Source organism: Rhizobium sp. Root149 (assembly GCF_001427345.1).
GTDB classification, from domain to species: Bacteria; Pseudomonadota; Alphaproteobacteria; order Rhizobiales; family Rhizobiaceae; genus Neorhizobium; species Neorhizobium rhizoryzae.
In genome coordinates this window covers 112011-160345 of the sequence record NZ_LMGD01000004.1, presented here as the reverse complement: position 1 = coordinate 160345, position 48335 = coordinate 112011, and the positions used below count along the sequence as shown (strand labels likewise).

Below are 48335 nucleotides of genomic sequence, written 5' to 3'. Positions count from 1 at the left end.
GGCTGGTTGCGCGGTCGCGGTCAACTATCATTCTCACGCCGAAGCCGCACAAGAGCTGGTCGATCGCATCATCGACCAGGGAGGGCGTGCGATTGCGATCCAGGCTGATGTGTCAAAGGAGGAGGACGTCATTCGCCTTTTCGATGAAGCAACAACAGCGTTCGGGCGCATTGATGTGCTTAYGTCTAACTCGGGTATTCAGAAGGATGCCGCGATTGCCGACATGTCGCTTGGCGACTGGAACACCGTCATCGACATCAACCTGACCGGACAGTTCCTATGCGCGCGGGAAGCTGTGCGACGCTTCCGTGCCCAGACGGTGAGCAAACGTCCAGCCCGCAGTGCCGGCGTCATCATTACAATGAGTTCAGTGCATGAATGCATCCCGTGGGCCGGGCATATAAACTACGCAGCTGCCAAAGGTGGCGTTCACATGTTCACACGTACACTCGCCCAAGAGGTTGCGGCTGATGGAATCAGGGTCAATGCGATCGCACCTGGTGCCATCAAGACGCCGATCAACAAGGACGCCTGGGAGAGYGAAGAGGAACTGACTAAGCTGCTCAGRCTCATCCCYTATGGCCGGATTGGCGAGCCAGAGGACGTGGCAAAGGCTGCTGTATGGCTGGCGTCTGACGAGGCCGACTATATCACCGGTACTACCCTCTACATTGATGGCGGCATGTCGCTCTACCCGGAGTTTCGCAACAATGGCTGAGCCGCTTCGTACGATCGGCGATCACGGCATCATTGGCGACCTTGAAACCGTCGCTCTGGTCGCGYGTGACGGGACCATTGACTACTTGTGTTGGCCGGCGCTGGACAGTCCGACCATCTTCGCCGATCTGCTGGATAACGGCAAAGGTGGAGCTTTCGAAATCAAGCCTCAACTTGATAACCCGCGTCATCTTCAGCTTTACGTGCCAGATACGAATGTCTTGATCACACGCTTCATGGCAGAAAGCGGCAGTGCGGAAGTAGCTGACTTCATGCCACAACCCGAAGCCCGGATGCGTGCAGGCCGGTGTGAGCGTGGTCTCATTCGCCGGTTGACCGTGACAAGCGGAGAGGTGACATTCACTGTGCGTTGCGCGCCGCGCTTCGACCCGGATGCGTGCAGGCCGGTGTGAGCGTGGTCTCATTCGCCGGTTGACCGTGACAAGCGGAGAGGTGACATTCACTGTGCGTTGCGCGCCGCGCTTCRATTACGCTCGCCATAGCCCTGAGGTCGCAGCCACTGAAGGCGGCGTATGCTTCAAAGGCGAAGAACTGTCCTTATCCCTTTTTGCYTCCATTCCGCTTGACTCACATGCAGCGGAAGCGACTGCACGCTTTACGCTGTCCAAAGGGGAGAGTGCATGGTTCATCTTGTGCGACAGTACCATGCCACCACCCGATGATGCGCTCGTGTCGTCGTTGATCGAGGAAACGATCAAGGCGTGGCGCTCGTGGCATGACAAATCGACCTACAATGGGCGTTGGCGTGAGCACGTGCTTCGTTCCGCGCTCGCATTGAAGCTTCGTGGCGCTCGTGGCATGACAAATCGACCTACAATGGGCGTTGGCGTGAGCACGTGCTTCGTTCCGCGCTCGCATTGAAGCTTCTAACCTCGGCTCGTTACGGTTCGATCGCAGCCGCAGCTACTTTCTCTTTGCCTGAGGCGCTGGGTTCAGAACGCAACTGGGACTATCGGGCGACCTGGATCCGTGACGCCTCATTTACTGTCTATGCCTTCATGCGGCTTGGCTTTGTCGAAGAAGCGGAACACTTCAATCAATGGGTCAGCGCGCGCGTTGCAAAGTGTGACCGTTCTTCTCCATTGCGCATCATGTACGCGCTTGACGGGTCGGCTATGGCCGATGAATCAGAGCTACCGCATCTTGCAGGTTACGCTGAGAGCCGACCGTTGCGGATCGGCAATACAGCTCATGCGCAGACTCAGTTGGACATCTTTGGTGAACTTCTCGACAGTGTCTATCNCTTGACGGGTCGGCTATGGCCGATGAATCAGAGCTACCGCATCTTGCAGGTTACGCTGAGAGCCGACCGTTGCGGATCGGCAATACAGCTCATGCGCAGACACAGTTGGACATCTTTGGTGAACTTCTCGACAGTGTCTATCTATCGAACAAGTATGGATCTGCAATCAGCCATGACGGCTGGGAGCATGTCCGCACTATCGTCGATCATGTGATCGACCATTGGCAGGAGCCAGACGCCGGCATTTGGGAAATCCGCTCGAAGCATCACCATTTTCTTCATTCACGGTTGATGTGCTGGGTTGCGCTGGACCGGGCAATTCGGCTCGCCAAAAAGCGATCGCTTGGCTCTCCTCTGGTGGCCTGGACCGAAACCCGTGACGCGATAGCCAGAGACATCTGGGATAACTTCCGCCATCCCGAGAACGGCTATTTTGTGCAGGAGCGCGGCGGGACTGAACTTGATGCGGCTCTCCTGATGATGCCGCTCGTCCGGTTTGTTTCGTCAAGCGATCCTGTCTGGCTCAAGACGCTTGATGCAATAGGAGAACAGNCCCGAGAACGGCTATTTTGTGCAGGAGCGCGGTGGAACTGAACTTGATGCGGCTCTCCTGATGATGCCGCTCGTCCGGTTTGTTTCGTCAAGCGATCCTGTCTGGCTCAAGACGCTTGATGCAATAGGAGAACAGCTCTGTGACGACGGGTTGGTTTACCGCTATCGTGGCGCTGATGGACTAGAAGGAGAAGAAGGCGCCTTCACGACCTGCACATTCTGGTATGTCGAATGTCTAGCCCGAGCYGGCCGTCTCCAGGAGGCTCAGATGAACCTGGCAAAGGGCCTTGCCTATGCCAACCATCTCAGCTTATTCGCAGAGGAAGTCGACGTGCGCGGGCTYCCGCTCGGCAATTTTCCGCAAGCCCTTAGCCATCTCGCATTCATCAGTGCCGCCTATTTCCTCGACCGTCGGCTCGACCCCGCCTATCGGCCGAATTGGCAGCCTTGATNATTTTCCGCAAGCCCTTAGCCATCTCGCATTCATCAGTGCCGCCTATTTCCTCGACCGTCGGCTCGACCCCGCCTATCGGCCGAATTGGCAGCCTTGATGCCCTGATAACTGAGCTTGCGACTTGATACGGAAGCAACCTAGCCTTCGATAATGTGCTAAACGCGCAGGCAAATCGATGGCGGGAACGATCCGGTCGACCGCGCTGGCGTTCTCGTACAAAACCACCGAAATGCCAAGGCTACCAAGCGCCGGATGCGCAAGCTCTTGAAGGGCCTAGGACGATCGCCGCGGGCGATGATCACTGACAAGCTGCGATCCTCCGGCGCAGCCAAACGAGAGATCATGCCGGGTGTCGAGCATCGCTCCCACAAAGGGTTGAATAATCGGGCAGAGAATTCTCACCAGCCGGTCCGGCGACGAGAGCGGATCATGAAGCGCTTCAAGTCACAGCGACATCTACAACGATTTTTCTCTATCCATGACCCGATCACCAACCTGTTCCACATTCCGCGCCACGACATCCCATCAAACCATTATCGCGAATTGCGTTCAGCTGCGACGAACCTGTGGGCCAAAATCGCGCAAGCATGATCGGCGAAATCGGCCGGCGCCATGGTCTGCGCTCGTTGCCGTTAAGTTGACAATGCCGACGAACATTGAATTGCTGGTTCACATTTTGGATGGCAGCGCGGATCGCAGCAGCCATCGCGTGTCCGTAATCATCATCACGAAGGCGCAACATGATGGGTACACTGACGTCAACGATGTGGTGATCTACGGGTATAAGGGAGAACGCCAACTTGTCCGAATGCAGGCGCGCGCGTAGTCTGTCCAACACGTAAGAAGGCATAGAGTACCCAGTATGTTCAGCTCGCACCAAGGCACATTCCAGACGGCTGAATTGATCCGGCACGATATTGATATCGTCCACGGCCTGGCATCGAACACGGTTGAAATGTTTGAGCGGAATGTTGACGCTGCCATTGCAAACTGGCTCGACTGGAACCGATCAATCGATCCGGAACACGAGGCAATCGCTGCGGTGCGCGTCAAATGCAGCTTGCTGGCAGAGTACCTGCAAGAGGCCGGTGTGCTCTACCGCAAGCCAGAAGTCGATGAGCTAAAGGCACAGGCTCATTCTGCGGTTGATGCGTTTGAGGCAGTATTCCGCGGTTAGCGAAGGATCCTGTTGCAGCTCTGCGGGAACGAGTTCGCATCAAGTGTATTAGTGAATCCGGAAATACCGGAGACACACCATGGCGAGGTTCTTTTTTCATATCCGCAGGAACGGCGTTCTGGAGATGGACACGGAAGGTGTTGAATTCTCAAATCACGAAGCCGCCCACGCAGATGCGGTTCGCTTCGTCCGAGAACTGCTCGCTGAGCGGATCATGAGCGACGGCACCATCGACGAAGAATGCGTGCAGGTAGCATCTGAAACCGGTGATCTTCTGTCAGAAGTCGAGTGCGGCTCTTTGGTTAGGCTGACATGCGCAAGCTACCGCACTTGAAAATCAGCCGCGGTATCTATCTAGCGAGGGATACCAACCTTCGTGACGGCATTGATGATTGATCCCGGCTCTACCATTGCGAAAGACATCGCGGCTTATGCGGATGTCGCGCGCTGCTTGCTGCTATTCGGCGACGACCATGGGTACAAGACAGCTATTGCCCAGATGACGCGCCGTGTGATGAAGACGGAAGCTGTCCTTTCCACAAAATTCAAGGCCGTCGAGGCATGGGACAGCCCTCAGAACATCAACCATCTCGGTAGAATGATTGACGACCTGCAGGCTGCTTGCATGGCTTCAGAGATGAGCCCTATGGCACGTGCCTTGGGTACGCCTTAGTCTGACGCCGCCCACTTAAACGCGCTCTGGTAGCCATTCACTGCGCGCACCATTGAGCCGCTCATTTGGCGTAGCCGATGTGTCGGATCGCGCGTTGGTCTGCCACCAAGTCCGCCTCCGACGCTTCCGCCAATATCGGCTCACCGAATCGCTATGGCTTCCCTTATGAGCTTAGCTCTCATTGATTTTGCCTGATGGACTTGGGCAATTAGTGGGCGAGGCCCGCCCCTCGAGGGTGGGGCGAGCCTCCTGCCGTTTCGCCTTAGAAGTCCATGCCGGCGCCAGCGGGCATGGCCGGAGCTACTTCCTTCTTGGGCTTTTCGGCGATCATCGCTTCGGTCGTGACCAGCAGACCTGCCACGGAGGCGGCATCCTGGAGCGCGGTGCGAACGACCTTGGCCGGATCAATGACGCCTTGGGCGTACAGATCCACATACTCGCCTGTCTGGGCGTTCCAGCCGTAGGAGAACTCGCTTTTCTCCCGCAGTTTTCCGACAATGACAGACCCTTCAGCGCCGGCGTTTTCGGCGATCTGACGGACGGGCGCCTCGATCGCACGGCGGACGATCTCGACGCCGACCTTCTGGTCCTGATTGGCCGTGCTGAGATTGTCGAGAGCCTTGACAGCGCGCAGCAGCGCGACGCCGCCACCGGGCAGGATGCCTTCCTCGACGGCTGCACGGGTTGCGTGCAGGGCATCGTCCACCCGGTCCTTCTTTTCCTTCACCTCGACTTCCGTGGAACCGCCCACGCGGATGACGGCAACGCCACCGGCGAGCTTCGCCAGGCGTTCCTGCAGCTTCTCGCGGTCATAGTCGGAGGTGGTTTCCTCGATCTGGGCGCGGATCTGTGCGACACGACCATCGATCTCCGCCTTGGAGCCAACGCCGTCGATGATGGTGGTGTTCTCCTTCTCGATCGCCACCTTCTTGGCGCGGCCGAGCATGTTGAGCGTGACGTTTTCAAGCTTGATGCCGAGGTCTTCGGAGATGACCGTGCCGCCCGTCAGGATGGCGATGTCTTCCAGCATGGCCTTGCGGCGGTCGCCGAAGCCCGGAGCCTTTACGGCGGCGATCTTCAGGCCGCCCCGAAGCTTGTTGACGACGAGCGTAGCAAGCGCTTCGCCCTCGACATCCTCCGCGATGATGAGCAGCGGCTTGCCCGATTGGACGACGGCTTCGAGAACCGGCAGCATCGCCTGCAGGTTGGAGAGCTTCTTCTCGTGAATGAGGATATAGGGATCCTCAAGCTCGACACGCATCTTGTCCTGGTTGGTGACGAAGTAGGGGCTGAGATAGCCACGGTCGAACTGCATGCCTTCCACGACTTCGAGTTCGGTCTCGGCGGTTTTGGCTTCTTCAACCGTAATGACGCCTTCGTTGCCAACCTTTTCCATCGCTTCGGCAAGGTATCGGCCGATCTCGGAATCGCCGTTCGCCGAAATCGTACCGACCTGAGCGATCTCGGAATTGCTGGTGATCTTCTTGGCCCTGGATTTGAGTTCCTTAACGACGGCGTCGACGGCGAGATCGATGCCGCGCTTCAGGTCCATCGGGTTCATGCCGGATGCAACCGCCTTGGCGCCTTCCTTGACGATCGCCTGGGCAAGAACCGTTGCGGTGGTGGTGCCGTCGCCGGCAAGATCATTGGTCTTCGATGCCACTTCACGCAGCATCTGGGCGCCCATGTTCTCAAACTTGTCTTCCAGTTCGATTTCCTTGGCGACCGATACCCCGTCCTTGGTGACGCGCGGCGCACCGAAGGACTTGTCGATGACGACATTGCGACCTTTCGGACCGAGCGTGACCTTTACGGCGTTGGCAAGAACATCGACCCCACGCAGCATGCGTTCACGGGCATCGGTGTGAAACTTGACTTCCTTTGCAGCCATTTGTGTAACTCCTCAACAGGCAGCTATCTGACTGATGGATTAGGCCGGTCTTGGCTCAGGCGGCCTTTTTCTGCTCGGCCTGAGCTTCAATGATGCCCATGACATCGCTTTCCTTCATGATCAGCAGGTCTTCGCCGTTGATCTTGATCTCAGTACCTGACCATTTGCCGAACAGGATGCGATCACCGACCTTGACGTCGAGCGCCTGGATCTGGCCGGCTTCGTTGCGCGCGCCGGGGCCGACAGCGATGACCTCGCCTTCCTGTGGCTTTTCTTTGGCGGTGTCGGGAATGATGATGCCGCCTTTGGTCTTCTCTTCGGATACGACCCGGCGAACGAGAATTCGATCATGAAGCGGTCGGAACGACATGTTTTCCTCCGATGGACAAACAGTGTTGACGTTGTTCCCCTGGCCGGACCGGATGACCAGTCCGGGCGGGTGCAAAACCTCGTTCGAGCATTTTGCGCCGGATGATCTGGTTTTTGGATTTTTCATTTTCAAGAGGCCACAACGAAAAAACTAGCACTCGCTTTTTCGGCTGCTAACATTCTGAATTTGAATGATATTATGACTCCTTCGTTTGAAAGGACGTTGAAGAAGCGTAGATTTTGCGACACGATTGCTGCGTTAGGAAACGGAGATGAAGCATGCAGTTTTCATCTGATCTCGAACGACAACTGAACGGCTACGGACTGACGACAGCGCACATCCTCTACCGCATCCCGGATTTTAAATCCGTGCTGCAGACCTATGTCTGGCAGGATTACGATCTGGCGCCCGATTTTCCCGAAATGCGAAAGTTGCTCCACCGCTGGCAGACCAGGCTCGACGGCCCCCTTCATTCCGTCCGTTACAGCCATCAGCGGCTGATAGGGCCTAACGAATGGCGCCGTGTCGAAGGCGAGTTCAAGCTTCACTGAGGTCTTGAAACCAGATTTTCTCGTTCCTAGCTCTTCCGCGGCCGGGGCTTGATGAGCTCGGTCTTGATGCGCACGTCTGTTCGGAGTGAGGCTAAAATGGAAGAAGGAACGCATAAAATCAAACATCTCGACATAGAGGAACGCGAGGAGTTTTTCGTGGACATCGCCCGCGCCCTCGAGCACACCTCGCGCAATGCTTTCATTGAAGGTCACAGGCACTTTGCGGCGATGTCGAAAAGTATGGCCGAGGCAATCCGTATTAATGCTGACGAGCTTGCTCGTGATGAGTTGACCAATGCGGAGCGTGTGCTTCAACAGGCAACGGCGATGATCGCACAGTTCAAGGCCGTACATCCCTACCCGCTAGTGAGCATGGCCATACACTGAGGAGTCCGCCCGTTTTGGACAGCGGCTCAGAAATCGGCGCTCCGATGTTTTTCGCAGCACCCCTCTTGAACTTCAATTTTCTCGAAACCAGATCATGTGTGTCAGCCGCCGACTGGGGCTGACACTACCGGAGACGCGAGTTTCCGCCCGTCTCTATTCCATCTCGCTTCACGGAGGATTTGGTTATGAGAAACGATCTTGATTTTGCACCGCTTTATCGCTCCAGCATCGGTTTCGACCGCGTGTTCAGTCTGTTGAACAACGCCCAGCGCTTGCAAGCAATCGACAGTTGGCCACCCTATGACATCGTCAAAACGAGTGACGACGACTACCGCATCGAGATGGCGGTTGCGGGCTTTGGCGATTCCGACCTCGACATCACGCAGGAACGGAACGTTCTTGTCATAAAAGGTGAAAAGGCTGAAGCCAGAGACGGCGAGTACCTGCATCGCGGCCTTGCCGGTCGTTCGTTCGAGCGCCGGTTCGAGCTGGCCGACCATGTGAAGGTCGAAGACGCCTCGCTGGTCAATGGTCTCTTGCGCATCCTCCTGAAGCGCGAGATCCCGGAAGCCATGAAGCCGCGTAAGATCGCGATTGGGACGTCAACCGGACAAGCCGCGCCGTTGCAGATCGAAGCAGAACGTCAGGTGGCCTGAAGGGTCAGACCGTAAGCAGGCGTCTTGTCAAAAATTCCTGGCAAAGGTCCACAAAAGCTGTGGGCTCAGAATGAATGCCGGCGACGGAAAGCTTATCGTCCGCGCACTCAATAAGACGATGTCTCAGGCGTCGCTTCAGCTTCCAAAGTAAATGACCAGGGAGTGCTCCGGCGCTCCCTACATTCGCAATACAGACACAGATCGGGCAAGGACAGGAGGAAGCCATGAAACCCGACATGTTTGAAGAGCCCGTTACCATTCTGCTCGGATTGGGCGTTCCGACCGAGGTGAAATCGGTCATGCACGCCTACCAGATCCTCGTGGACTGGAGAAACCGCGATGACCACGCAAGGAACCTTGCGCTGAAGGCCTGCCGCGCTGCGCTAAACGGTGATATCGATGCGCAGACGGCCAGAGCCGTGTTTGTCGCCTTTGCGGAAAGGCACGACCTCGTCGCGCCGAAGATGGACAGTTTGATTGCTGGAAGCCGTGGACGCAATAGCGACCCACACGTCCGCTGAGTGCCAATCCCCCGCAAGGCGAAACGTTGCCTACCCAACGTTCCATTCGGCCCTTTGGGACACAGCTTAGGATGCTAGATGCTAGCGTAGCCGATGGCAGGTACAAGCCAATGAGATTCGCGTCCTTCTAGGCACTGGCTGTCGCTTCCGCCTTAATTGAAATGAAACCACAGACCCGCTGTAATGTTCGCCGCGTTGGGGGCCAAAGATCTGGCCCTCAATTACATGGTGCTTCTACCATTGAGACGCACTCTACCTTCGGGAAGTCCAATGTCGTGCCGACTATGTCGTTTACGCTGTTGGTCACAGTTCTGATCGCAACATGTGCGGTTCCGTGTATTTCCGCATCCGACAAACGTAGGATCGAGCCGTCTCCACGCTGGCGCTGAGCGCTTGAACATGGGAGCGCGGTTATGGCAAGCGCCATGGCGCTTTCCTAAAATCCCTATAACTTCAGGTTAGGCTGCCTCGCGGATAAGAAGAACCGATGTCGGTGAATTGATAGTCGTCATAGCGCATTCGCCTTGAAGGGTTTGCCAAGAATAACGCCCCGCCGTCGCATCCCCTCATAAGCCGAACAAATTTGCATTGAGCATGTTCCTGACCTTCCCACTGCAACTACCGCTAGATGTTCCATTGCCATCGATCTGGAGTTTTCGTTAACCACTCGTCGTTTCTCTACTTTCATGACTATGTGGCGTCAGGCGCGGGCCTAAAGTCGATTCCCATAGTTGTGCTTGGCGATGACCTCGTAGAAGGTCGACGGGGCAATCCACAGCAGCTTGCACATTGCTTCAACCCCGATTACCGAGCAGTGTTCGTCTATGAAAAAATCATTGCTTCAGTGGCCGGTCGAGTTCCGACATCACGCACGCGCTCATCGTCATCAAGGTCTTTTGGAAAACGCATGGAATGATATTACTCTTTCAAATTTGTGATTTATCAATTCGAGCTAGAGAGTAGACTCCGTGACCACGGCCCCCGCGAGTAATCAAAGCATGGAGTATTTCCGCGCCAGGCAACAGGATGTCTTGATCGCTCCGGTGTTCGGCAAGTCTGAGATTTCGATGGCGAGGTTGTCTTGCATGAAACCGGGCCATGGCGTCATCGATCCGCCCGTCCATGAAGATGCATTTTTTCTTGCTTTTAATCTTCTTGATTACGACGGTGATCTATGGGTCGATGGAAAGAAAGTGGTCACCAAACTCTCAAAGAGCGGCAATTTTACCATTTACGACCATCGGCGCACATGGTTGGCCGATATGAAGTCGTCATTTGACGGTCTTGGTTTCCATATACCTCGCACCGCATTGGCTGCTTATGAAGAAGACCTTGGCGGCAAGCATGTTGACACACTGCACGCGCCCCCCGGCAAAGACATCGAGGATGATGTCGTTCGAGGGCTAGTTCGTGCATGCATTCCAGTCCTTACCGATCGGTGCAATGCAACAAAGATGTTTCAGGACCACATTGCAGCTATTCTGACCTTTCACCTATGTGCAACCTATGGCAACGCGAGCATCAGAAAACCGGTTCAAGGTGTTCTAGCCCCTTGGCAGAAGAAGCGGGCAATAGAAATGTTGGAGGCTGATCTTGCCGCAGATCTGCCATTGGCTGCTGTTGCCGCAGCATGCGGGCTGTCCCAAGGTTACTTTACAAGAGCGTTCAGGCTATCGACCGGGCATCCACCTTATCGTTGGGTGGTTTTAAAACGGGTAGAGAGAGCAAAAGAGCTGCTGCGATTAACGGACATCACAATCGCTGAAGTCGCGTTTGTCTGCGGTTTTTGTGATCAGGCCCATCTGACCCGGATGTTTGCAGCTAAAGTTGGCATGACTCCCGCTCAATGGCGCAGGGCTTCGCGTTAGCGAAGTAGCCCTTCTCTCGACATCGGTAAAATCCAAGTTTCAGCCGCTACGTCCAATAAAAACGGCGCGGCGATCACCATAACGTTGCGACACCCTGGCTTTGCAAACAGCGAAGCTCAGATCGCAGGACGCAAAAATGACGAAAACTCCATCGCACCTGACCCGCCGCAACGCACTTTTCAGCGTAGCTGCGGTGGCGGCTTACGCAACCCTTCCAACCGGATGCGGATCAATAGCCTTTGCTGCATCCTCCAAACATTCCGATGAAGGAACCAAGTCCATGAGCACTGTTACCACAAAAGACGGCGTTGACATCTTCTACAAGGACTGGGGTCCGAAGGACGCCCAGCCGATCGTCTTCCACCACGGCTGGCCCTTGTCCTCCGATGACTGGGATGCCCAGATGCTGTTCTTCCTGTCGAAGGGCTACCGCGTTGTCGCCCATGATCGCCGTGGTCACGGGCGCTCGGCCCAGGTGGCAGACGGTCACGACATGGACCACTATGCCGCCGATGCCTTCGCCGTCGTCGAGCATCTGAACCTGAAGAACGCCGTCCACATCGGCCACTCCACCGGCGGCGGCGAGGTCGCCCGTTACGTGGCAAAGCATGGCCAGCCTTCCGGCCGGGTTGCCAAGGCAGTGCTGGCGGCGAGGTCGCCCGTTACGTGGCAAAGCATGGCCAGCCTTCCGGCCGGGTTGCCAAGGCAGTGCTGGTCTCCGCCGTTCCACCGATCATGCTCAAGACTCCCTCAAATCCGGAAGGTCTGCCGATGGAAGTGTTTGACGGCTTCCGTTCCGCTCTGGCCGCAAACCGCGCGCAGTTCTTCCGGGATGTGCCRGCCGGTCCGTTCTATGGCTTCAACCGTGATGGCGTGACCGTGCACGAAGGGGTGATCCAGAACTGGTGGCGTCAGGGCATGATGGGCGGCGCCAAGGCCCATTATGATGGCATCAAGGCTTTCTCCGAGACCGACCAGACCGAAGACCTGAAGGCAATCACCGTGCCGACACTCGTTCTGCACGGCGAAGACGACCAGATCGTTCCGATTGCAGATTCGGCTCACAAGTCGGTCAAGCTGCTGAAGAACGGCACCGTTCTGCACGGCGAAGACGACCAGATCGTTCCGATTGCAGATTCGGCTCACAAGTCGGTCAAGCTGCTGAAGAACGGCACGCTGAAGACCTATCCGGGCTTCTCGCACGGGATGCTCACGGTCAATGCCGACGTGCTGAATGCGGATCTGTTGGCCTTCGTTCGAACTTAAAGTTGGGAAACGAGCGACCGGCGCAATATTTTGCGGCGGTCGTCCAAAACTTAACTCTTGAACAAAAAAATCGAACTGGCGGCCCTTTCATCCAAGACTTGAAGTTCGGCCCAGATGGTACCCGTGAACCCGACCTCCGGTCGCTGCGGAGGCATTCTTTTCTAGATCTGCCCCTTTCGTATGACCGGGCCAGACCTTTTAGCGACAAAGCGACATTACACCAAGCTTATGCGTTCACCCAGACGCACGCTTTCCAGTGCAGCGTCCGCGAGTTGAAGTGCGAGCAGACCGTCTTCACCACTGGGCGAAATGGGCGCACCACTTCGGATCGCAGCTATGAAGCCGGCAATTTCATTGGCGTAGGCTTCAGTATAGCGGGTCATGAAGAAGTCGTGCAGCGGCGGGCGTGTGTACCCTTGTGCGGTCGCCAACTCAATCGAGATGGGGCGCTGGTTTTCGGCACTGGCAGACCCCAGCGAACCATGGACTTCGATGCGCTGGTCGTAGCCATAGGTCGCACGTCGCGAGTTCGAAATTACAGCCTGACGTCCAGTAAGTGTTTCGAGGATTACGGTGACACTGTCGTAGTCGCCCGCAGCGCCAATAGCAGGGTCAACCAGAACAGCAGCGTGTGCAGAGACGGACGCGATCTGTTCACCGTCCAACAGGAAACGCGCCATGTCGAAGTCATGGATCGTCATGTCACGGAAAATGCCGCCAGAGCGGGCGATATAGTCAAGTGGCGGCGGACCGGGATCTCGCGACGTGATGGTGATCATCTCAACCGTGCCGATGCGACCATCGTCGATCGCCTGCTTGACGGCCATGAAATGCAGGTCAAAGCGGCGATTGAAGCCGACCATCAGCTTGGCACCTGTTTCCTTGACGACGTCGATACACTCCTTGACCCTGTTGACGTCGAGATCGACAGGTTTCTCGCAGAAGATGGCCTTCCCCGCCCTCGCAAAGCGCTCGATCAGATCCGCATGGGTGTCTGTCGGTGTACAGATGATGACAGCATGGATGTCACTTGCTGCCTCAATCTCATCAATGGTTCGAACCTGAGCACCGTATTGAGAAGCGATCGATTGGGCGGCTCCTGGCAACGCATCGGCCACGGCGACCAGCCTGGCATCTGAATTGCCGCTCACAGCCTTGGCATGGACGCGACCAATACGGCCTGCGCCCAGAAGGGCGAAGTTTACTGTCATAGTCTTCTCTCCTATCGGCTCGGTCAGCCGTTGATCATGGTTGTGAAGCGGGCAAGCTCTTCCGCTGACACAGCAACATTGTGTCGATCAGCCGGATAGGCACCGGTCTGGACGTCCTGACGGAATTCTGTGAATGCGGCCACACGCTCTTGCTGGAGGCGGTCGTACTCCGCTGCGAAATTGCGATACGTCTTGGCATGTCGGGGCACATGTCCACGGTTCTGACCAAGGATGTCGTCCGCAAAGAGGTACTGTGCATCACCGCCAGCACCCGCGCCCATGGAAATCATGAACAGCGAAGTTTTCGAGCTGATGAGTGCAGCGACTTCAGCTGGCACCACTTCGATTTCGGCAGCGAAAGCCCCGGCCTCTTCCAGAGCCTTCACAGCGTTCCAGATCGCGAACGCGCTCTCGGCGGTCTTGCCAACAGCCTTGAAACCGCCCGTCCAAGTGGCTTTCGAAGGAATGAGGCCGACATGGCTGCAAACGGGAATGCCTTCGTCGCGCAGCCGGCGAATGATGCCAAGACTCGCCGCGCAATAGACGGCATCGCCGCCCGCCCGCATCGCCTGGAAGGCTGCCCGCAGATATTCCTCCGCTGTTACGAAGTCACCGTATTCCAGGCCGGGAACGGCAAAAACCGTGGGGGCCGCTTCGCGAAAGGCGGGTCCAAGCAAGGCCGGGGGAACAGAGACCATTTCGATCCCGGCTTTTTCGGCGGCCTGTGCCTCTTCGAGCGTAACAACACGCAGCATGCTCAATTGCCGCTTGCCCTTGAGTGCCAGGATGTCGGCTACGGTGGGACGGTTGATTTTCATGGATGTTCCTCTGGCGCCCTGCGCCTACAAAAGGGATTTGAGTTTGGTGGCAGGGTCAGCTAGCGCTGCTGGGTCTGGATGCGCGCGACGGGCGATCAACATCTCAGCCAGCCGGATATCGCGCGCGACGGCACCTCCACGCCCGAGACCGCTGGCAGCGAGAAGCCGCCCGTCACCAGCAAGGTGAAAAAGGATCTCCGCATCATCGGACATGGGGCGAGCAACAGTCGTGATCGCGCCATCGGCTAAGCCGGCCACCTGCAGCGTCAAGTCATATTGATCCGACCAGAACCAGGGAACGGCGTCGAAGGCTTCGGCCTTGCCGAGCATGTTGGCTGCCGCCGCGCTGCCCTGCTCCTGAGCGTTCCTCCAGGACTCAAGCCTGACCCGGCGCCCACCGTAAACGGCAATAGGATAGGAACAGCAGTCACCTGCCGCGAAGATATCGGGATCATCCGTGCGCAGATAATCATCGACGGCAATACCATTGTCAATGGAAAGCCCCGCCTGCTCCGCCAAGGCCGTATGGGGCTGTGCGCCAATCCCGACGACCAGTGCATCAGCAACAATGTGCCGACTGTCGGCAAGCGTGATTGTGACCCGTGCTTCGTCCTCGACAATGCTCTCGACGCCAAGGCCACAAACGAGGTTGACGCCCTCCTTCTCATGGCGAGCCTGAAGCGCCAGAGCCAACCGCTCCGGAACACCGCGCATCAGCACACGCGGCTGCATTTCGATCAGCGTCACCGTGGCTCCGAGCGTCCGGCCCATGGCTGCAAGTTCCAGGCCGATAAAGCCGCCGCCCAAGATGGCGAGGTGCTGCCCCCCCCGCATCGCGCAGCGGATGGCCGCAGCCTGTTCGACAGTTCGCAAGGTGTGAACGCGTTTCCCATAGTGCAGACAGGCTAGCTTTCGTGGCGAAGCCCCTGTTGCCAGAAGCAGTCGCTCATAAGCGAGCGTTTCGCCGCTTTCTAGAAGCAATGAATGCGCGGCACGCTCGATCGCGCAAACTCGAGATCCGCGACGATACAGAATTCCTGCTTCGGCGAACCGGGCCTCGGCAACGATTGCCCGCACGGTGTCGGCCTCGGCTCCTGCCTTTGACAGGGGCGGTCGCTCATAAGGCAGATGGGGTTCATCCCCGATGAGGTTGATCGTGCCCTGGTATCCTTGTTCGCGTAAGGCAAAGGCGGCGCGGACACCCGCTTCGCCCGCGCCAACTATGACCATGCCGGAGGTGGCCATGTCAGCCAACCTGGATCAGCACGCGACCGCCTTCGACCTTCACAGGATAGGTCTTCAGGTTGACGCAAACGGGAGCACCCTTGGCCTCGCCCGTCTTGTAGTTGAAGCGGCCGTTGTGCTTCGGACATTCGATGATGTCGTTCATCACCAGGCCATCCGCCAGATGCACATGCTCGTGTGTGCAGTGGCCGTCGGTTGCGTGGAAGCTGTCCTCTGGGCTGCGATAGATGGCAAAGCTCTTGCCATCATGATCGAAGCGAATGACATCCTCTTCGTCGATCTCGTCTTTTTCGCAGACGTCGATCCAAGTGCTCATCGGGTTCTCCTCCCCAGATTGAATGTTTGCAGAACCAGCCCGCGCTATTCGGCGGCCGGAGCCATAGCCTCGCCATGAAAATCTTCGCGATATGGCTTCGCTGTTGGCGGCAGTTGGCGCTTGAGGAAATAATCCTCATTGCGGAGTTGGCGCAGGAAAGCCGGGAGCATCTCGCGGTAGCCGTGGAGGATCGACGGATTCGGTTCCGGCAGATCGTCCTTGATCATTGCATGCAGCTTCGGCAGCGCATGATAGGGCACCATCGGAAACATATGATGTTCGACGTGGTAGTTCATGTTCCAGTAAATGAACCGGCTGATAGGGTTCATATAAACGGTGCGGCTGTTCAGTCGATGATCGATGACATTGTCGGCCAAGCCGCCATGCTGCAGCAGGCCTGTCATCACATGGTGCCAGGCACCGTAAAGACGCGGCAGACCGACGAGCATGAAAGGCAGGATCGATCCCAAGTAGACGGCGAGTGCTCCCGTCGCGAGGTAGATTGCGAGCCAGATGCGGGCAATACGGATCGCCTTCGGCTGTTCGCTTTCTGGAACGAATGTCTTTTCCTCTGCGCTGATGACCCCGAAGGCATTGCGAACCATATCGATCAGAGCGTGCCAAGCGTCCAGCAGACCAAAGAAGTTGAGGACCAGGCGCAAGAGGTCCGGTGGGCGCATGACGGCAATCTCCGGGTCGCGACCAACAATCACGGTGTCGGTGTGATGCCGGGTGTGACTCCAGCGCCAGGTAACCGGATTGCGCATGATCATGAAGCAGGCAATCTGATAGACAGCGTCGTTCATCCACATCGTCTTGAAAGCCGTGCCATGACCGCATTCATGCCAGCGGCTGTCGGAGGCAGACCCATAGAGTACCCCATAAGCGACGAAGAATGGGATGGCCCAAAGGCTACCCCAGAAATAGACGCCCAAGCCACCGAAGAGGGTCATAGCTCCAAGCCAGATCGCGGTGTCGCGAATGGGCGGGCCATCCTCGCGCTTCATCAATTCCTTCATCTGCTTGCGGGGAACATCGGTGTGATACCACTCGGCCGCTGAAAGGCCGTTGGCAACCGCTGCCTGAGCGTCGCGTCCCAGAAGGCTGTAGTCTCTCTTGCTTACTGTCCTCGCCACGAGTTCCTCCTGCCTGTCCGGTTCGGGCCGGACCAATTCACTTGACGAATGGCAGAAGGAATATCGCGGATCTCAATTCACTCAATGGGGTCTTGATATATTCTATCATTTCACATCATAATTTGGGTCTAGTGATGATGGAATGATCTCAAAAAGGAAACAATCATGGCATCGCGTCCGACCATTACAGACGTCGCAAAGGCAGCCAATGTAAGCGTGGCGACTGTGGACCGGGTGCTGAACGGCCGTCACAAGGTGCGGGAAGACACCGCGAAACGCGTATACGAAGCGGCAAACGAGATCGGTTTTCATGCGGTTGGCCTGCTCAGACAGCGGGTGTTCGAGGGCTTGCTTCAATACAGGTTGGGGTTTGTCCTTCAGAAACCGGATCATCATTTCTATCAGGCCTTCGCGCGCGAGATCGAGATCGCAGTCCAGAACCATCCCGGGATCCGCGGCATCGCGCAGATTGAGTTCAGCACCTCGCAGACGCCATCCGAGTTGGCAGACAAGCTTCGAGAGGTCGGCAGCCGAAACCAGGCCGTGGCGATGACGGCGCCCGATTATCCTGCTCTGTCTGTGGTCGTGGAAGAGATGAAAGCGAAATGCATTCCGGTCTTCTCTCTGCTCTCCGACTTCGCCTCCGGGATCCGCGAGGGATATGTTGGCTTGAACAACCGGAAGGCCGGACGGACGGCAGCCTGGATGATTGCCAAAACAGCAAAGAAGGCTGGAAAAGTAGCCGTATTCGTTGGAAGTCACCGCTTTCACGGGCACGAGCTACGTGAGATCGGGTTTCGCTCCTATTTTCGCGAACATGCTCCTGACTTCGAGGTTCTCGATACCCTCGTAAACCTGGAGACGGTACAGATCACACATGAAGCCACACTCGATCTCCTGCTGCGCCACCCGGATCTTGTTGGCTTCTACGTTGCAGGCGGCGGCATGGAAGGTGCAATCTCGGCTATCCGGGAGGAAAAGCTCGGCGGAAAGCATATTGTCGTGGTCAACGAACTAACACCGATCTCCCGCGCCGCGCTCGCAGATGAGATCGTAACACTAGCGATCGCCACCCCCCTCGCCAATCTTTGCCGCGAGCTCGTTCAACTGATGATCGAGGCGGTCGACAGCGGGCCTGCGACAGCACCAGGGCAGACTTTTCTCCCTCTGGAACTTCATGTGCCTGAAAACATCTGAAAAGACGAATTTCCATCATGTCGTTTGGCAAATTCTATCATGAATGAAAGAGAATGCTTCTATTTCTGCTTTGACGAACGTCATGAAACCTGATGATTTCGAAGTCAGCCGGCCCCGAGGAGGAACCAGGGGGCGGCAAGACACCTCGGGAGAATTTCATGGCTGCGCCCACTTTCGCGCTCAACCACATGGTTGCGCCACAGATGCCGCTTGGCGCCTTTTTCAAGCTCGGCAAAACTCTTGGCATCGGCCAATTTGAGATCCGCAACGATCTGATGGGCAATGCAATTCTAGATGGGACTCCACCTGAAAAGGTCCGTGAGCTCGCCGCTGCAGAAGGCGCGGAAATCATATCCATCAACGCCCTGCAGCGCTTCAATGAGTGGACGCCAGCGCGTGAGGAAGAGGCACGGAGCCTTGCGGCCTACGCTGCGGCATGCGGGGCAAAGGCGCTCGTTCTAGTGCCAGTAAACGATGGCTCGGGTAAGCTGGAGGGTGAGCGTCAGGGCAATCTTCGCGTAGCATTGAAGGGCTTGAAGCCAATCCTGGAAGAAGCTGGCATCATCGGTCTCGTCGAGCCGCTTGGCTTCCAGATCTGCTCCTTGCGCTCAAAGAAGGAAGCTGTCGATGCGATCCTGTCCATCAGCGGGACAGACCGCTTCTGGTTGGTTCACGATACCTTCCACCATGTTCTTGCAGGAGAGTCGGAGCTTTTCCCCGAAATGACGGGGCTGGTCCATATTTCGGGTGTTGATGACGGGAAGGTCAGCATTGATGACATGCGTGACCCGCATCGCGTTCTGGTGACGGAAGCCGACCGTCTTGGAAACGTGGCGCAGATCCGAGCCATGTTTGCCGAGGGTTATCTCGGACCTTTTTCTTTCGAGCCTTTCTCACCGTCAGTCCATGCCGCAACGAACGTCGCAGGCCTCGTGAAGGCAAGCATGGATCTGGTGCGCGGGCAGCTCTGACCAGATCTCCAAACGGCCAGGAGGAGCTGGGCGTTTGGACGAATTGCCTCCGGGGAGGAGGCGTGCCGGCTTTGAGGGGTGTTGCCGGGCACCGCATAAAGTGGAGGAATGAACATGAAGAAACTTATGGCAGGCGCTGTCTTGGGCCTACTGATGGCATCCAGCGCAATGGCAGGCAATATCGGTGTATCGATGGCGAACTCCGACACCTTTCTGACCGTTCTGCGCAAAGGTATTGAGAAATCGGCTGGCGATGCCAAACAACCGGTTCAGATAGAGATTGCCGACGACGACGTTCAGAAGCAGCTTTCCCAGATTCAGAACTTCATTGCATCAAAGGTCGATGCAATCATCGTTAATGCGGTGGATACGACCGCCACCGCCCCGATGACCAAGCTTGCCAATGATGCCGGCATTCCCATTGTCTATGTCAACCGAATGCCAGCCGACGTTGATAAGCTTGGCCCGAAGGGCGCCTTTGTGGCGTCTGATGAGGTTCAGTCAGGGACGCTTCAGACGAAGGAAGTGTGTCGAATTCTCGGCGGCAAGGGCGACATCCTCGTCATGGTTGGAGATCTTGCCAATCAAGCCGCTGTTCAGCGCACGAAAGACATCCATGACGTCATCGCGACACCGGACTGCAAGGGCATGAAGATCCTGGATGAGCAGACAGCTGTGTGGGATCCGGTAAAGGCGCAGGACCTGATGACCAACTGGATTGCAGCCGGACGCAAGCCGGCGGCCGTCATTGCCAACAACGACAACATGGCGATTGGCGCCATCAACGCGATGAAGGCTGCCGGCTGGAATATGAAGGACGTGGTCGTGGCTGGCATTGACGCCACGCAGGAAGCTCTCGCCTATATGAAAGCTGGCGATCTGGACGTAACCGTGTTCCAGGATGCCTTTGGCCAAGGTTCCGGTGCTGTGACCGCAGCAATCAAACTTGCCAAGGGCGAGAAAGTGGATGCGAAGGTCTGGATTCCTTTCCAGCTGGTGACGCCTGCCAACATGGACAAGTTCACATCAAAGAACTGACACTACCGATCGGTCTGCTGTCTGCGTCGCAACAGCAGACCACTCCTGGGGAGGAGGATGACCATGTCGGCTGAACGCGTTGTAAGCCCGCAAACAATGGAAGCGGTCCGCATAAGCGGAGCAATTCCGGGAAGCGAATACCTCCTTGAAGTAGAGGATGTTCGGAAAGAGTTTCCTGGTGTCGTTGCTTTGGACAACGTCCAGCTGAAGCTACGGCGGGGAACCGTACATGCGCTGATGGGCGAGAATGGCGCGGGCAAATCGACGCTGATGAAAATTCTTGCGGGCATCTACACTCCCGACAGCGGCACGTTCAAATTACGTGGACAAAATATTCGTCTCAAGAACCCGCTTGATGCGCTTCAGAACGGAATTGCGATGATACATCAGGAACTAAACCTGATGGCAACCATGACAGTTTCGGAGAATATATGGATCGGCCGCGAACCAAAGGGTTCGTTCGGGCTCATCGACCATGCAGCGATGGACCATCAGACCGAAGCGCTATTCAGGCGGCTCGGTATCGAGATCGAGCCAGATATCAAGATTGGTGCCCTGAGTGTAGCCAGCCGTCAGATGGTCGAAATTGCGAAGGCGGTCTCCTTCGATTCTGATGTTTTGATCATGGATGAGCCGACGTCTGCATTGACGGACAAAGAGGTGGATCATCTCTTCCGGATCATCCGATCCTTGCGGGCGGAAGGCAAAGGCATCATCTACATCACACACAAGATGAACGAGCTCTTCGAGATTGCCGACGAGTTCTCCGTTTTCCGGGATGGCAAATACATCGCAACCTGTACGTCTTCGGAGGTGACACGCGACGACATCATCCGAATGATGGTCGGACGCGAGATCACGCAGATGTTTCCGAAAGAAACGGCCCCGATCGGCGAGGTTGTACTGTCCGTCAAGGGTCTCACACTGGATGGCGTGTTCCGGGATGTGAGTTTCGATCTGCGCGCCGGAGAGATCTTGGGCTTCGCAGGCCTCGTCGGCTCTGGCAGGTCGAATGTTGCTGAAACCATTTTCGGCGTCACGCCCGCATCTTCCGGCATAATCGAGCTGTTTGGATCGCCCGTCACCATGACCTCACCTGCCGTGGCGATGCGGCACGGGATGGCGTTTTTAACGGAAGACCGGAAGGACACCGGCTGCTTTCTACTGCTGGACATTCAGGAAAACGCCCAGATGGCAGTCCTGCAGCAACGCTACGTCAAGATGGGCTTTGTACAGCAGGAGGAGCTGAGAAAGGCCGCAAGCGACATGGCAAACCGCCTTCGCGTCCGCACGCCTGATATGCGCGAGCCAATCATAAATCTGTCCGGCGGTAATCAGCAGAAGGTTCTCATTTGCCGTTGGCTGATGACCGATCCGAAAATCTTGATCCTGGATGAACCGACGCGCGGCATCGACGTGGGTGCAAAAGCTGAAATCCACCGCCTCATATCGCAATTGGCAGGGCAAGGCGTCGCCATCATCATGATCTCGTCGGAAATGCCCGAGGTGCTGGGAATGAGCGATCGGATCGTGGTTCTTCACGAGGGCAAGGTCACAGGCATTCTTGACCGGTCGGAAGCCAACCAAGTCAAAATCATGGAGCTAGCGTCGCGCTGACGACGATGGCGGGAGGAAGACATGTCAGAAATCGCCAACGAGTTGGGCAGTACCTCTAAAACAGGACTGAAAAAGATCCGCAGGCTGCCGCCGGAATTTTCCATCCTGATGGTGCTCATCGGGATCGCCCTCATATTTGAGGTCATAGGCTGGTATGTTGTCGGAGAAAGCTTCCTCGCCAACAAACAGCGTCTCTCCATCATTGTTCTACAAGTTGCCGTCACCGGCATCATCGCAGTCGGCGTTACACAGGTCATCATCACAGGCGGGGTCGATCTTTCCTCCGGCTCCATGGTCGGCTTCGTGGCCATGGTGGTTGCAAGTTTTGCTCAGACGTCCTTGAATGCGCGGGCCGTCTTCCTTCAGCCAGGATACGCCCAGTTCGGGCTTGGCTGGTTCATTGATTCAAGCCCGTTCTGGCCCATCCTTGTGGGCCTCCTGCTCGGTCTGCTGCTTGGGTGGCTCAACGGCCAGATTATCGCGAAGACTGGCATACCGCCCTTCATCGCGACACTCGGCATGATGGTTTCTGCGCGCGGCCTTGCGAAATGGTACACGGAAGGTCAACCGGTGGCTCTGCTCAACCCAAGCTTCACCTGGCTTGGTCAAAGCTTTGATGTGGGAGGCTTTCCGGTCCCACGCACTGTCATTGTCTTCTTTGTCGTCGCCATCATCTGTCACATCGCGCTTTCGTACACGCGTTATGGCAAGTTCACCTATGCGATCGGCGCAAACCCTCAGGCAGCCCGCGTTTCCGGGATCGATATCGGAAAACATCTCGTAAAGGTCTACGCTGTGGCGGGCCTCCTGTCAGGGCTTGCAGGCGTCATGTTGGCGGCACGCGCCCAATCTGGCCAACCGAATATGGGCGTTTCATTCGAACTTGATGCGATTGCTGCAGCAGTCATCGGAGGCGCATCCCTCTCAGGCGGCATCGGCCGCATAACAGGGACAGTTATCGGCACCATCATTCTTGGTGTCGTGACATCCGGTTTCACTTTTCTCAAGGTGGGGGCCTATTATCAGGAAATCGTCAAAGGCGCGATCATCGTGACTGCCGTTGTGATCGACGTCCATCGTCAACGCAAGAAATCCCGCGCCTGATCTAAACCTCCCAGGCGTGAAGACGACGCAGGTGCCCCAGACCTGCGTCGTCCCCGTGAACCTGAATCATCAAGAACAATCGAGAGAGTTGTGCATGAAGACGTTTGTCCTGACTGTAACCTGCCCCACCGCCCGCGGCATCGTGGCCGCGCTCTCGGGTTACCTGGCGGAAAAGGGCTGCAACATCGTCGATAGCTCACAGTTCGATGATTTCGATACTGGGCGTTTCTTCATGCGCATCTCCTTCATCTCGGAAGAGGGCATCGGGCGAGATGCACTCATGGAAGGATTGTCACCGATCGCACAAAAATTCTCGATGCAGGCCGATATCCATGACTCCGCCGAGCGCATGAAAGTGCTGCTGATGGTCTCGCGTTTCGGTCATTGCCTGAACGATCTGCTCTATCGCTGGAAGATCGGCGCGCTGCCAATCGATATCGTCGGCGTGGTTTCCAACCACTTCGACTACCAGAAGGTCGTCGTGAACCACGACATTCCCTTCCACCACATCAAGGTGACGAAGGAAAACAAGCCGCAGGCGGAAGCGCAGTTGATGGATGTGGTCGAGCAGACGGGAACGGAACTTGTCGTGCTGGCCCGCTACATGCAGGTTCTGTCCGATGATCTGTGCAAGAAGATGTCCGGCCGTATCATCAACATCCACCATTCCTTCCTGCCGAGCTTCAAGGGAGCCAACCCCTACAAGCAGGCATATCAGCGCGGCGTGAAGCTGATCGGTGCCACGGCACATTACGTCACCGCCGATCTCGACGAAGGGCCGATCATCGAGCAGGACACGGTGCGCATCACGCATGCCCAGTCTCCGGACGATTATGTTTCTCTCGGTCGAGATGTGGAAGCGCAGGTACTGGCGCGCGCCATTCACGCGCATATCCATCATCGCACCTTCATCAACGGCAACCGCACAATCGTCTTCCCACCCAGCCCCGGATCTTACGCTTCCGAGCGAATGGGGTGACGGATGACCATCATCATTGACGGAAAGGCCACCGCCGCTTCGGTCATAGAAGCCGTAGCCGCAGCAGCAACATCGCTCGCGACGATGGGCCATCGCAAGCCCGGTCTTGCAGTCGTCATCGTCGGTGACGATCCGGCAAGCCACGCTTATGTTGGTGCCAAAAGCCGGATCGCCAAGCAATGCGGTTTCAACTCTGTCCAGCATACATTGCCGGAGGAGACCTCCCAAAGCGAACTGATGGCGCTGGTTGTCTCTCTTAATGCTGACCCGGAGATTGATGGCATCTTGGTCCAGCTTCCACTGCCGAAACATCTCGACAGCGAGCCTGTCATCCAGTCGATCCTGCCGGAAAAGGATGTCGATGGGCTGCACATCGTCAATGCCGGTAAGCTGGCAACCGGCGATCTGAAGACCGGCCTTGTGTCCTGTACGCCGGCCGGTGCGATGATCCTGGTACGCCAGATCCACGGCAACGACCTTTCGGGCCTCAACGCGCTCGTGATTGGCCGGTCCAATCTCTTCGGCAAGCCAATGGCGCAGCTCCTGCTCAACGCCAATGCTACCGTCACCATTGGCCATTCGCGCAGCCGTGATCTGCCGCACCTCGCACGCCAGGCGGACATCCTGGTTGCAGCAGTCGGTCGCGCTGAAATGGTCAAGGCCGACTGGCTGAAGCCCGGCGCGACTGTCATTGACGTCGGCATCAACCGCGTGGCGGCTCCGGAGAAGGGCGAGGGCAAGTTCAAGCTGGTGGGGGACGTCGCCTTCGCCGAGTGCAAGCCAGTCGCCAAGGCCATCTCGCCGGTACCGGGTGGTGTAGGACCGATGACGATCGCCATGCTGATGGCCAACACCGTCATCGCTGCCTATCGGAGGGCAGGTTTTTCACCACCGAGCTTTTGAATTCGTGCAACTGAAACCTTAAACTCCGGGGAAGACGTGATGGGACTGAGAGTAGGACTGATCGGTTCCGGTTACATGGGCAAGTGCCATGCCCTTGCCTGGACCTCCGTGGCGACTGTGTTTTCGGGTATCGAACGGCCACGGCTTGTGGCCCTGGCCGACGCAACTGATGAACTTGCACAGAAACAAGCTAGAGCTCTCGGCTTCGGCAGAGGCACTGGTAGCTGGTACGACCTCATTGTCGATCCAGCGATCGATGTAATCTCAATTGCAGCCCCCAACCAGTTCCACGCGGACATGGCCGTCGCCGCACTGGAATCCGGCAAGCACGTGTGGTGTGAAAAGCCTATGGCAACGTCTCTTGAGGATGCCACCCGCATGCGGGATGCAGCGATACGCACGGGCCGAACGGCGATCCTCGGCTACAATTACATCCAGAATCCCATGATCCGGCATGCCCGCACACTTATTCGGGAAGGCAGGATCGGCGACGTCAATCATATCCGTCTCGAGATGGACGAGGACTTCATGGCGGACCCGGCCGGGCCCTTCTACTGGAAAAGCGAAAGGGATTCAGGGTACGGCGCACTCGACGACTTTGCAGTTCACCCGCTTTCGATACTGTCGGTTCTGCACGGCAGCATCACCTCCCTGGTTGCCGACATGGCCAAGCCGTACCAGGAGAGACCAACGAGAGATGGTGGCCGTCGATCGGTCGAGAACCACGACATCGCCCAGGCTCTGTTCAGGACTGAGATGGGCGCCTCGGGCGTGCTGATGGTCAATCGTTCGGCATGGGGTAGAAAGGGTCGAATTGCGCTGCAGATTTTCGGTTCAAAAGGATCGATTTTGTTCGACCAGGAACGTATGAATGAACTGCAGCTTTATTCGGCCGACGATCCGCTGGATCTTCAAGGCTACCGCACAATACTCGCGGCTCCACCCCATCCGCCCTATCGCCAATTCATCCCAGCGCCGGGTCACGGCTTGGGCTTCAACGAACTCAAGGTGATCGAGTGTTATGAGTTGCTCCAGGCAATCTCTGGCGAACACGACGCACACGTCATCGACTTCGAGCGCGGCCTCGAAGTAGAGCGCACAGTCCTCGCGGCTGCACAGTCCGCAGAAGGCGGGACGTGGATCAACGTCGGCTCCGTCGGCTTGCAATGATGCCGGAAACGCTCAATCCGAGTTGACTGCTGCCGGTGGATAGAGTGCTGGTCCCGGCGGCCGAGAGGAATTTGCCTAGCTGCCGTGGCGGCACTCGAGCTAAGGCTTCATTTGGCAAGTGCTTGTTGCCAAGTCTGTCTCATCAAGCAAAGTCAATGTTCGCCCAGCAAAGAGGCCGCGTGGGCGGTTCCGCGACTTCCCTCGCCTCTTCTCAAAACGTCATTTTTTCCTTCGGGTGCGGGCTGTCCTCATAAGCGCCCCAGATCGACTGATCGAAATTGATCGTAGCGCCCGTCATCAGGCCGCTTTCCTCCGACGAGAGATAGGCGCGGGCGCGGGCGACCTCGGCCGGATCGACGAGGCGACCGAAGGGCTGGCGGGCGGCCGCTTCCTTCAGCCAGTCGGCGGGCGCGCCGTGATATTCGCGCTGGATGCGGTCTTCACCGTCGCTCGCCATCCAGCCGATATTCAGCGCATTGCTGCGGATGCGGTGTTTCAAGAGGCCGAAGGCGACATTGCGGATCAGCGTGTCCAGCGCGCCTTTGGAGGCGCAATAGGGCGGCGATGAAGGGCTGGCCTGCCATTGATGACCTAGAGGAGATGTTGACGATCGTGCCCTCGACACCATCGCGCAACATCAGCTTCACCGCATCCTGGATCAGGAAGAAGGGCGCGCGGGTGTTGATCGCGAACATGCGGTCGAACAACGCTTCGTCGGTGTCGAGGATCGTGCCGCGATCGGTGATGGCAGCGACATTGACGAGGGCATCAATGCGGCCGAATTTCTCATCGGCTGCGGCAATCACCCGGCGGCAATCAGCGACCTCGCCGAGATCAGCCGAGACGAAATGCACCGGGGTGCCGTAGCGCTCGGTGATCTCACGCGCCTTAGCCTCGCCCTTGTCGCGGCTGCGGCCGCAGATGACGAGGCCCTTTGCTCCGCGCTCGGCAAAGAGACGGGCGACTTCCGCGCCCAAGCCTTGCGTGCCGCCTGTGACCACGGCGATCTTGTTGTCCAGTCTTCCCGTTGTCTTCCTCATGCCCTGCGCTTGGCAGCCTGTGTCTCGACGAGCGCTGCGAAGGCCTCCGGCTCCAGGCCCACCTGCAGCGCTTCCGCCATCATGGTGTTCTGCGTCTTCGGCGCAAGGCCACCGACCGGGGGATCGCTGTCGAGATTGGTCGGGAAGGCATAACCTTCCGCAGTGGCCGCAATGGCATTCTCGATTTCAGCCGAGGTCAGCGCGCCCGATGTGCGGGCAGCCAGAAGCGCCGGATAGACGGCCTTGCACATGGCGTCGCGGTCAACGCTTTCCATCGCGCGGCCGAAGGCGGAGGAGACCTGCAAGAGATTCGCCATGCGCCAAATGTCGGCTGACACATTGTTGCCGGCGCCGTGCATCAGGGCCGGGTTGAAGAAGACGGCATCGCCCTTCGACAGCGGCAGTTGCACGTGGCTCTCGGCAAACACCGCCTGGAATTCCGGGCGGCCGAAGGCGAGGTAGCCTTCGAAGAAGCTCTGCGAATAGGGGAGGAAGAGTGTCGGGCCGCTTTCGACCGGCATGTCGCAATGGGCGACCGCGCCCTGCAGCGTCAGCAGCGGCGAGACCGCATGGATATGACCCGGAAAGGCCTGCATCTGCTGCGGCGACATGAAGCCGAGGTGATAGTCACGATGCGGGACCTGCGCCTTGCCGCCGGGGTTCACCCGGTTCATCTGCGCCGTCATCTGATAGCCGCGGCCGAGCCAGGCTTCCGACGCCATGGCGATCGCATCCGAGGCATAATAGCGGGCGAAATTGTCGGGGTCGGCGAGCGCGTGTTTCTGCAGCGAATTCCAGATGCGGTCATTGGCACCGGGTTTGGCGAAATGGTCGGCGGCCGCCTTGCCGCCTTCCTTCTCGGTTTTGACGATGGCGTTGAAGACTTCGGTGGCGCGATCGACCACCGCAAGATTGGCAATGGCATTTTTGATGACGATGACGCCGGGGCCGGTCGTGAAGACCTCGACCCATTCGGCCATCAATTCGCGGCGGGCCTCCGGATCGCGGGCAATGTCACGCACGGCCGATCCGTCATAAAGGAGCACGTTCTTTTCGACGCCGGCTGCGAATGGCCAGTCTTCGCGCCTGGTCTTCTGCGCCACCAGCGCCTTAAAGGCCTCAATGTCACCAGCCTTACTGTCGAGCCAGACCTTGTCGCGACGACGGCTGGTCAATGTTCTGTGGTCCATGGTTTCCTCCCGAGATCCTCATCCCGCTTGACCATAGTCAGGCGACGGGCGAGAAATGAGCGGCAAAACACCTCAAAAACACCTCAAGGCCGAAGCCATGCGCCCGCCCTTCCCACTCAAGGACATTGCTCTGCAATCGGGCCTCAGTCTCGCCACCGTCGATCGGGCGCTGCACGGACGCGGGCATGTGGCAAAAGCGACGGGACTTCGCATCGAGGCGGCGATCGCCGAACTCGAGCGGCAATATGCCGAGGCACGCATCGCGGGGCGGCGCCTGGTTATCGACGTCGTCATGGAAACGCCGCAGCGATTTTCGAATGCCGTGCGTGCGGCCTTTGACGCCGAGCTGCCAGGCATGCGGCCGGCTTCGCTGTCGGTGCGCTTTCACGTAGCCGAGACCATGGAGGAGCGCGACCTCCTCGCCATCCTCAAGCGCATCCGCCGGCGCGGCAGCCATGGCGTCGTCGTCAAGGTGCCCTCGACGCCGGCGATCGCGGAGATGGCGGCGGAGTTGATGGAGAGCGGCATTCCTGTGGTGACGCTGGTGACTGACCTGCCCGCCACGGTGCGGCAGGGTTACGTCGGCATGGACAATCGGGTGGCGGGGGCTACGGCCGCTTACGTGCTCGCCCGCATGGCGGGGCCGGCTCAGGGCAAGGTGCTGGTTACGCTGTCGAGCGCCCGTTTTTCGGGCGAGGAAGAGCGTCAGCGCGGCTTTCGCGATGCGCTGCAAAAGGACGCGCCGCATCTGGGCATTGTGACGATTTCAGAGGGCTTCGGCGTCGACCGCACGACGGAGCGGCTGGTGAAGGCGGCGCTAGTCGCCGATCCCGAGATCCGCGCCGTCTATTCGATCGGCGGCGGCAACCGGGCAATCCTGCGCGCCTTCGCCGAGGAGCGGCGCCGGATCGATGTCTTTGCCGCCCATGACCTCGATGCTGATAATCGCGCGCTGTTGGCGGAGGGTCGCCTGACCTTCGTCATCCATCACGACCTTCGTCAGGACGCCCGCAGCGCCTGCCAGATGGTCATGGCGCATCACCGCATGCTGCCGAGGGATTTCCAGATCGCGCCCTCGCGTGTTGCAATTGCAACGCCATACGAAGTGCTCTGAAACAGACAGATCATCGCATCGTCGCACCCGCCGCATGTCGGTTTTTCGGTCCTGTTAGATTCTACCCTGCGCCTCGGTAGAGCGCGAGTAATGGCCATGGTCTGCGCCTTGAAGGGACTCGAACAGCCGTTCGCCTAGATAATGACTTCGGTGGTGTTCATTGGAGTGGTAGCGAATTATCTCTGCAATGACAGTGAGTACCGAGTATGCCGACGTTCACCCGTACGCGTCAGTGCACCGATCTCCACGAGTTGCTGAAGATCGCGTGTTGCTGTAGCGCGGGATGTATCTGTGATCGAGATATAGTTTTCGGCACTTAGACCTCCCTTGAAACCAGCAGTCCCTTCCTTAAAGATGCGCGCGACTACCTTTTCTTGCCGCTCGTTCAGCTTGTCCCGAAAACGATCATAGAACTTTGCTTTCTGGATGAAGAAATCTACGCGCTCAAGCGTCGCCTGTTGAGCATCCAGAATAGTTTCTGAAAAGAAAATGACCCAGTCGGTGATATCAAGCGTGCGCTGGTGTCGCTCAAGCTCTGAGTAATAGGCCTTCCGGCGCTTCTCAATTGTGAAAGCGAGTGAAATGAGACTTGGCTGCCCTATGTTTTGCGCCAGGGATTTCTCGGCGAGCGCGCGTCCAATTCGGCCGTTGCCATCCTCAAATGGATGTATGCTTTCAAAGTAAAGGTGTCCTACTGCGGCGCGCGTCAGAGCTTGAAGCGACGTTTGACCATTTGGCCCGGATTGATTGAACCATGTGATGAAGGTATCCATCTCAGCGGCAACCTGACGAGATGGGGGAGCCTCGAAGTGGATAGTGGGTTTGTCCAATCGACCTGATACGATCTGCATGGCGTCTTCATGCGTGCGGTAAGCACCAACCGTTTCAATATATCGGTTTCCGGCCATCAGCATTGAATGCCAACGGAACAGTCCCTCATGGGCCAATGGCCTATGCCAGCTTCTATAGACATCCGCCATCATCTCGGCGATCCCCCGCTCTTGGGGGCGGATCTGTCTTTCATCAGTGTTTAGCCCGAACTGCCGGCGGAGTGATGACTGGACACTCACGCGGTCCAGAAATTCCCCTTCGATCTCAGAGGTCTTGACCGCTTCGTCGCTCAGCAACTCAATGCGAAGTTGGTTGCTGTCGTCATCGTTGAAATGTCTAACAGCACCTATAACCTCGCCGGCGGACTGCAGGAATTTCTGCTCCAAAGGTACCAGGCTTGCGGTGTCGTATCTGAAGTTTGGCCAGTCAGTGTTTTGCCAGTTCCATGTCATGAGTTATAGAAACCCTCCCTATAACTCATAAATATTGCCATGAATGAGCTATGGCAAGCCCTCCTATCGCTCAGCACCACAATCTGCAGCTCTCGATTCAAGAGGCAGCGATCGACATCTAACCTCTTGCCCTAAACATATTTTGTTAATGGGCGCCCCCTATTTCCGCTCGCCCTCGGCACTGGTGCCGAGCGAAAAGGAATAGGCATGACCAAACACGACCTTTCATCCCGACATTTTCAGCGAAAAATTTCGGAATTCTGCGAGCTCCGTATCGCTCCAGTCGCATCCAGGCGGGTGCTGGAGAATATCCGGCCGTTCCTGATCAGCTTAATTATCTATCGGAAAAGGCCACCGCTTCGGAGTGGCCAATTCGACTGGACGGCGATAGGCCAAGCCTGTGGTGTCGAAGCTGAGCTGACAGTAGAACTGAAAAAACAGCTCCGGCCGGGCTTGGATGCAATCATCCGATGGCTGGACGGACCGCCAGCAGTCGAAGAACAACGGCCACCAAAGCGGACGGCTCGCCCGAAGAAAATGGCGTCCGCCAGAAACGCAACCTGCGCCCCTTCAACCAGAAAGCCTCAACGTGCGACGGCCGATGGCATTGTTGCCCCATATGAATCGTTGCCACGTGGGCCGACTCCAAAACCGATCAGCCCTTTCCCAGAACCACTGTTCGACGCGACCGAGGACCCGGCGAACTTTCAGGATGCACTGGTCTATCATATGCGTCGGTTCGGCGACACCTATTGGCAGCTTTACCGCGCCGTTATTCATCTGAATGAGACCTTCGACAATAAGACGCTGCTATCCTGGATCAAGGGGGAGCGTGTGCCTCGATCTATTGCCAGTTTCAATATCCTCCGCCGCATCGAGAGACGCTATCGACTTTCAGAGGGATATTTCAAAGAGAAACTGCCGCATCAGGCGCGCTCACTTTATGGTCACGATCTCGGTGATATCAGCCCAGCCGAGCGTCGACGGATTTCATTGCACTTGCCGGAGGACTTCAACAGCCTGCCCTTCACCAAGCGCGAGGAGATACTCGACTGGGTGCGCCGGGTGATCATTTCCGGCTCTACAGAATATCGCCGCTATCAGGCGGCGGCCAGCAAACAGCGATATGCCATCCGCTTTCCCGGCGTCACCTATGGCAGCAGCTTTCTGTCCTCTCGATCGTTGGCCTCGGCGACCGGCGCCAATCAGAACGTTGCCGCAGAACTTGATGATCCTGATCTGCTTTCTGGCGTTATCGACGCACCGCCGAGACTTGCCATGGAAATGGCTGATCTCATCCGCTTCAAGACTTCGACGCTGACGGCGATTGGGTTCCGACGGAACGGCGTCTGGGGTGAAGAAACGGCCTCCCAGAAGATTGAGCACCTCGGTTTGATGTTTGGTGCGCTTGCTGCCTCGCCAAACGGTCTCGTGAAGGGTTTCGGCGTGCCAGTCAGCCACTTAAGCTTCGGCCTTCTCGTTTTCCCCGGCGTTTGGGACTGGTATCTGCAGTGGCGGGAACAGCGACGTGGCTTCTACACCAAGTGGGAAGAAGACATGCTGATGGTCGCCCAAGCCCTATCTCGCGCGGAAGTCGGTTGGATCCGGCAGCATCCGGAGCTGCTTCGGAATGTCAGGCCCATTGCGGGCTTGATTGAGCAGGAAGAAATCGATTTCGCGGCTCGCGATTGGCATGGCGCCTGCGATGCCTTTCACCGACATGCCGCTAACCGTTCCAAGGAGATCCAGCGCGTGATGCGCGTGCATCGCGATCCATTTGAACCGATCATGTGTGTACTCGAAGCGGACAGCCCGTTGGCCGAATATCGCAAGATCACAGACGAGATTGTGAAACGTATGCCGGATGAGAACAGATATCCACGACCGGCCGCCGAAGCCGTTAGATCATTCCTATTACTTCGCCTGGGCCTGCACCTTGGGCTCAGGCAAAAGAACCTTCGCCAACTTCGTGTCTGCCCCCGTGGACACTATCCGACGTCAGAACGCCGGCTAGAGGAACTAAAATGCGGTGAGCTGCGCTGGAGTGATCGCGACCAGGGGTGGGAGGTCCTTATCCCGTCGGTCGCATTCAAAAACTCCGGTTCATCCTTCTTCGGACAGAAGCCGTTCCGGTTGATTTTGCCCGACCTTCTCGATCTCTACAAATACCTTGATGCTTACATCGACAGGCATCGTGGAGTTCTGCTTGGCGGTGCGAAAGATCCCCAAACGCTTTTCGTCAAGACGGTGAAGACGACCAGTATTGATGCTGCTTACAATTCGACCACATTCTACGAGGCTTGGCGGACTGTCATCCAACGTTACGGCATCTATAATCCCTATACCGGACGGGGTGCGATCAAGGGCCTCCTGCCGCATGGACCGCATAACCTGCGAGACATTCTCGCAACGCATATTCTGAAGCAGACCGGATCCTACGAACAGGCGAGCTACGCAATTCAGGACACGCCCGATGTAGTTCAGCAGCACTACGGTCGCTTCCTTCCGCAAGACAAAGCCGCGCTGGCCGCAAAGATCCTCAATCAGGTTTGGGAAGCTGCGTAGGATCGAATGAGATGCTCGGCTCGGATACTCAGGACATGTTGTATCTGGGCCGAATGTCCTCGACTTCGCCTTGAGCGGAATCGAACCGACGACCCGACCCCTGCCCTTCTATCCCGCCTAACAGATTCAGTTGGTGAGGGAGAGACTTAGCCGAGAAGCGGACGTCATGATGAAGGCTACGCGGGGTGCTCCACTGCGTGTCTATCTGAGCCGTCTGTCAAAGCCTCGCCAACGGCGTTGATCAATTGTTGATGTATCGCCGTACGGGAGTGTCCACTACCGTCTGAGCAAATCGGCTCCTCCATACCATCTTAGTTTGCTCGCGCGGCCGCACCCGGCTTGCAAACTCCGAACATGCTGTAGTGGCTCGCGTCAGCAAGGACGGCAAAGCCGACGGGCGTTAATAGCACGGATCAACGAGTGCAGAGGGTTCCATAGTTTGACTAAAGTCAATTACATGGCGGAGTCTCGCACTATGTTCAGGATCACGAGCCCGTGGTGGTGAGCGGATCAATCTGTATCTGGACAAGATCGGACGCCTTTGAAGCGCCGCGGGCTCCTTGCTCGTCGGGAGTACAGGCTCCCCGGAAAGCACCGCAGTGAGACGGTGCAATGAAGGACAACGATATGTATCAATTCCAAGGAAGGCGCAGAGCTAATCTGTTCGCAGCGGGAAGCTTCCTGCTGGCGACAGCGGGCACGTTGGTGCCGTCAGGCGCATCAGCTCATGTGAAGTGGTTCGAAGCCTATGAGGTCGCGGCCAAGCCGGTCCCGATCCTGACTACCCTCTCCCTACCGTACTTCTGGCTGGGCCTGCTACTTGTGCTCGGCTTCTTCCTGGCCACAACGCTCCTGGAGCGCAGGCAGCCGGGCTTGCTCGCGCTCAAGAGCCTGGACGCTGCCACCTCGGGGCTGCGTACGCACGCCGACCACTTCCTGCTCAGCGTGCTGGCGGCGTTCTTCGTGTCGCTGTTCGCCGTCGGCGGGACCTACCTCACGCCGGACCTGAAAACGCAGTCGGAACTGGTTCCTTGGGCTCAGATCGTGATAGCGGCCCTGATCCCCATGCGCCGCACCCGACCGATCGCGGCGGTTGCGATCGTCGTCCTGTGGCTTTTCACGCTGCGCGACTACGACCTGTTCCACCTGTTCGACTATCTGGCGCTCGGACTTGGCCTCGCCGGCTACCTTCTCCTTTCGGGCTTGCCAGACGGCAAGTGGCATGACCGTCGCTTCGGCGTGTTGAGGTGGGGAATCGCCCTCGCCTTGACCTGGTCTAGCATGGAAAAGTTCATGTACCCCCAGTGGTTCATGCCGCTCCTCGAGGAGAAGCCGTTCCTGGCCTTCGGCATCCCATTCGGCCCCTATACGACGATGTCGGGCGTTGCCGAGTTCACTTTAGGTTTCGGCTTACTCTGGACACCGCTGGTCCGCCGGCTGTCGGCATTCGCTCTCTTCGCGCTGATGTTCGCGGCAGTCTATCCGTTCGGCCGGGTCGACATGATTGGCCACGCGACAATCTTGGCGTCGCTGCTGATCGTGGTCGCCGATCCTCAGCGCGCTAATGCGCTTGAGGTTGCGCCTAAAGGCCGTGCTGCCACCATCATGGTACCCGCCGGACTGGCTGCCGCGCTCGCCATCACCATGATATCCTACGCGGGGTTGCACAATGTGATCTACGACCGCGCCAGCGGCCAGATTGCAGCGCTGCTACGAGCTGAAACCATGGCTCCGGCCAAAACCATCGGAGCCGCCCCCGGCGCGTTCTGGCGCGGAAACGAGCACTATCATGGCGACGCCGGGACAAGCAGCGCACCGGGCGCAGGAGCGGCAGCTGCCATGATGGAGCAGATGAACGCCATGCACGAAGCCACCAGCCGCGTAAGTGTCTCAGGCGACGTAAGCCGCGACTTCGTTGCCCTGATGGTGCCGCACCACCAGGCCGCGATCGACATGGCACGTACCTATCTCGAAAGCGGAAGCGATCCGAAGCTGCGTCAGCTAGCGGAGCACATTATCGCAGATCAGGAAGCTGAAATCGCGCAGATGAAGGCCATGTTCCCTGCGGAAGCCGCCGCTATGCCCTCGCATCATTGATGCCGACCGACAGCGCGACCTGGTAAGTTGCGCTGTTCCTCTTTCGGATACCCGCTTGTGTCTGTCGCCCCGTATTTGCATGGAGGCAATGCCTCTTCATCGCCATCCCATTTATGTCAAACGCTGCTCGCTATGGCGCGACCTCGCTTGTGGACTACCTAGACGAGGCGTCCTCAACAGCGGCGGGAGCAAACACGCGATGCCAGTCTATTTACAAGCCGCTCGGCGACGACTGCTTGGCGTCTCCGCTCTCGTTGTCGGCGCGGCAATCGCGTTCTTCACTAAACTGCCTCAGCGCGTGATCGCATCGTGATGGCACTCGGCTAAGAAGTCTGATTTCGGCGGTTGCCTTCGAACTCATGGACGAGGCATTCGCGCGCGGCGGCTTTAACTCGACTGCTCTCTTTTTCGTGGCGGGCGCTGCCATATACAGAAACTAAAAGAGAATTGGCTAAATTTAGGCGGCCGCAAATGAAGCGCGGTGTTCGTTCGATTGCGTGGATGCTCGCTGCAATGACGACTCCAGGTGAGCTGTGCTGCCGGTGCTACACTTGCCAATGAAGCAGGAAAGCTGCGTGAGCTGGTGTCGCAGTTCCAGCTCGGCACGGCAGCAGGCTACACGACCGCTACCAACAGAGCAGCACCCGCCAGACCTGCTACCAACCAGGCACCTGTGGTTTCTGCTCCACGCTCCATGGTCGGTAAGATTGCAAAAGCCTTCAGCGGACGTGGCGGAGCGGCGACTGCTGCTGTTGCAGACGACTGGCAGAAGTTCTAGCATCTCCGCCAGCACAACGAGATCAACAAGACGCCGCCTCCGGGCGGCCTTCTTGTGCTAAGGGACAAGAAAAAGGCTGCGCGCGGCGGGCTTTGCCGTATGGCCAAGAGGAGGGAGTAAGGAGGATCATCCGGCGTCCGATACAATGCTGAGCGGGGCGTCGTGGCGAGGAATGTTCTCCCAACTTCCCCGCCCTCAGTCGAATATGAATTGACCGTGTTGGGCATGGAACTCGTCCCCGCTATCGCCGCGATTGTTTCGTAGGCGAGAAGCTGAAAAGAGCTCCAGAAGGTCGGGCTTTTCTTGGCGTGAAGCTGAAGAGTAGGCCATCGCCATCCGCGAGTGTCGCCAACGGCGCGGGCGACGGCCTTTCAGCTCTTGAACGGTATCGAACCCTCGACGCGTAGTTTCGAGCCGGAACCTATAGAAACTTCAGCGCCCTGACTCTCAACGTGTCGATGCCCAAGATCCCAAATTGATCGAGCTCGCTCCCCATTTGCCGGAAATCAGGCTAATTCGTCGAAAACTCACAAGACACGCCTGATCAATCAAGTGCGACCAGTGTTTCTGCTCCTGCTGTATAGGAGCTTGCCTTGTGGACCCCAATCAACATTGCGGAGCCTTCATCAGCCAACGCCGATAGAACCGACCAAACGACAGGATGCAGTGCTTCATCCAGCGCAGAGAATGGCTCGTCGAGCAAGATTAGTGCAGGCTTGCGAAGGGCAGCGAGCGCTATGTTCAGGCGCTGTTTCTCGCCGCCAGACCATGAAGACACCGGCAGGTTCCAGAGTCGTTGTGGCAAGGCCAATCGATCCAACAGCTCGGTGATATCGGCCGAACTTGTTTCTGCGTAAGCAGCTTCATTTGCGAGGTCTGCCGCCAATTTTCCGGGGATCGCCGGCAAAAATTGGGTACAGTAACCAATGGCCACGCTTCGAATTGAAACGAGTTCCGCGACCGATATGTCGAAGAGATCTCGCTGCCCGTCACCGACACACAAGAAGGCACTTCCTCGGCTCGCTCTTTTTGTCCCATACAGCACATCGAGCACCGTTGATTTGCCCGACCCTGAACCGCCGACGATCAATCCTATTTCACCGGCCCTCAATCTAAAGCTCACCGGACCGACGGCTCGTGCTTCGTAGTCCTTTTCCAGGTTCTCGACACGCAAGATGTCCATAGCCGTCCTCAAATCATTGCCGCGACGAGGTCGCGGGCCGCAGGATGACAAGGATCAGCGATGAGCCGGTCTGGTGGAGCCTCCTCGACGATCCTGCCTTCGTCGAGCACGATCACGCGGTGGGCGATCAGCCGGGCAATCCGGAGATCATGTGTCACAAGCAACATGGCGACGCCCGTTTGGCGCTGAAGCCCCGAAAGCAATGAAAGAAGACGGACCTGCACCGAGGTATCCAAACCAGTCGTCGGCTCGTCCAGACAGAGAACCTTCGGTCCGTGGACCAGCGCTCGCGCAATCTGCAAGCGCTGCTGCATGCCACCGGAAAACAAACTCGGCAGGTCGCCCATCCTTGCGACATCGAGATCGAGTGCAGCGAACCAGTGCTGCGCTGACGCCATCGCTCGGCCAAAATTGCGCTCGCCATTCTCGAACAGAGGCTGAACGATGTTCGCGGCGGCACTTTGTGCCATATCGAGGGTGTCACGAGCATTCTGAGCGACTATCCCGACGTTCCGACGTCGCTGTGAAACCAAAGCCTGCTCGGGAAGCTCATAGATCGAGATCGGGCCATCGGCGGATTGGTGTAGCACCCTCCCCTCGTGCGGACGCAAAAGCCCGCCCGCCATGCGCAGCAGCGTCGACTTTCCCGCTCCGGATTTCCCGACGAGACAAAGCACCTCTCCAGGATAGAGGACGAACGACGTGTCCGGCGCAATCCGCCTATCATATGAAACGCGACCAAGCGTCAGGACGGGAGAAGGTAGCCTAAGCACCGGCAACCTCCTTTGATCTTTGTTCGCAACATTCGGTATCGGAGCATACCCATTCGCTTGTCCCATCATCCTTCTGGAGAAGGTGGTCGAGATGACTGGTTGCGCATCCGCAAATGACACACTGCCGTCCGTCATCAGGATAGCCGGGGTCAAAAGGTATATCGTCGAATGCAAGGCTTTCGACATGGGTGTAGGGTGGCAATGCATAGAGCCGACGCTCTCGCGCCGCGCCGAATATCTGAATTGCCGGCGAACGGTGGAGACTAGCGTTATCTCGCTTCGGTATCGGTGACGGAGACATCAAATATCGCCCTTCGACCATAACCGGGTAGTCATACCCTGGCTGGACTGCACCACGACTACCGGTTCTTTCCTCGAACAGCCGAGCGTACACACGGCCGTAATCCGCGTGTGCGTGCATGCGAGAGGCCTCCTTGGCCGAGTTGACGAAGGCGCGCAAAGGGTCTGGTCTCGGCACCTGATAAACGACGATCTGCCCCTCCTGGAGCTTTGCCTCGGGGACACGCTGGCGGACCTGTATGAGTGTTGCCTCAGGCGTGCGGGTCGTGGTGGTTACGAAAGCCGTCCTCGTGAAGAAGGACCGAATGTTGACCGCATTCACCGTGTCGTCTGAGCCATGGTCGGTAACCTTCAGCAAGTCCTCCTCATTGATCAGGCTTGCCGTGACCACCATGCCCCCTACCCCCCAACCATAGGCTATCGGCATTTCCGGTGCGACGAACGGCACCTGATAGCCCGGGATGGCCAGGGCCTTCAGGATTGTTCGTCTCACAGATCTTTTGCTGTCCTCATCGAGGTAGCCGAACGTTTCATTCATGCGTAGACCTCGCACGCCGGATCAGCTCCAGATCGGATTGAAAGTCGGAATAGTGAGGCAATTTAAGGTGCGATACGTAGCCGGCTGCTTCCACGCCGTCGCTATGGGAAAGCACCAGCTCAGGATCAAGCCCTGCTTTCAGTGCCTGATCCACGGTGGCCATAGCGACAGCTTTCCTCTCGTTCGTCCCGAACGCAACACCGAAGCCTGGCGAGAGATGGGATTGCTTGCCGTCCAGAGCCGGCGCCACCATACGGCAGATAGTGATGTCTATATTACCGATCGAAACGGTAAGCCCCAGATCCTCCAGCTCGACCAGGATCTCAACCTGACCTGCCGACAGCTCTTCCACATAGGGATGGGACGCGCCGGCAGTGCGCAGCCGCGTATATGCAATACCAGTCAGAAACCCCTCTTCTCCACGAACCAAATGGCCGAGCGTCTCAGATGGTCCGTAAGGCGGGCGGATCGGGACCCGCGTGATGTCAACTGGTTCATGATCCCGGTTCCCGCTCGGCTCGCAGTCTGGGGGAACAAGCAAATCGTGATAGGAAGATGTATGCGGTCTTAGCACGGCGGGTTCTTGGTCGAAACCGCGTTCAACCAGCAGCTCCTCGTCAACCACCGAGCTACCAGCGCAGGGGCGCGCCCCCATCAAGGAAAAATCGAGAAGCCGGTGGGTGTAGTCGTAGGTCGCTCCAAGGATCTGGCCGCCGGCGAGCTCTTTCGTGGTCGCGGAGATATGCCGATCGAGGCAAATATCCGTGAATTCTATCGGCTCGCAATGGCCCATGCGCCGAAGCGTGGCGCGGTGAGCCCGCAATAGGAAGGTCGCCTCCGACAGATCGCCTTGCGCCTGCTTCAGAGCGAGAGCCGCGAGGTCTCGATCGTAAAGGGCGCCTTCCGTCATCACCCGGTCCACTGCACCCCGCATCTGCTCCCTTATCTGGGCGACGGTCAATTCCGGCACATCGGGATCGCCACGCCGGGCACGCGCCAAGGCTTCGAGGCTCCTGGTAATGGCAACTTCTCCCCCCTTAACCGGCACATACATCGGCGATCTCCAATCTGACGCTTCGGGGGAGACATGCGCACAGTTCACCCGCCGTAAAGATCACATCGATTCCGAGCGGGTAGAGCGCGTTATTCTGCGCCCATGCGGCAGGAAACATTTTCGGCAATCCAATCGGCGCCAGGCTAGCGCCGTTTGGCCCTACTCCCGGGCCGGCAAGCCGCCATGGCTCACCACCGGTGAGTGAAACGACTTCTATGAGCATGGTCGTGGAAAGGTGCGGGTCGACAAGCGTTCCGACGGGAAAGCCATCGAACCCGTTAAAGCGTTCTCCGCTACAGAGTGCGAAAACACAGTTTACCCGACTCGCACTCGGCAACTGTGCCTTGGTCGCATTCGCCTTGATTTCGGCGAAGCCTTCATCAATCCAGACCGGCGTCGTCTCATCCGCGAGCGTTTCGAGGACAACGGAATGAGCGAGCTGTCCTGCGCGCAAAGTCATCATCTTACCAGGATAGGCGAATGCCTGAAGGAGGTTTCGATAGGCCTTTCGGTCTTCGTAAGCGTTCTGGGGTCCACGCTGATCGATCGCAATTTTCACGGCGTTTTACCCCCTCGCGCGGCGGTGAAAAAATGTGCCGCTGTCGCTTGAGCCGTATTTGCCCGGCGCTGCCGGCTCACCGAGATGGCGGACTCGGCCGGCTGCAGCAATTTCGGCCTGAGTTCGCCATACATCTGAGGATCCTGGAGCAGCGCATCGAAAACCGCCACAAGCTCAGCCCTTTCAAGATCGCTGCCCAGGACCACGCCATAACCACGCCGACCGGCCAGCTCTACAACGCAGCGCGATACGGTCGCTTCGCCGAGATGAAATGCGGTTTTCGTCACGGGTGTTTTCGCACGCAGCTGGATCAGACCAATCTCTGGCCCCACAAGCCGACGTACATCAGCGCACTGCGGACAGTCTTCAAAAGATGCCCGCAGCAGATCAATGGGCGCGCGGGCGAGCACGCCCATCCAATGGCGACGCTCGCTCTGGACGCAATCGGGATCAGGCGCGGCTGACTTTGGCGTCATAAACATCTTCCGGAGCGAGCGGAACGAGGCGATCGCCCATTTCGCGCTTCAGTGCGGCAAGGCGCACTTCATCGTCGGCGGTGCGATTTTCCTTGCGAGCAAGCTCAAGGAATTCGGGCCGCACATGACCTGGGCGGATCGTAACCTCGACTACCGTACCGCGGTATGTAAAACGGAAATAATACCGTCCCTTCGGGCTTTCCTCGATGCCGTCCCAACCCAGCGAACGGTCGACCACGTACCGACCGTCGGTCAGCCCTCTGGTAACAAATTCGAAGGCATCACGTCCACCAGGACCCGGAAACGCCGTATCGATACGGATTTCACGCCGTTCGACGGGACGTCCTTCATCCAGTAGCGGAAACGCCCGCTGCATGACCTTGAGGCCGTGCGCAACGCCACCGGGAAAACCGGGACCATGGTATTTGAGGAGTTCGGCAAAGCTCACGGTGAAGGCTTCGCCATTCTCAAGATAGGTAATCGTGTCCAATGTAGGCTCCTGTTCTTGGTTTAGGATGAAGAGACGGTTGCCCCAAAGATCGGGGAAACGATATCAGGTCGGCCAACAGCGCCGGTATTCCGCACGAAAGGCACCCCGTAGAGGCGGGCGAGCTCGCCATCCGTCATCATGTCGGCCGCGGGGCCATAGAGAACCTCGTCTCCGGCATGCATCATCAAAGCCCGATCGGCGAGGATCAAACCATGCTGTGGATGATGGGTGGTGAAAACGATCGTGTGGCTGCGAGCCTGCCTCAGCCGCATCAGGACACCGAGCAGCAGGTTTTGATTGGCAAGATCAAGGGAAGCTGCGGGTTCATCGAGCACGAGAACTTTGGCCTCTGTCGCCAATGCCCGCGCAAGCAGGACGATCTGCCGCTCGCCGCCGGAAAGGTGACCGAAAGAGCGTTCTGCAAATTGAGAGGCGCCTACTGTGGCCAACGCGGACAAGGCAGCGATCTCGTCAGCCTTTCCCGGCAGCCCGAAGAGCCCCAGGCGCCCGGCTCGCCCCATCATCACGATGTCAAGGCAACGATGCTGATCTCCGCCACCTTGTGACTGCGGTACATAACCGACAACGGCAGGCATCGTTCGGGTGCCTTCACTCAGCTCCAGGGATCCTAGCAAGGTGCGCAGAAGCGTGGTTTTACCGCGGCCATTACAGCCCAGGATCGCCAACACCTCACCATGCGGCAGATCAAAGCTGACATTGCGAAAAATCCAGCGCTGACCCCGCCTCATTCCTGCATTTGAGAGTGCGATCATTGGGTCGCCCCAATCCGCGCCTGCCTTGTGCAGAGGAGGTAGATGAAGACCGGTGCACCAATGACAGCCGTAAGAATGCCAAGCGGCAGCTCGGCGCTGATAATTGCTCGTGCAAGCGTGTCGATCACCACCATAAAACTCGCCCCGAGCAACGCGGCCGTGCCATGAAAGCGGCGATGTCCTTCTCCGACAAGGAGGCGCGCCGCGTGCGGAATGACGAGCCCTACCCAGCCGACGACACCGGATACGGCCACGCAACCGCCAATGATCACCGAGATGACCGAGAAGACGAGCCAACGCGAAAAGCCGACATTCACACCGAATGAACGCGCTTCTTCGTCACCCATCGACAGGACCGCAATCCGAAAGCGCAAACGATAAAGAATGATGATGGCAAGCAGGATCACCGGGCCATGTTCGCCGACCTTCCTCCAGCTTGCCGATGAGAAACTGCCCATCAGCCAAAAGACGATCGCAGGAAGCGAAGTTTCCGGATCAGCCACGTATTGCGTCAGCGAGATCATCGCTGAAAACAACGCATCAATGACGATACCTGCCAGCACGATCGAAAGGATCGTGCGCCCTGCTACACGTGAGATGACCGCAACCAGCACAAGCGCGAAAAGAGCCGAGCTGAAGGTAGCGGCAAACAACACGGTAGCGCCACCGCCGACCAGCAGCGTCAGCGCCCCACCGAGCGCCGCCCCCGATGAAACACCTAGCACACGCGGCGACACGAGTGGATTGCGGAACAGAGCCTGAAGTGCTGCACCGCATAGAGCAAGTCCTGCACCAACGATCGCCGCCAGCAAGATGCGTGGCACACGAACGTTGATGAGAATGCGCTCCTCCATAGTTTCTGGCGCAAGCGCGCCAGAAAGCCAACGAGCCGCGATGTTCAGGACATCAGCAAGCGGTATGCTGAACCGGCCAACTGATGCCGAGACAACGATCGCCACTACAAGAAGCAAGAGCAATGCCGACCAATGTATGACCGCGCGTGCGGTCGACTGATCCGGATGATCGGTTCCGGCAGGGGCCAGTGTCATTTGCGAGCGAACTGTTGATAGTTCGAAGCGCTGGCGTTGAGATCGAGCTTCAAGACAGCGTCGATTTCGTCTTCCGTAGGAGAATAGTTGTAGAGCCGTTCAAATCCCTTTTTCACCTCGGCGCGCAGATCGAAATGGAAGAGGTTCGGATGAGCAAGGTTTGCAAGCCACATCCAGGTAAACGGGCTTTCGTGGCTGGCGCTATCCCATACATATCCACCATTCGGTGTCTTGTAGACACGCCCGGTCTTGGCGGCAGTAGTCTGCGACAAAACTTCGTTCTCGAATATCGTTTCGCGTCCGGCGTCAGTTTCCGCAGCTGTCAGCATGATAAGGTCGGGGTTCCACGCCGCAATTTGCTCTGCGTTGACTTCTGCCTGGACACCCAGGCCCTTGCCAACATTGTCGCCGCCAACGAGCGTGATGAAGAAGTTCTGGTAGCTCTTTTCCCCCGTCGCAGTAAATTTGCCTTTGGAGGAGCGCAGGTGAAGGATTTTCGGCTTGCGTTCCGCCGGGTGTGCCGCAAGCGTAGATTTGACGTCTGCAATGACTTCGTCACGCCACGCAAACAGATCCCTCGCCTTTTCCGGTTTGCCAAGAATATTTGCCACGAGGCTGATGTTTTCGCGGGCGAGCTCTTCCGTACCGCCATTGCCGCCTCCGACCATCAGCGCGACCGGAATACCGGCGTTACGCAGTGGCGCCACGAGTTCGTCTCCTCGACCGCCCCATTGGATGACGAGATCGGGCCTGAGCGCCGCGATTGCTTCGACATTCGGCATCCAGCCATTGCCGCCCTCCGCCACGATACCGCTTTCAATGGACGCGGCCTCTGGAAACATCTTCTTGAGTAGGCCGGTTTCGAATGCTTTGCGTGAACCGGGGTTCATGCCGACGAGATGTTCCGACGTCCCATCAACCGCGATCACCGTTGCAGCACCCGGCTGTGGCAAGGTGACGATGCGCGTCGCAGGCTTCGGAAGAGTGACTTCAGCGCCAGTCACATCCTTGAACGTGATGGGGTCCGCAAGCAAAGGCGCCGGCGCCAAAGCTAGGATAATTGCTGCGGAGGAGAGAAGAAACTTCGAAAACACCAGGCACCTCATAATATGAGTATTGCATTCACGTTTTTCGTATATATGGAGAAGCGTCTTATCAAGTCGAACAAATCGGACAATGCGGGAAGAAATTTCGAACAGACTTGCCTCCCTTTCCATCCGTGATCTGATGTTGGTTTTGGCCGTCCATCGGTGCGGAGGTTTTCGCGCGGCGGCCGAGGAGATGGGTATCAGCGCCTCGGGGCTGTCGCATCAGGTTCGCAAAGCCGAAACAGTGTTGGGCACAACTGTATTCGAGCGCGGCGCCCGCAAGGTCACTCCGACTGACGCCGGTGGCGACATCCTTAGGCGTATCGGCATGCTGCTCCAGCAAGTTGCAGCGCTGGGCCATGAGACCAGCCGAAGGGCGGGGGCATTCGGCGGGCGCCTCCGCGTCGGGATGATCTCTACTGTCGGCCCATTCCTCATTCCTCAAACGGTTGGGTTCGTTCACAAACACTATCCGCGTCTTGAACTCGCTTTCATGGAGGGGAAGCACGAAGGCCTCAGCAGGCGACTTAGAGAAGGGGAGCTCGATCTCGTGATCACGGCGTGCCCTGTACTCGATGAGGCGTTCCATCAGGTCGAGCTCCTCAACGAGCCGTTTCACCTCCTCACAAGCGTGGAAAATCCGGTCATCCAACGTGATCAGATCGAACCAGCTGATCTCGCCAAACTCGATCTATTGCCCTTGAGCGAAGACGACTTTCCCATGAGCATGGAGGATTCCACTCTAAGGTTTGCCGACCGCTCGAATGGACCGATCTTGCGCTCTTACGGGCTTAGCATCGAAACGCGAGTACACCTCGTCAGGGAGCAGGGATACTCGTGCTTAATTCCGTCCATCGCGTGTGGGCAATCCATCAGCGGTACGCAATTTGCGTGGGCAGAAATCAAGGGAGAGCCCGTTCGTAGACAAATCTTCGCTCTTTGGCGGCGTAGTTCACCATATCCGGTAGATCTTGAGAAGTTCGCCAAGGAGCTTGCCATCCTTCTAAAGGAAGGCCAGCGATCCGTAAGGTCTTGAACCAATTCGAGCCCATGTGAAGCCATCCAGACACGCAATATCGACCGTAAACAACTCTATTATAGGCACGTTTGTTCATCGAGCGAGCAAAGCCTCCTCGCCGGCGCCCATTTGGCGAACGTCTTGACTTAGGGCCGGGCGGGTCTGTGATGATGTCCTTGCCGCCGATCGACTTGTTGACGGTCGGCCCCCCCCGGTCAGCTCCCGGGTCACCATTTCCAGCGCGTCGCGTCCTCCGGGTCCGGAAAGGCGGTCACAATCGTCACCTCGCGCCGTTCCAGCGGCGTGTCGGACAGCAGCCGAAACGCCGCCCGCATGGCCTTCAGCGCATGCGTCACACCGCCGGGAGAACCGCCGCCGTGATAGGCGTTGGTGGCGTCGAAGGTGAAGCTGATCGGGTGGCCGTTGTCGAGCACTGTAATGGCATTAGACATCTGCGAGGGCTTTCAGGTTGGGAACGAAACGGTCGAGGAAGCCGGTCGTGGCCGGCATGAAATGCGAACCGTGGTGGAACATCGGGTCGAGCGATGAGATGACCGTGGTGCCCCTGGTCGAGACCGTGTCCTCGTAGAGGATTGCCCGGCCTTCGCCATCGCGGACCAGAACCGCTGCTCCATCCGGCGGAAGGAACCAGCCATGCAGGTGCCAGGTTGCCTGCTTGTCGCCGATACCAGCCATCAACGGATGGCTGGCCGCAGCCTCCGTCACCCGCACCCCGAGATCGGCTGTGGGGTCGAGCCACCACCACCAGTTCGTTGGCGTGCCGGTGAAATCAACATGCGGCAGCCAGAGGTCGGAACAGCTCTCGCCGAGCGCCACCACCGTGCCGCCGGCATCGAGGTGACGGGCGAGCACCGCCTTCTGCGCGATCATGCGCTGCGCCGGTGTGCGGCAAGGGACCCAGAGAATGTCGTCGGGGCGCAGGATGTCGCCGAGCTGTTCCGGCGAGCAGATGACGTCGAATATCCCGGTGTAGCGCGGCCCCTCAAGGCAGCGGATATGATAGTAGGTGCCGGAGGATGGCGCGACGATTCGCCGCCGTCCGGTCTGGGTCGACATGCGCATGCCGCCGTAGGCTTCGGGCTCGGCAAGCAATTGGTGGGCCGCCGACGATGACGACGCGGTCGGCCAAGGGTCGAGGCAGGCGCCGCCAAGGGTCCAGTCAATCATGCGCCGCGTCAGCTCGCTCGAGAGGTTCCATTCGAGTCCGACCGAGCCGAGATCATTGCCTGAATGGGAAAAGATCCGCCCGCCGTGGGGACGTGCCCAGACCCAGTCGACCGGCACTTTGGCCGGCCCCAGGCCGTTGATCGCGACGGCCCCATCCGGCAGCGGATTGCAACCCCGGCCGTAAAAGCCCGCCACGCCTCTGTTGGTCTCGAGCTTTGAAAGATCGATGCCCGAAAACAGCGGATGGGCGTTGACTGGGGAAAGGTCGAAATCGGCGCGCTTTGGGGCGTTGATCGGCCGGTACTGGTTCATGCCATCGACCAGCGGCCGCACCATGTGGCCGTTGAAGAACCAGCGACCGCCGGCGTCGAGGAAGGCCGCCAGCGCCTCGCGCATCAGGACCATGGCGTTCTGGTCGAGCTGGTTGCCGGTGATCAGGCCCCTGTGGGCGAGAAGCATCTCCGCAGTTAGGTCCGGCTGCTCCACGATCGTCAGCAAACCTGCGGCCTCCGCCGCCTTTACGGCTTCCGAGGGGGCCTCAAAGGCCGATTTCAGATAGATCGTGCCCATGCGGCCTCTATTTCGGCGAAGGCCGGCAGGATCGCCCGGTGCGTCTCGCCCGTCGGTCCGGTCACGTCCCAATCAGCGCATCGCCACGAGGCGATCCGCTCGACCAGTTTCGCCGGCGTTACTGCGCGATTTTCATGGTCGGTGATCGTAATCGGCTCCGCAATCATGGCGTTGGGTTGAACCGCAACCAACGCGACGGTGATCGCCAGCTTCTTCCCTGTGAAAAACATCGAAAACCCCTCAATATCCAGTTACGCATCAAAAACCCTAAATATGAGTTTTTCGTCAAGATATTGCGCCGCCCGTGAGCCGCCGAGGGCCGGCTGTTACGCAGGGATGCTTCACGTCGCAATAGTCGCGTTGTTGCTGTGTCCGGAGAGGATGCACCAGAAGGACTGCCCGGAAGAAGATGCTTCGCTTATGTGGCTGGGCTCTCGCATTGAAGGGATACGAACCGCGGACCCGTCGTTTGGTTAATACATTCGCGCCGAATTTACATATGAGGCTACGACTTTCTCGTGGGAATGGTTGATATAGGGGCGACAGTCGACGGTCCGCTTCAACGTCAGCTTAAAGAGAGGCCGACATTGAAGGATGCTAAAATCCGGGATCGGGCTTTAGGAAATCAGATGTCTGGGCGCGCGCGTCCTCTATCAAGCACAGATCAAACAATGCCTCCTTAACGGCATCAAAACCTTTCTCCACTACCGTAAAGCCAATGGTTTCGCGCGGTTTTTTTAGAAAGTTAACGGCATATCTGCTCTTGGTGATGCTGGCACAATCATGTGCAAACGTTGCCGATGCAAGCGATTCCAACAACATTCGCACGTCATGCTGGGCCACCGCCACGCTCTCGGAAACCGTCGTCGCAGTGGCCCGCGATGAACACAGATGGTCCTGCTCTGGCGCCAATCAAGAATTCTCCATTGATGCCGAACGAGTACTCCTCCGCTTCGACATCCCACCTGTCCAGGCACCCGTTCGATATCTGCTTTCACGTCGGAGTGCGTTCGACGCGCTGCATCTCTTGGCGATCGACGAAGATGGCGCGGTTCGTCAGACGTCCTTTCCTGCGGTCGCCTTGCGCAGCTCAATGGCTGGCGGCTACTTTAAAGCGGATCTGCCAGATGTCACTCTAGCGACCAGGCAGGTGATCG

The 48335-nt window shown here is 57.8% G+C and carries 48 protein-coding genes, 4 pseudogenes and 1 other annotated feature (1 of these 53 only partly in view); of the genes and pseudogenes, 29 read left to right on the top strand and 23 right to left on the bottom strand.

Translation table 11 applies throughout. The features are described from left to right. From ASD54_RS05525 to ASD54_RS05480, 8 genes and pseudogenes are all read left to right on the top strand, one after another. On the top strand, window positions 1–718 hold a 718-nt coding region (locus ASD54_RS05525), incomplete at its 5' end, for an SDR family oxidoreductase (protein ID WP_062553613.1). Continuing rightward, window positions 711–1130 (top strand): trehalase-like domain-containing protein, encoded by a 420-nt coding sequence (locus tag ASD54_RS26930; protein WP_062553612.1) that lies wholly within the window; start codon window positions 711–713, stop codon window positions 1128–1130. The genes ASD54_RS05525 and ASD54_RS26930, both read left to right, overlap by 8 nt. 866 nt (window positions 1131–1996) lie before the next feature. Further along, window positions 1997–2533, top strand: a pseudogene (locus tag ASD54_RS05510) (glycoside hydrolase family 15 protein); the annotation flags it as partial. Window position 2534: 1 nt separating this feature from the next. Beyond that, on the top strand, window positions 2535–2984 hold a 450-nt coding region (locus ASD54_RS27050), incomplete at its 5' end, for a glycoside hydrolase family 15 protein (protein WP_348272041.1). A 195-nt stretch (window positions 2985–3179) separates the two neighbouring features. Further along, window positions 3180–3578: pseudogene (locus ASD54_RS05500) on the top strand (DDE-type integrase/transposase/recombinase); the annotation flags it as partial. 271 nt (window positions 3579–3849) lie between these two features. Then, window positions 3850–4164 (top strand): hypothetical protein, encoded by a 315-nt coding sequence (locus ASD54_RS05490; RefSeq protein ID WP_062553607.1) that lies wholly within the window; start codon window positions 3850–3852, stop codon window positions 4162–4164. 79 nt (window positions 4165–4243) lie between these two features. Then, window positions 4244–4498 (top strand): hypothetical protein, encoded by a 255-nt coding sequence (locus ASD54_RS05485; protein WP_062553606.1) that lies wholly within the window; start codon window positions 4244–4246, stop codon window positions 4496–4498. 42 nt (window positions 4499–4540) lie between these two features. Then, entirely contained in the window at window positions 4541–4837 is a 297-nt protein-coding gene (locus ASD54_RS05480) for a hypothetical protein (protein ID WP_156379088.1), read from the top strand. 262 nt (window positions 4838–5099) lie between these two features. On the opposite strand, the gene groL is transcribed toward ASD54_RS05480, so the two are convergent. Beyond that, complete coding sequence (gene groL / locus ASD54_RS05475; protein WP_062553604.1) at window positions 5100–6728, bottom strand: chaperonin GroEL; 1629 nt, start codon at window positions 6726–6728, stop codon at window positions 5100–5102. A 55-nt stretch (window positions 6729–6783) separates the two neighbouring features. After that, window positions 6784–7098, bottom strand: coding sequence for a co-chaperone GroES (locus ASD54_RS05470; protein ID WP_062553603.1), 315 nt, complete (start codon window positions 7096–7098; stop codon window positions 6784–6786). A 278-nt stretch (window positions 7099–7376) separates the two neighbouring features. Between ASD54_RS05470 and ASD54_RS05465 the strand changes: the two genes are divergently transcribed. From ASD54_RS05465 to ASD54_RS27205, 6 genes and pseudogenes are all read left to right on the top strand, one after another. Beyond that, the gene (locus ASD54_RS05465) at window positions 7377–7649 is read left to right on the top strand and encodes an aspartate-semialdehyde dehydrogenase (RefSeq protein ID WP_062553602.1); all 273 of its coding nucleotides are present in this window, start codon (window positions 7377–7379) and stop codon (window positions 7647–7649) included. A gap of 96 nt (window positions 7650–7745) precedes the next feature. Continuing rightward, entirely contained in the window at window positions 7746–8036 is a 291-nt protein-coding gene (locus ASD54_RS05460) for a hypothetical protein (protein ID WP_062553601.1), read from the top strand. Between the two features lie 185 nt (window positions 8037–8221). After that, window positions 8222–8692, top strand: coding sequence for an Hsp20 family protein (locus ASD54_RS05455; RefSeq protein ID WP_062553600.1), 471 nt, complete (start codon window positions 8222–8224; stop codon window positions 8690–8692). A gap of 224 nt (window positions 8693–8916) precedes the next feature. Continuing rightward, on the top strand, window positions 8917–9213 hold the full coding sequence (locus ASD54_RS05450; protein WP_062553599.1) for a DUF982 domain-containing protein: 297 nt from the start codon (window positions 8917–8919) through the stop codon (window positions 9211–9213). A gap of 763 nt (window positions 9214–9976) precedes the next feature. Further along, window positions 9977–10089, bottom strand: a sequence feature (AL1L pseudoknot). Window positions 10090–10181: 92 nt separating this feature from the next. Then, window positions 10182–11081, top strand: a complete 900-nt coding sequence (locus ASD54_RS05445) for an AraC family transcriptional regulator (protein ID WP_156379087.1) — start codon at window positions 10182–10184, stop codon at window positions 11079–11081. 136 nt (window positions 11082–11217) lie between these two features. Then, a pseudogene (locus ASD54_RS27205) lies at window positions 11218–12347 on the top strand (alpha/beta hydrolase). A gap of 215 nt (window positions 12348–12562) precedes the next feature. Here ASD54_RS27205 and iolG read toward each other — a convergent pair. From iolG to ASD54_RS05415, 5 genes are read right to left on the bottom strand one after another with little or no spacing between them, the layout of a single operon-like run. Next, window positions 12563–13558, bottom strand: coding sequence for an inositol 2-dehydrogenase (iolG, locus tag ASD54_RS05435; RefSeq protein ID WP_062553597.1), 996 nt, complete (start codon window positions 13556–13558; stop codon window positions 12563–12565). Between the two features lie 23 nt (window positions 13559–13581). Then, window positions 13582–14376, bottom strand: a complete 795-nt coding sequence (locus ASD54_RS05430; RefSeq protein ID WP_062553596.1) for a 3-methyl-2-oxobutanoate hydroxymethyltransferase — start codon at window positions 14374–14376, stop codon at window positions 13582–13584. A gap of 24 nt (window positions 14377–14400) precedes the next feature. Next, window positions 14401–15621, bottom strand: coding sequence for an FAD-dependent oxidoreductase (locus ASD54_RS05425; RefSeq protein WP_244484684.1), 1221 nt, complete (start codon window positions 15619–15621; stop codon window positions 14401–14403). A gap of 1 nt (window position 15622) precedes the next feature. Then, the gene (locus ASD54_RS05420) at window positions 15623–15937 is read right to left on the bottom strand and encodes a MocE family 2Fe-2S type ferredoxin (RefSeq protein WP_062553595.1); all 315 of its coding nucleotides are present in this window, start codon (window positions 15935–15937) and stop codon (window positions 15623–15625) included. Window positions 15938–15981: 44 nt separating this feature from the next. Next, on the bottom strand, window positions 15982–17073 hold the full coding sequence (locus tag ASD54_RS05415) for a fatty acid desaturase family protein (protein WP_062553594.1): 1092 nt from the start codon (window positions 17071–17073) through the stop codon (window positions 15982–15984). 165 nt (window positions 17074–17238) lie between these two features. Between ASD54_RS05415 and ASD54_RS05410 the strand changes: the two genes are divergently transcribed. The 8 genes from ASD54_RS05410 (at window position 17239) to ASD54_RS05375 (ending at window position 26052) form a co-directional block, all read left to right on the top strand. After that, a complete protein-coding gene (locus ASD54_RS05410) occupies window positions 17239–18270 on the top strand; it encodes a LacI family DNA-binding transcriptional regulator (protein ID WP_062553593.1) in 1032 nt (343 codons plus the stop codon). A 158-nt stretch (window positions 18271–18428) separates the two neighbouring features. Next, window positions 18429–19241 (top strand): TIM barrel protein, encoded by an 813-nt coding sequence (locus tag ASD54_RS05405; protein WP_062553629.1) that lies wholly within the window; start codon window positions 18429–18431, stop codon window positions 19239–19241. A gap of 114 nt (window positions 19242–19355) precedes the next feature. Beyond that, complete coding sequence (locus tag ASD54_RS05400) at window positions 19356–20279, top strand: sugar ABC transporter substrate-binding protein (RefSeq protein ID WP_062553592.1); 924 nt, start codon at window positions 19356–19358, stop codon at window positions 20277–20279. A 63-nt stretch (window positions 20280–20342) separates the two neighbouring features. After that, entirely contained in the window at window positions 20343–21896 is a 1554-nt protein-coding gene (locus ASD54_RS05395; protein WP_244484683.1) for a sugar ABC transporter ATP-binding protein, read from the top strand. 21 nt (window positions 21897–21917) lie between these two features. Beyond that, window positions 21918–23000 (top strand): ABC transporter permease, encoded by a 1083-nt coding sequence (locus ASD54_RS05390; protein ID WP_062553591.1) that lies wholly within the window; start codon window positions 21918–21920, stop codon window positions 22998–23000. 94 nt (window positions 23001–23094) lie between these two features. After that, a complete protein-coding gene (gene purU, locus ASD54_RS05385; RefSeq protein WP_062553590.1) occupies window positions 23095–23979 on the top strand; it encodes a formyltetrahydrofolate deformylase in 885 nt (294 codons plus the stop codon). A 3-nt stretch (window positions 23980–23982) separates the two neighbouring features. After that, complete coding sequence (gene folD / locus ASD54_RS05380; RefSeq protein WP_062553589.1) at window positions 23983–24882, top strand: bifunctional methylenetetrahydrofolate dehydrogenase/methenyltetrahydrofolate cyclohydrolase FolD; 900 nt, start codon at window positions 23983–23985, stop codon at window positions 24880–24882. 36 nt (window positions 24883–24918) lie between these two features. After that, on the top strand, window positions 24919–26052 hold the full coding sequence (locus tag ASD54_RS05375) for a Gfo/Idh/MocA family oxidoreductase (protein WP_162249553.1): 1134 nt from the start codon (window positions 24919–24921) through the stop codon (window positions 26050–26052). Window positions 26053–26263: 211 nt separating this feature from the next. Here ASD54_RS05375 and ASD54_RS05370 read toward each other — a convergent pair. Then, window positions 26264–27092, bottom strand: a pseudogene (locus ASD54_RS05370) (SDR family oxidoreductase). Continuing rightward, window positions 27089–28282 (bottom strand): phytanoyl-CoA dioxygenase family protein, encoded by a 1194-nt coding sequence (locus ASD54_RS05365; protein WP_062553587.1) that lies wholly within the window; start codon window positions 28280–28282, stop codon window positions 27089–27091. Before ASD54_RS05365 ends, ASD54_RS05370 begins: the two are co-directional and overlap by 4 nt. A gap of 55 nt (window positions 28283–28337) precedes the next feature. On the opposite strand from ASD54_RS05365, the gene ASD54_RS05360 reads away from it, so the two are divergent. Beyond that, window positions 28338–29396, top strand: coding sequence for a LacI family DNA-binding transcriptional regulator (locus tag ASD54_RS05360; RefSeq protein ID WP_156379085.1), 1059 nt, complete (start codon window positions 28338–28340; stop codon window positions 29394–29396). Window positions 29397–29572: 176 nt separating this feature from the next. Here ASD54_RS05360 and ASD54_RS05355 read toward each other — a convergent pair whose 3' ends face one another. After that, window positions 29573–30679 carry a Fic family protein gene (locus ASD54_RS05355; RefSeq protein WP_062553586.1) on the bottom strand — a complete coding sequence of 369 codons (1107 nt, stop codon included), beginning with the start codon at window positions 30677–30679 and terminating at the stop codon, window positions 29573–29575. Between the two features lie 207 nt (window positions 30680–30886). Here ASD54_RS05355 and ASD54_RS05350 point away from each other — a divergent pair, with 207 nt between their 5' ends. From ASD54_RS05350 to ASD54_RS26910, 4 genes are all read left to right on the top strand, one after another. Then, on the top strand, window positions 30887–33244 hold the full coding sequence (locus tag ASD54_RS05350; protein ID WP_200958447.1) for a hypothetical protein: 2358 nt from the start codon (window positions 30887–30889) through the stop codon (window positions 33242–33244). Window positions 33245–33856: 612 nt separating this feature from the next. Beyond that, on the top strand, window positions 33857–35341 hold the full coding sequence (locus ASD54_RS27200; RefSeq protein WP_244484682.1) for a DUF305 domain-containing protein: 1485 nt from the start codon (window positions 33857–33859) through the stop codon (window positions 35339–35341). Between the two features lie 526 nt (window positions 35342–35867). Next, window positions 35868–36119 (top strand): hypothetical protein, encoded by a 252-nt coding sequence (locus ASD54_RS05340; protein ID WP_062553584.1) that lies wholly within the window; start codon window positions 35868–35870, stop codon window positions 36117–36119. A 162-nt stretch (window positions 36120–36281) separates the two neighbouring features. Further along, window positions 36282–36383: a winged helix-turn-helix transcriptional regulator gene (locus ASD54_RS26910; RefSeq protein ID WP_200958446.1), complete on the top strand. Its 102-nt coding sequence runs from the start codon at window positions 36282–36284 to the stop codon at window positions 36381–36383. A 280-nt stretch (window positions 36384–36663) separates the two neighbouring features. Here the strand turns inward: ASD54_RS26910 and ASD54_RS05335 are convergent, their stop codons facing one another. From ASD54_RS05335 to ASD54_RS05290, 10 genes are read right to left on the bottom strand one after another with little or no spacing between them, the layout of a single operon-like run. Next, window positions 36664–37302 carry an ATP-binding cassette domain-containing protein gene (locus ASD54_RS05335; RefSeq protein ID WP_062553583.1) on the bottom strand — a complete coding sequence of 213 codons (639 nt, stop codon included), beginning with the start codon at window positions 37300–37302 and terminating at the stop codon, window positions 36664–36666. Between the two features lie 8 nt (window positions 37303–37310). Continuing rightward, window positions 37311–38075, bottom strand: coding sequence for an ATP-binding cassette domain-containing protein (locus ASD54_RS05330; RefSeq protein WP_162249552.1), 765 nt, complete (start codon window positions 38073–38075; stop codon window positions 37311–37313). Further along, window positions 38068–38913 (bottom strand): alpha-D-ribose 1-methylphosphonate 5-phosphate C-P-lyase PhnJ, encoded by an 846-nt coding sequence (locus tag ASD54_RS05325; protein ID WP_062553581.1) that lies wholly within the window; start codon window positions 38911–38913, stop codon window positions 38068–38070. The genes ASD54_RS05330 and ASD54_RS05325 overlap by 8 nt, the downstream gene beginning before the upstream one ends. Next, complete coding sequence (locus ASD54_RS05320; RefSeq protein ID WP_062553580.1) at window positions 38906–39967, bottom strand: carbon-phosphorus lyase complex subunit PhnI; 1062 nt, start codon at window positions 39965–39967, stop codon at window positions 38906–38908. Before ASD54_RS05320 ends, ASD54_RS05325 begins: the two co-directional genes overlap by 8 nt. After that, window positions 39951–40526, bottom strand: coding sequence for a phosphonate C-P lyase system protein PhnH (phnH, locus tag ASD54_RS05315; RefSeq protein WP_062553579.1), 576 nt, complete (start codon window positions 40524–40526; stop codon window positions 39951–39953). Before phnH ends, ASD54_RS05320 begins: the two co-directional genes overlap by 17 nt. Beyond that, on the bottom strand, window positions 40523–41002 hold the full coding sequence (gene phnG / locus ASD54_RS05310) for a phosphonate C-P lyase system protein PhnG (RefSeq protein WP_062553578.1): 480 nt from the start codon (window positions 41000–41002) through the stop codon (window positions 40523–40525). Before phnG ends, phnH begins: the two co-directional genes overlap by 4 nt. Then, window positions 40977–41492 (bottom strand): hypothetical protein, encoded by a 516-nt coding sequence (locus tag ASD54_RS05305; protein ID WP_062553577.1) that lies wholly within the window; start codon window positions 41490–41492, stop codon window positions 40977–40979. Before ASD54_RS05305 ends, phnG begins: the two co-directional genes overlap by 26 nt. Before the next feature lie 20 nt (window positions 41493–41512). Next, a complete protein-coding gene (locus ASD54_RS05300; protein WP_062553576.1) occupies window positions 41513–42265 on the bottom strand; it encodes an ABC transporter ATP-binding protein in 753 nt (250 codons plus the stop codon). Continuing rightward, window positions 42262–43314, bottom strand: a complete 1053-nt coding sequence (locus ASD54_RS05295; protein WP_062553575.1) for an iron ABC transporter permease — start codon at window positions 43312–43314, stop codon at window positions 42262–42264. Before ASD54_RS05295 ends, ASD54_RS05300 begins: the two co-directional genes overlap by 4 nt. Beyond that, window positions 43311–44408 (bottom strand): ABC transporter substrate-binding protein, encoded by a 1098-nt coding sequence (locus ASD54_RS05290; RefSeq protein WP_200958445.1) that lies wholly within the window; start codon window positions 44406–44408, stop codon window positions 43311–43313. The genes ASD54_RS05295 and ASD54_RS05290 overlap by 4 nt, the downstream gene beginning before the upstream one ends. Before the next feature lie 82 nt (window positions 44409–44490). Between ASD54_RS05290 and ASD54_RS05285 the strand changes: the two genes are divergently transcribed. Further along, the gene (locus ASD54_RS05285; RefSeq protein WP_062553573.1) at window positions 44491–45438 is read left to right on the top strand and encodes a LysR family transcriptional regulator; all 948 of its coding nucleotides are present in this window, start codon (window positions 44491–44493) and stop codon (window positions 45436–45438) included. A 209-nt stretch (window positions 45439–45647) separates the two neighbouring features. On the opposite strand, the gene ASD54_RS05280 is transcribed toward ASD54_RS05285, so the two are convergent. Genes ASD54_RS05280 through ASD54_RS05270 form a run of 3 tightly spaced genes read right to left on the bottom strand, consistent with a single transcriptional unit; the run spans window position 45648 to window position 47408 of the window. Further along, window positions 45648–45872: a hypothetical protein gene (locus ASD54_RS05280; protein WP_062553572.1), complete on the bottom strand. Its 225-nt coding sequence runs from the start codon at window positions 45870–45872 to the stop codon at window positions 45648–45650. Continuing rightward, a complete protein-coding gene (locus ASD54_RS27195; protein ID WP_082547091.1) occupies window positions 45865–47178 on the bottom strand; it encodes a hypothetical protein in 1314 nt (437 codons plus the stop codon). The genes ASD54_RS05280 and ASD54_RS27195 overlap by 8 nt, the downstream gene beginning before the upstream one ends. Continuing rightward, entirely contained in the window at window positions 47160–47408 is a 249-nt protein-coding gene (locus ASD54_RS05270) for a hypothetical protein (RefSeq protein WP_062553571.1), read from the bottom strand. Before ASD54_RS05270 ends, ASD54_RS27195 begins: the two co-directional genes overlap by 19 nt. Before the next feature lie 488 nt (window positions 47409–47896). On the opposite strand from ASD54_RS05270, the gene ASD54_RS05265 reads away from it, so the two are divergent. Continuing rightward, window positions 47897–48335, top strand: partial view of a diguanylate cyclase gene (locus ASD54_RS05265; protein WP_062553570.1) — the 5' end (the start) only. Its footprint extends 1286 nt past the window's final position; only the first 439 of its 1725 coding nucleotides appear in the window; the start codon lies at window positions 47897–47899; its stop codon lies beyond the right edge, outside the window.

Coding starts and splice junctions, on each gene's coding strand:
- ASD54_RS27195 (WP_082547091.1), bottom strand. CDS start 47,178: ATGGGCACGATCTATCTGAAATCGGCCTTTGAGGCCCCCTCGGAAGCC.
- ASD54_RS05490 (WP_062553607.1), top strand. CDS start 3,850: ATGTTCAGCTCGCACCAAGGCACATTCCAGACGGCTGAATTGATCCGG.
- ASD54_RS05360 (WP_156379085.1), top strand. CDS start 28,338: ATGAGCGGCAAAACACCTCAAAAACACCTCAAGGCCGAAGCCATGCGC.
- ASD54_RS05460 (WP_062553601.1), top strand. CDS start 7,746: ATGGAAGAAGGAACGCATAAAATCAAACATCTCGACATAGAGGAACGC.
- ASD54_RS05355 (WP_062553586.1), bottom strand. CDS start 30,679: ATGACATGGAACTGGCAAAACACTGACTGGCCAAACTTCAGATACGAC.
- ASD54_RS05320 (WP_062553580.1), bottom strand. CDS start 39,967: ATGTATGTGCCGGTTAAGGGGGGAGAAGTTGCCATTACCAGGAGCCTC.
- ASD54_RS05285 (WP_062553573.1), top strand. CDS start 44,491: ATGCGGGAAGAAATTTCGAACAGACTTGCCTCCCTTTCCATCCGTGAT.
- ASD54_RS05485 (WP_062553606.1), top strand. CDS start 4,244: ATGGCGAGGTTCTTTTTTCATATCCGCAGGAACGGCGTTCTGGAGATG.
- ASD54_RS05430 (WP_062553596.1), bottom strand. CDS start 14,376: ATGAAAATCAACCGTCCCACCGTAGCCGACATCCTGGCACTCAAGGGC.
- ASD54_RS05420 (WP_062553595.1), bottom strand. CDS start 15,937: ATGAGCACTTGGATCGACGTCTGCGAAAAAGACGAGATCGACGAAGAG.
- purU (WP_062553590.1), top strand. CDS start 23,095: ATGAAGACGTTTGTCCTGACTGTAACCTGCCCCACCGCCCGCGGCATC.
- groL (WP_062553604.1), bottom strand. CDS start 6,728: ATGGCTGCAAAGGAAGTCAAGTTTCACACCGATGCCCGTGAACGCATG.
- ASD54_RS05390 (WP_062553591.1), top strand. CDS start 21,918: ATGTCAGAAATCGCCAACGAGTTGGGCAGTACCTCTAAAACAGGACTG.
- ASD54_RS05335 (WP_062553583.1), bottom strand. CDS start 37,302: ATGGACATCTTGCGTGTCGAGAACCTGGAAAAGGACTACGAAGCACGA.
- ASD54_RS05425 (WP_244484684.1), bottom strand. CDS start 15,621: ATGGCCACCTCCGGCATGGTCATAGTTGGCGCGGGCGAAGCGGGTGTC.
- ASD54_RS05280 (WP_062553572.1), bottom strand. CDS start 45,872: ATGTCTAATGCCATTACAGTGCTCGACAACGGCCACCCGATCAGCTTC.
- phnG (WP_062553578.1), bottom strand. CDS start 41,002: ATGACGCCAAAGTCAGCCGCGCCTGATCCCGATTGCGTCCAGAGCGAG.
- ASD54_RS05405 (WP_062553629.1), top strand. CDS start 18,429: ATGGCTGCGCCCACTTTCGCGCTCAACCACATGGTTGCGCCACAGATG.
- ASD54_RS05455 (WP_062553600.1), top strand. CDS start 8,222: ATGAGAAACGATCTTGATTTTGCACCGCTTTATCGCTCCAGCATCGGT.
- folD (WP_062553589.1), top strand. CDS start 23,983: ATGACCATCATCATTGACGGAAAGGCCACCGCCGCTTCGGTCATAGAA.
- ASD54_RS05295 (WP_062553575.1), bottom strand. CDS start 43,314: ATGACACTGGCCCCTGCCGGAACCGATCATCCGGATCAGTCGACCGCA.
- iolG (WP_062553597.1), bottom strand. CDS start 13,558: ATGACAGTAAACTTCGCCCTTCTGGGCGCAGGCCGTATTGGTCGCGTC.
- ASD54_RS05465 (WP_062553602.1), top strand. CDS start 7,377: ATGCAGTTTTCATCTGATCTCGAACGACAACTGAACGGCTACGGACTG.
- ASD54_RS05400 (WP_062553592.1), top strand. CDS start 19,356: ATGAAGAAACTTATGGCAGGCGCTGTCTTGGGCCTACTGATGGCATCC.
- ASD54_RS05470 (WP_062553603.1), bottom strand. CDS start 7,098: ATGTCGTTCCGACCGCTTCATGATCGAATTCTCGTTCGCCGGGTCGTA.
- ASD54_RS05410 (WP_062553593.1), top strand. CDS start 17,239: ATGGCATCGCGTCCGACCATTACAGACGTCGCAAAGGCAGCCAATGTA.
- ASD54_RS05300 (WP_062553576.1), bottom strand. CDS start 42,265: ATGATCGCACTCTCAAATGCAGGAATGAGGCGGGGTCAGCGCTGGATT.
- ASD54_RS05395 (WP_244484683.1), top strand. CDS start 20,343: ATGTCGGCTGAACGCGTTGTAAGCCCGCAAACAATGGAAGCGGTCCGC.
- ASD54_RS27200 (WP_244484682.1), top strand. CDS start 33,857: ATGAAGGACAACGATATGTATCAATTCCAAGGAAGGCGCAGAGCTAAT.
- ASD54_RS05270 (WP_062553571.1), bottom strand. CDS start 47,408: ATGTTTTTCACAGGGAAGAAGCTGGCGATCACCGTCGCGTTGGTTGCG.
- ASD54_RS05365 (WP_062553587.1), bottom strand. CDS start 28,282: ATGGACCACAGAACATTGACCAGCCGTCGTCGCGACAAGGTCTGGCTC.
- ASD54_RS05350 (WP_200958447.1), top strand. CDS start 30,887: ATGACCAAACACGACCTTTCATCCCGACATTTTCAGCGAAAAATTTCG.
- ASD54_RS05325 (WP_062553581.1), bottom strand. CDS start 38,913: ATGAATGAAACGTTCGGCTACCTCGATGAGGACAGCAAAAGATCTGTG.
- ASD54_RS05450 (WP_062553599.1), top strand. CDS start 8,917: ATGAAACCCGACATGTTTGAAGAGCCCGTTACCATTCTGCTCGGATTG.